The sequence below is a fragment of the Methanoregula sp. genome (assembly GCF_041645475.1).
GTDB lineage: Archaea > Halobacteriota > Methanomicrobia > Methanomicrobiales > Methanospirillaceae > Methanoregula.
Map to the genome: position 1 here is coordinate 1 of NZ_JBAZQA010000016.1, position 57,671 is coordinate 57,671.

General features: G+C 55.6%; 51 protein-coding genes and 4 tRNA genes (1 of these 55 running past the window's edge). 24 read left to right on the forward strand and 31 right to left on the reverse strand.

From position 1 onward, the window contains the following. Positions 1-109 precede the first annotated feature (109 nt). Positions 110-1,243: a CBS domain-containing protein gene (locus WC598_RS12000; RefSeq protein WP_372961743.1), complete on the forward strand. Its 1,134-nt coding sequence runs from the start codon at positions 110-112 to the stop codon at positions 1,241-1,243. Between the two features lie 413 nt (positions 1,244-1,656). Here the strand turns inward: WC598_RS12000 and WC598_RS12005 are convergent, their stop codons facing one another. Genes WC598_RS12005 through WC598_RS12015 form a run of 3 tightly spaced genes read right to left on the reverse strand, consistent with a single transcriptional unit; the run spans position 1,657 to position 5,421 of the window. Next, the gene (locus WC598_RS12005; RefSeq protein WP_372961744.1) at positions 1,657-3,303 is read right to left on the reverse strand and encodes a radical SAM protein; all 1,647 of its coding nucleotides are present in this window, start codon (positions 3,301-3,303) and stop codon (positions 1,657-1,659) included. Beyond that, positions 3,300-3,920, reverse strand: coding sequence for a 6-hydroxymethylpterin diphosphokinase MptE-like protein (locus tag WC598_RS12010; protein WP_372961745.1), 621 nt, complete (start codon positions 3,918-3,920; stop codon positions 3,300-3,302). The genes WC598_RS12005 and WC598_RS12010 overlap by 4 nt, the downstream gene beginning before the upstream one ends. A 31-nt stretch (positions 3,921-3,951) precedes the next feature. Next, positions 3,952-5,421, reverse strand: coding sequence for a DHH family phosphoesterase (locus tag WC598_RS12015; RefSeq protein WP_372961746.1), 1,470 nt, complete (start codon positions 5,419-5,421; stop codon positions 3,952-3,954). Positions 5,422-5,525: 104 nt separating this feature from the next. Here WC598_RS12015 and WC598_RS12020 point away from each other — a divergent pair. The 6 genes from WC598_RS12020 (at position 5,526) to WC598_RS12045 (ending at position 13,667) form a co-directional block, all read left to right on the forward strand. Continuing rightward, positions 5,526-5,599 (forward strand) — tRNA-Lys (locus WC598_RS12020). A 144-nt stretch (positions 5,600-5,743) separates the two neighbouring features. Continuing rightward, a complete protein-coding gene (locus WC598_RS12025) occupies positions 5,744-8,194 on the forward strand; it encodes a PAS domain S-box protein (protein ID WP_372961747.1) in 2,451 nt (816 codons plus the stop codon). A gap of 84 nt (positions 8,195-8,278) precedes the next feature. Then, a complete protein-coding gene (locus tag WC598_RS12030) occupies positions 8,279-8,938 on the forward strand; it encodes a B12-binding domain-containing protein (RefSeq protein WP_372961748.1) in 660 nt (219 codons plus the stop codon). Beyond that, positions 8,935-9,975: a uroporphyrinogen decarboxylase family protein gene (locus WC598_RS12035; protein WP_372961749.1), complete on the forward strand. Its 1,041-nt coding sequence runs from the start codon at positions 8,935-8,937 to the stop codon at positions 9,973-9,975. Before WC598_RS12030 ends, WC598_RS12035 begins: the two co-directional genes overlap by 4 nt. Positions 9,976-9,978: 3 nt before the next feature. Continuing rightward, positions 9,979-12,489 (forward strand): PAS domain S-box protein, encoded by a 2,511-nt coding sequence (locus WC598_RS12040; RefSeq protein ID WP_372961750.1) that lies wholly within the window; start codon positions 9,979-9,981, stop codon positions 12,487-12,489. Between the two features lie 98 nt (positions 12,490-12,587). Next, a complete protein-coding gene (locus tag WC598_RS12045) occupies positions 12,588-13,667 on the forward strand; it encodes a B12-binding domain-containing protein (protein ID WP_372961751.1) in 1,080 nt (359 codons plus the stop codon). A gap of 15 nt (positions 13,668-13,682) precedes the next feature. Here the strand turns inward: WC598_RS12045 and WC598_RS12050 are convergent, their stop codons facing one another. Next, complete coding sequence (locus WC598_RS12050) at positions 13,683-17,087, reverse strand: PAS domain S-box protein (protein ID WP_372961752.1); 3,405 nt, start codon at positions 17,085-17,087, stop codon at positions 13,683-13,685. A gap of 186 nt (positions 17,088-17,273) precedes the next feature. On the opposite strand from WC598_RS12050, the gene rbr reads away from it, so the two are divergent. Continuing rightward, positions 17,274-17,846, forward strand: a complete 573-nt coding sequence (gene rbr / locus WC598_RS12055; protein WP_372961753.1) for a rubrerythrin — start codon at positions 17,274-17,276, stop codon at positions 17,844-17,846. 183 nt (positions 17,847-18,029) lie between these two features. Here the strand turns inward: rbr and WC598_RS12060 are convergent, their stop codons facing one another. The 6 genes from WC598_RS12060 to WC598_RS12085 form a co-directional block, all read right to left on the reverse strand. Beyond that, positions 18,030-18,830 (reverse strand): heterodisulfide reductase-related iron-sulfur binding cluster, encoded by an 801-nt coding sequence (locus WC598_RS12060; protein WP_372961754.1) that lies wholly within the window; start codon positions 18,828-18,830, stop codon positions 18,030-18,032. Further along, positions 18,808-19,224, reverse strand: a complete 417-nt coding sequence (locus WC598_RS12065) for a hypothetical protein (protein ID WP_372961755.1) — start codon at positions 19,222-19,224, stop codon at positions 18,808-18,810. Before WC598_RS12065 ends, WC598_RS12060 begins: the two co-directional genes overlap by 23 nt. 498 nt (positions 19,225-19,722) lie before the next feature. Beyond that, the gene (locus WC598_RS12070; protein ID WP_372961756.1) at positions 19,723-20,442 is read right to left on the reverse strand and encodes a PAS domain S-box protein; all 720 of its coding nucleotides are present in this window, start codon (positions 20,440-20,442) and stop codon (positions 19,723-19,725) included. Between the two features lie 111 nt (positions 20,443-20,553). Then, positions 20,554-21,387: a type IV pilin gene (locus WC598_RS12075; RefSeq protein ID WP_372961757.1), complete on the reverse strand. Its 834-nt coding sequence runs from the start codon at positions 21,385-21,387 to the stop codon at positions 20,554-20,556. A gap of 163 nt (positions 21,388-21,550) precedes the next feature. Continuing rightward, positions 21,551-22,219: a flavodoxin family protein gene (locus tag WC598_RS12080; RefSeq protein WP_372961758.1), complete on the reverse strand. Its 669-nt coding sequence runs from the start codon at positions 22,217-22,219 to the stop codon at positions 21,551-21,553. Positions 22,220-22,331: 112 nt separating this feature from the next. Continuing rightward, entirely contained in the window at positions 22,332-22,613 is a 282-nt protein-coding gene (locus WC598_RS12085) for a hypothetical protein (protein ID WP_372961759.1), read from the reverse strand. Positions 22,614-23,176: 563 nt separating this feature from the next. On the opposite strand from WC598_RS12085, the gene WC598_RS12090 reads away from it, so the two are divergent. Next, a complete protein-coding gene (locus tag WC598_RS12090; RefSeq protein ID WP_372961760.1) occupies positions 23,177-26,860 on the forward strand; it encodes a PAS domain S-box protein in 3,684 nt (1,227 codons plus the stop codon). Positions 26,861-26,885: 25 nt separating this feature from the next. Here WC598_RS12090 and WC598_RS12095 read toward each other — a convergent pair whose 3' ends face one another. The 4 genes from WC598_RS12095 to WC598_RS12110 all read right to left on the reverse strand — a co-directional run bounded on the left by WC598_RS12095 (position 26,886) and on the right by WC598_RS12110 (position 31,737). Then, entirely contained in the window at positions 26,886-28,682 is a 1,797-nt protein-coding gene (locus WC598_RS12095; protein WP_372961761.1) for an ABC transporter ATP-binding protein, read from the reverse strand. Beyond that, complete coding sequence (locus tag WC598_RS12100; protein WP_372961762.1) at positions 28,679-30,448, reverse strand: ABC transporter ATP-binding protein; 1,770 nt, start codon at positions 30,446-30,448, stop codon at positions 28,679-28,681. The genes WC598_RS12095 and WC598_RS12100 overlap by 4 nt, the downstream gene beginning before the upstream one ends. Positions 30,449-30,603: 155 nt before the next feature. Continuing rightward, on the reverse strand, positions 30,604-31,332 hold the full coding sequence (locus tag WC598_RS12105) for a C39 family peptidase (RefSeq protein ID WP_372961763.1): 729 nt from the start codon (positions 31,330-31,332) through the stop codon (positions 30,604-30,606). 72 nt (positions 31,333-31,404) lie between these two features. Next, the gene (locus tag WC598_RS12110) at positions 31,405-31,737 is read right to left on the reverse strand and encodes an AN1-type zinc finger domain-containing protein (RefSeq protein WP_372961764.1); all 333 of its coding nucleotides are present in this window, start codon (positions 31,735-31,737) and stop codon (positions 31,405-31,407) included. 158 nt (positions 31,738-31,895) lie between these two features. On the opposite strand from WC598_RS12110, the gene WC598_RS12115 reads away from it, so the two are divergent. After that, positions 31,896-32,279 carry a type II toxin-antitoxin system PemK/MazF family toxin gene (locus WC598_RS12115; RefSeq protein ID WP_372961765.1) on the forward strand — a complete coding sequence of 128 codons (384 nt, stop codon included), beginning with the start codon at positions 31,896-31,898 and terminating at the stop codon, positions 32,277-32,279. 77 nt (positions 32,280-32,356) lie between these two features. Further along, positions 32,357-33,889 (forward strand): beta-ribofuranosylaminobenzene 5'-phosphate synthase, encoded by a 1,533-nt coding sequence (locus tag WC598_RS12120; protein ID WP_372961766.1) that lies wholly within the window; start codon positions 32,357-32,359, stop codon positions 33,887-33,889. 73 nt (positions 33,890-33,962) lie between these two features. On the opposite strand, the gene WC598_RS12125 is transcribed toward WC598_RS12120, so the two are convergent. Further along, positions 33,963-34,853: an ATP-binding cassette domain-containing protein gene (locus WC598_RS12125; RefSeq protein WP_372961813.1), complete on the reverse strand. Its 891-nt coding sequence runs from the start codon at positions 34,851-34,853 to the stop codon at positions 33,963-33,965. A 184-nt stretch (positions 34,854-35,037) separates the two neighbouring features. On the opposite strand from WC598_RS12125, the gene WC598_RS12130 reads away from it, so the two are divergent. Further along, positions 35,038-36,849 (forward strand): ABC transporter permease, encoded by a 1,812-nt coding sequence (locus WC598_RS12130; RefSeq protein WP_372961767.1) that lies wholly within the window; start codon positions 35,038-35,040, stop codon positions 36,847-36,849. Continuing rightward, positions 36,846-37,925, forward strand: a complete 1,080-nt coding sequence (locus tag WC598_RS12135; protein WP_372961768.1) for an ABC transporter permease — start codon at positions 36,846-36,848, stop codon at positions 37,923-37,925. The genes WC598_RS12130 and WC598_RS12135 overlap by 4 nt, the downstream gene beginning before the upstream one ends. 12 nt (positions 37,926-37,937) lie before the next feature. Here the strand turns inward: WC598_RS12135 and WC598_RS12140 are convergent, their stop codons facing one another. Then, the gene (locus WC598_RS12140; RefSeq protein ID WP_372961769.1) at positions 37,938-38,417 is read right to left on the reverse strand and encodes a hypothetical protein; all 480 of its coding nucleotides are present in this window, start codon (positions 38,415-38,417) and stop codon (positions 37,938-37,940) included. 179 nt (positions 38,418-38,596) lie between these two features. On the opposite strand from WC598_RS12140, the gene WC598_RS12145 reads away from it, so the two are divergent. Beyond that, on the forward strand, positions 38,597-39,202 hold the full coding sequence (locus WC598_RS12145; protein WP_372961770.1) for an RDD family protein: 606 nt from the start codon (positions 38,597-38,599) through the stop codon (positions 39,200-39,202). A gap of 153 nt (positions 39,203-39,355) precedes the next feature. Next, positions 39,356-39,940 (forward strand): PKD domain-containing protein, encoded by a 585-nt coding sequence (locus WC598_RS12150; RefSeq protein WP_372961771.1) that lies wholly within the window; start codon positions 39,356-39,358, stop codon positions 39,938-39,940. A gap of 718 nt (positions 39,941-40,658) precedes the next feature. Here the strand turns inward: WC598_RS12150 and WC598_RS12155 are convergent. From WC598_RS12155 to WC598_RS12180, 6 genes are all read right to left on the reverse strand, one after another. Next, the gene (locus WC598_RS12155) at positions 40,659-40,913 is read right to left on the reverse strand and encodes a SemiSWEET family sugar transporter (RefSeq protein ID WP_372961772.1); all 255 of its coding nucleotides are present in this window, start codon (positions 40,911-40,913) and stop codon (positions 40,659-40,661) included. Positions 40,914-40,998: 85 nt separating this feature from the next. Beyond that, positions 40,999-41,406: a DUF4440 domain-containing protein gene (locus WC598_RS12160; RefSeq protein WP_372961773.1), complete on the reverse strand. Its 408-nt coding sequence runs from the start codon at positions 41,404-41,406 to the stop codon at positions 40,999-41,001. A 161-nt stretch (positions 41,407-41,567) separates the two neighbouring features. Beyond that, entirely contained in the window at positions 41,568-42,170 is a 603-nt protein-coding gene (locus WC598_RS12165; protein WP_372961774.1) for an NAD(P)H-dependent oxidoreductase, read from the reverse strand. After that, the gene (locus tag WC598_RS12170) at positions 42,170-42,985 is read right to left on the reverse strand and encodes a class I SAM-dependent methyltransferase (RefSeq protein ID WP_372961775.1); all 816 of its coding nucleotides are present in this window, start codon (positions 42,983-42,985) and stop codon (positions 42,170-42,172) included. Before WC598_RS12170 ends, WC598_RS12165 begins: the two co-directional genes overlap by 1 nt. A gap of 299 nt (positions 42,986-43,284) precedes the next feature. Beyond that, the gene (locus WC598_RS12175; RefSeq protein ID WP_372961776.1) at positions 43,285-43,800 is read right to left on the reverse strand and encodes an FxLYD domain-containing protein; all 516 of its coding nucleotides are present in this window, start codon (positions 43,798-43,800) and stop codon (positions 43,285-43,287) included. A gap of 589 nt (positions 43,801-44,389) precedes the next feature. Next, a tRNA-His gene (locus tag WC598_RS12180) sits at positions 44,390-44,462 on the reverse strand. Between the two features lie 298 nt (positions 44,463-44,760). Here WC598_RS12180 and infB point away from each other — a divergent pair. Together infB and WC598_RS12190 are read left to right on the forward strand one after the other, a co-directional pair. Beyond that, entirely contained in the window at positions 44,761-46,539 is a 1,779-nt protein-coding gene (infB, locus tag WC598_RS12185; protein WP_372961777.1) for a translation initiation factor IF-2, read from the forward strand. Positions 46,540-46,699: 160 nt separating this feature from the next. Further along, positions 46,700-47,131 carry a 30S ribosomal protein S6e gene (locus tag WC598_RS12190; RefSeq protein ID WP_372961778.1) on the forward strand — a complete coding sequence of 144 codons (432 nt, stop codon included), beginning with the start codon at positions 46,700-46,702 and terminating at the stop codon, positions 47,129-47,131. Positions 47,132-47,772: 641 nt separating this feature from the next. On the opposite strand, the gene WC598_RS12195 is transcribed toward WC598_RS12190, so the two are convergent. The 4 genes from WC598_RS12195 to hypB all read right to left on the reverse strand — a co-directional run bounded on the left by WC598_RS12195 (position 47,773) and on the right by hypB (position 49,844). After that, complete coding sequence (locus tag WC598_RS12195) at positions 47,773-48,234, reverse strand: DUF2240 family protein (protein WP_372961779.1); 462 nt, start codon at positions 48,232-48,234, stop codon at positions 47,773-47,775. Further along, complete coding sequence (locus tag WC598_RS12200) at positions 48,231-48,653, reverse strand: hypothetical protein (protein ID WP_372961780.1); 423 nt, start codon at positions 48,651-48,653, stop codon at positions 48,231-48,233. The genes WC598_RS12195 and WC598_RS12200 overlap by 4 nt, the downstream gene beginning before the upstream one ends. Before the next feature lie 49 nt (positions 48,654-48,702). Further along, positions 48,703-49,080 (reverse strand): 30S ribosomal protein S8e, encoded by a 378-nt coding sequence (locus WC598_RS12205; protein ID WP_372961781.1) that lies wholly within the window; start codon positions 49,078-49,080, stop codon positions 48,703-48,705. A 116-nt stretch (positions 49,081-49,196) separates the two neighbouring features. Further along, positions 49,197-49,844 (reverse strand): hydrogenase nickel incorporation protein HypB, encoded by a 648-nt coding sequence (gene hypB / locus WC598_RS12210; protein WP_372961782.1) that lies wholly within the window; start codon positions 49,842-49,844, stop codon positions 49,197-49,199. A gap of 54 nt (positions 49,845-49,898) precedes the next feature. On the opposite strand from hypB, the gene WC598_RS12215 reads away from it, so the two are divergent. The 5 genes from WC598_RS12215 (at position 49,899) to WC598_RS12235 (ending at position 52,377) form a co-directional block, all read left to right on the forward strand. After that, positions 49,899-50,174 (forward strand): signal recognition particle subunit SRP19/SEC65 family protein, encoded by a 276-nt coding sequence (locus WC598_RS12215; protein ID WP_372961783.1) that lies wholly within the window; start codon positions 49,899-49,901, stop codon positions 50,172-50,174. Then, positions 50,171-50,824, forward strand: a complete 654-nt coding sequence (locus WC598_RS12220) for a histidinol phosphate phosphatase domain-containing protein (protein WP_372961784.1) — start codon at positions 50,171-50,173, stop codon at positions 50,822-50,824. Before WC598_RS12215 ends, WC598_RS12220 begins: the two co-directional genes overlap by 4 nt. Positions 50,825-50,923: 99 nt before the next feature. Next, positions 50,924-51,148 carry an H/ACA ribonucleoprotein complex subunit GAR1 gene (locus WC598_RS12225; protein WP_372961785.1) on the forward strand — a complete coding sequence of 75 codons (225 nt, stop codon included), beginning with the start codon at positions 50,924-50,926 and terminating at the stop codon, positions 51,146-51,148. Between the two features lie 70 nt (positions 51,149-51,218). Beyond that, entirely contained in the window at positions 51,219-52,223 is a 1,005-nt protein-coding gene (locus WC598_RS12230) for a transcription initiation factor IIB (RefSeq protein WP_320162070.1), read from the forward strand. 82 nt (positions 52,224-52,305) lie between these two features. Next, positions 52,306-52,377 (forward strand) — tRNA-Ala (locus WC598_RS12235). Positions 52,378-52,406: 29 nt separating this feature from the next. Here WC598_RS12235 and WC598_RS12240 read toward each other — a convergent pair. Continuing rightward, positions 52,407-52,592, reverse strand: a complete 186-nt coding sequence (locus WC598_RS12240; RefSeq protein WP_372961786.1) for a hypothetical protein — start codon at positions 52,590-52,592, stop codon at positions 52,407-52,409. 181 nt (positions 52,593-52,773) lie between these two features. Here WC598_RS12240 and WC598_RS12245 point away from each other — a divergent pair. Further along, positions 52,774-52,845 (forward strand) — tRNA-Ala (locus WC598_RS12245). 293 nt (positions 52,846-53,138) lie between these two features. Here WC598_RS12245 and WC598_RS12250 read toward each other — a convergent pair. From WC598_RS12250 to WC598_RS12265, 4 genes are all read right to left on the reverse strand, one after another. Beyond that, complete coding sequence (locus WC598_RS12250; RefSeq protein ID WP_372961787.1) at positions 53,139-53,357, reverse strand: hypothetical protein; 219 nt, start codon at positions 53,355-53,357, stop codon at positions 53,139-53,141. 261 nt (positions 53,358-53,618) lie between these two features. Next, on the reverse strand, positions 53,619-54,482 hold the full coding sequence (gene thiL, locus WC598_RS12255; RefSeq protein ID WP_372961788.1) for a thiamine-phosphate kinase: 864 nt from the start codon (positions 54,480-54,482) through the stop codon (positions 53,619-53,621). Continuing rightward, on the reverse strand, positions 54,475-56,439 hold the full coding sequence (locus WC598_RS12260; protein WP_372961789.1) for a DUF460 domain-containing protein: 1,965 nt from the start codon (positions 56,437-56,439) through the stop codon (positions 54,475-54,477). The genes thiL and WC598_RS12260 overlap by 8 nt, the downstream gene beginning before the upstream one ends. Beyond that, positions 56,424-57,281: an RIO1 family regulatory kinase/ATPase gene (locus tag WC598_RS12265; protein WP_372961790.1), complete on the reverse strand. Its 858-nt coding sequence runs from the start codon at positions 57,279-57,281 to the stop codon at positions 56,424-56,426. Before WC598_RS12265 ends, WC598_RS12260 begins: the two co-directional genes overlap by 16 nt. Before the next feature lie 112 nt (positions 57,282-57,393). Between WC598_RS12265 and WC598_RS12270 the strand changes: the two genes are divergently transcribed. Next, a protein-coding gene (locus tag WC598_RS12270) for a tRNA(Ile)-lysidine synthase (protein WP_372961791.1) crosses the window boundary here: on the forward strand, positions 57,394-57,671 show its 5' end (the start). It continues 553 nt past the right edge of the window; only the first 278 of its 831 coding nucleotides appear in the window; it begins with the start codon at positions 57,394-57,396; its stop codon lies off the right edge, out of view.

The following is a 57,671-nucleotide window of genomic DNA, read 5'->3' on the forward strand; positions in this document are numbered from 1 at the left end:
AACATGCCTTTGTCCGTATAGATCTGAAGCCCGAACAGCTCTGTAATCTGGGTTTCCATCGTTATCAGATGAAAGTATATACTTAAGAGTTAAAAAGATAACCCTTTTTATGGACGGATCTTTTCGGATCGGACGCTTATTTGGGATTCCGATCCTTATTCACTACACATTCCTTCTGGTCATCCCCCTTTTTGCGTGGATCATCGGCAGCCAGATCATCTCAACTACCGACATGCTCAAAGAGATCTTCCAGGTACCGGTTGACACAACGGTTATCACATCGGGATACATGCCCTATGTTCTTGGCACGATCTCGGCTCTCGGCCTCTTCTTCGGGGTTCTCGTGCACGAACTCGCCCATTCCCTTGTTGCGCAGAGAAAGGGTATCGGGATCAACAGCATCACCCTGATGATCTTCGGCGGTATTGCCACGATGGAGGAGGGCGTGCCGGACCCCAAAGCCGAGCTCCCGATGGCGCTGGTCGGCCCTGTTGCAAGCCTTCTCTTCGGCCTTGTCTGCTGCGGGATCGTATACCTGGTTCCGTCAATGGCCCTCAGCACGGGAAACGCCGGTGTGCTGATCTTTCTCTTCGGGTATCTCGGCGTGCTCAACATCCTGCTCTGCTTCTTCAACCTCATACCCGCATTTCCGATGGATGGCGGGAGGGTGCTCCGGGCATGGCTTGCGGGAAGGATGCCGCTGCACCAGGCTACCAAGATCGCTGCCGATGTGGGCAAAGGATTTGCGGTCATCTTCGGCATCATCGGCCTCTTCCTGCTCTCGCCGTTCCTGGTCCTGATAGCGCTCTTCATCTATCTCGGGGCAAACATGGAATCGATGGCTGTCAAGTACAGCCACCTGTTGCAGGACGTGACGGTCGGTTCGATGATGAGCACCCCGGTGACAACGGTTGCCCCGACCCTGCCGGTCAGCCAGATGATCGAGATGATGTACGCAAGCAAACACCTCGGTTTCCCGGTGGTGGAGCGGGACACGCTGGTCGGCATGATCACGCTTGCGGACGTTAACCGGACTTCGCCCATTGACCGCGAGGCCATGCAGGTGCGGGACGTCATGACCCGCGACCCGGTCACGCTCCCCCCTACGGCACCGGTTGTCGAGGCCCTCCGGATCATGTCGGCCCGCAACTTCGGCAGGATCCCGGTTGTCGAGGATGGAAAGATCCTCGGGATCGTTACCCGGACTGACATCCTGAAGGTAACGGAACTCCGGCAGGTCTGAACCCGTCATTTCAGAGGGGGACGGCATTTCGGTACCTCAGGAAATACCGGTCTTCCAGTTCCGGCCACATCCTTTTTCATTTTTCCCGGGGTTTCTGGCAGGTTATCAGAGTGGCCGTACACTTTTACCCTATCCGACCCCCCTCAAGAACAAAACATGGATGAGATAAAGATTAACGTCGTAAAAATGACCATTTTTCCAGGAAAAATGCATGCGGGCGTTGGGGGGTCGGAAGGGGAAATTTTGTTTGGAACTCTTCAGGATTGCATGACAGCCAGAAAAATACGGTAAGGATTCACAGGAGTGTCCGCCCACTCAAACCCCCAGTTGCGGAGGTTGTATGAGTCAAAAGAGTACCGAATTGAGTGGCGGCGTCATCGGTTTTTACAGGAGGGTTTCCCTCTGCTTCGGGATTATGAGAACTTCAGCACCCCGTCCAGTGCCGAACTCCCGGCAACCTCCCGGTACGCTGCAAGGTCACTGAACGGCCGCTTTGCGATAACCGCAGCCACTTTCTTCTTTCCCACACCCGGCAGCCATTTCATTGCAGCGGCCGGCAGGGTGTTGATCTCGACCGGTACCGGCAACACCGTAATCGACCGCATTCCCCAGTCCACCACAACCGCATCGGTCACGGTTCCTTTGGGCACCCGGAGCGGGATACCGGCAAGGATCGGGTAGGAGCCCGGCTGGCGCCCGAACGATAACTCACCCGACACTTCGACCCTTACGTCACGGAGCACCGTACCTATCGGGTACACCCGCTGGAGCATCGGGAGGTCGATCCTGTTCCGGACAAATTCCTTGAACGCCCGGAAACGGCGCTCGTGCTTCCCGAGTGTGTTCTCTGTGAACGCCCGGGTGCCCTCAAACGGCATCACCTGCCGGATGTTCACCCGCCGCACCGAGAGCCCTCGATCCCGGACCCGGGTAAGGAACTGTTCGTTGAGGTCATAGGTCGCCTCCGTTTCGCCTGCAAGCCCGCAGACAAAGTTGAGGCCCGGCAGCAGTTCAGGAACATTATCCCGCCGTTTCCCGCCCTCCTCGTTAACAATCTCAATCGCCCGGAAGACCTCGTCAGCCTGCGCCTTGAGGTTGTTTGCCGCAACAACGGCAGGGTCGGCGGTCTCCATCCCGAACGCAGCCACATCCCCGGAGGTGTGGTGCCGGATGATGGCCCGCAGGGCCTCCCGGGCAGCGTCCTCGTGCCGGGCAATGGTTGCCGGGTTCGTGTTGTCGATGTGCAGGGTTTTCAGGTCAGGTGCTGCCGTACGGATGGCTGATAACAGGGCATCGAGTTTCTCCGGTTCCGGGGCGGGATACTCCCCCGGACCGGCGCCATACGCGAGGATATCCGGCTGCCTTCCTACCCGGAAGTGTCGGGCCCCGTTTGCAGAGAGTGCCGCAACTTCGGCTGCAATACCCGCGATGCTCCGGTACTTCGGGAGGCCGTAGAACGGCTCCGTGCAGAACGAGCAGCCGCCGGTTACTCCATGGGAGCAGCCCCGGGCAGTCTCCAGCTCGCACATCACCCACGGGTAGTCCGGGTGCTGGTTGAGGACACTGCTCCCCGCTACACTCCACGGGTCGGTCCGGGCATAGTCGAGCGCTCCCGCCGGCCCGTTACCTAGAAGGTACTCATCGAGCGCAACTGCCGGCTCACCGGTCAGGAGGGCATCGAACCCGCTGATAACCTGTCGGATTGCAGATTTACCCCCTTCCCCGGCATACCCAAAACCAATCGGGCCGCCGATCAGTTTCTTCGGCCCCCGCACCGAGTGACCGATCTGCTGGATCTCGGTGAGGGTCGCAGGAGTACCTCCCAGATACTTGCCGGGCACCGTTGTGCCGGCAATCATAACCAGTACTTCTGCCGTGTTCAGATCGCTGAACCGGAGGGGATCGCTTCTGAGCTGATCGATCGTGAGGTACCGGACCGCGTAATGATGGGACAGGAGCGCTCCCGCAACCGTCCGGATGTAGGGCGAGATGTAAGGAGGGACCCCAAGGCAGGCGGGCTCGTCAACGTACCCGTCGAGGATGAACGCTGTTCTGCTCATACGTTGTGACCGATCAGGGCGAGAAGTTTCCGGGCCCAGAAGAGCTTTCCCCGTTTCATAGGATCCACATCCTTGTCATCGAGATCAAAGCCGACGAGATGGACCTGCGATGCCCCCAGTTCATCGGCGGCAAAAACCGCCCGGTCGCCATCAGTGAACCCCCCAAAGTTGTACACGTGCGGGAGGGGGGCTGCCTGTGTTGTCCCGACAACTTTACCCGGGAAGCGTGGCACCCAGTGCCGCAGCAGCGGCAGGTTGTCCCCGTGGGCATGGATGACAATGATCGTCCCCTCCCGATTCAGTTCAATGAAGCGGTCATCAGCACCGTCAAGATCCGTGAAGATCGCGTCCGGGAAGATCCCGTGGGAATCGAGCACTTCAGCCGCAGCATCGGCAGCAAAAACGATCCCAGAGATCTTCTCCAGTTCATCCTTCAGGCACGGGGCATTCCCGCAGATCGTAACCTCGTTCCCATTCACGATCGAAGCAAGCGAGAGGAGGTTGTCGCATTCGAGCAGGGAGGCAAGGAGCCGGGCTGCTTCCTCATCGCCCGCCCGGTCGAACCCAAAGTAGTCGAGGATCTCCCGGTAATGGGGTTCCCATGCAGCAAAATCCATTCAGGCTCCCCACAGACACCCTTGAAGGGAGTTAGGCTCCATTCTTCTTTCCCTCATTCTCGAGGCCGACAAGGTTCTTGAACTTCTGCAGGATCGGTTCGATGACGAACTCTAGGAGCTGGGCCTTGTTCTCCACTTTGCCGAAGTAATGGAGCGGCAGGGTTGCTGCCGCCATGTTCGGGTGGCCGCCGGCATCGCCCATCTCCCCGAACGCCTCCGAGAGGGCGTTGCCAATATGCAGCCGGATGTCGCGATTGCGGGCCGAGATGATGATGGCATTGTCGGTGATCCCGTATACGAGCGCCGTGTTGACCCCTTCGAGCGTGATCAGGATCTCGGCTGCCTGCGGGAGGGCGTCGCGGTTCATCACGTAGCCAACGTTTGCGAACAGGTACCCGCTCTGGACCTTGCGCTCGTGGATGGCTTTCCCGATCACGTCCAGCGTCTCCTGCGACATGGAGGGGGACATGATCTTGTCGAGCAGGTCGGCATCCGTGAGGGGCAGGAGGAAACCGGCATAATTGAGATCCTGCGGCGTTACGTTGCGCTTGAACTCCTTGGTGTCGGTCCGGATACCATAGAGGAGGGCGGTGGCCACCCGCGTGTCGACCGGCACGTCGAGTTCCTGGAGATACTGGGTCATGATGCTCGCGGTTGCCCCGACACCGGGCCGTATATCGACAAACGAGCCGGGGGACTGTGCATGTTTCCCGTCCTTGTGGTGGTCGATGATGATATTGATCTTTGTCTGGGCCGGGACATCGTTGTTGGCGCCGGGGCCCGAGCAGTCAACAAGGGCGAGGTACTGGCACTTCTGGAGAGCGTCTGCGGTCAGGTGCTCCATCTTGATATCGAGCAGGTTCACAAACGTGCGGTTTTCCTGGTGGCCGATGTTTCCCTCGTAAAAGATCCGTGGGGTGAGGGATTTCCCGTTGGCATGTTTTGCGATCTCGGCCAGCGCCATGGCGGACGAGATGGCATCCGGGTCCGGGTTCTTGTGGGTGATGATCCCGAGCGTTCCTTCCCAGCCCGCAAGGAGCGAGAAGAGCCGCTGTGAGATCCGGCTCGAATGCTGCTTTTTTATCTGGAGGATAGCAGAGCGGGCCACCACTTCCTGCGGGTAGAGGACGAACTCGGCACCGGCCGCAGTGAGCTTCTGGCTGTTCACCGGGTCAGTGGCCAGGGCAACGATCTGCACGGCAGGGTAGCGTTTCTTGATGGTAACGACCGCGGCAAGGTTGGCGTCCGGGTCACCGGTCATGACAAACGCGATCTCGAAGACCGGGAGCCCGACCAGCATATCGGAAGAGGCAATGTCGCGCTGGTAGGCATCGTATTTCTGGTCGCGGAGGTGCCGCACCCGGTTCTCGTCCCGGTCAATGATGATTACGCGCTCATTCTCTTTTGCAAGTTCGAGTATGATATTGTAGCCGTTCGTTCCGCAGCCGAAAATACTGTATTTTGCCGGGCCGGAAGGTTCAAACGGGGCTGGTTCAGGCATATTACAGAAGATGTATCCCTCCAGTGTATTAAGTGATTCCAATCCGCTGGGAGCCAAAACCTTTATTCGCAATTATCAACCACTTTATTAGGTCTAACAGGCTTGGGTCTGTAGCTTAGTTCGGCATAGCGGCGGACTCTTAATCCGCAGGTCAAGGGTTCAAATCCCTTCAGGCCCGTTTTCCTTACCGTTTTTTTCTGTGCAGGGCACCCACCTCCCGCATGCCCGTTCCCTGCGAAGCCCGTACTTTAATATCCTTGGCGTGAACACAGAGTGTGACTGACATTCCAGAGCGGGTTCGTGGAGGGGGCGGAAGGGAAAGATGATGGAGTTCATCTTTGATCTGATCATCGGGATGCTTTTCATCTCCGGTATCAGTATGGCGGGTGTAGCGCTCTACGCCCGGCGGTTCATCAGCCGGGTTCCCGCAGCAACACCCTATGTTCTGATGCTGTTCTGCGGGGCGGCATGGGCAATCCTCTATGCCCTCGATCTCCTGACCGCATCCCTCCCGCTCAAAATATTCTACCACAACCTCCGCTTCCTCTTCATCCCGTTCTTTTCTGTTCTTGAACTCTGGCTCGTTCTCGCGTACGTGAAAAAGACCGAATGGCTCCGCAGGGACTGGGCGGCATTAGTTCTGATCCTACCGGTCATTGCGACAATCCTTGCCATAACAAGCCCGTACCACTCCCTGTTCCGGTATAACTTCTCGGTATCCCTGACCGGGCCGGTTCCGGTACTGCAATACACGGAGAGCCCGTTCTTTGCCCTTTATTCATTCTATTCACTCATCCTGCTTATCCTCGCCATTGTCCTGCTGGTCACCGAGGCAAGGAAGAGGGGTATACTGTGGGAGGCCCAGACCCTTCTCCTGATCCTGGCCCTTGCACTCCCAACGGCGATCAATTACCTGTCGGCGGAGGGCTTTACCCCGGTCCACGGCATCAATATGGCCCCCATCCTTCTCTGGGTTCCCGCCATACTGTACACGGTTGCTCTCTTCCGCTACCAGTTCCTCGATATCGTGCCGATTGCGAGGAGCCGTCTGGTCGATACCCTGAGTAAACCCGTGCTGGTGCTGGACACGGAGGGGCGTATCATCGATGCGAATCCGGCGGCCTGTTCGTTCTTCTCCTTCCAGCGACCCTTCGCGCTTGGCCGGCCGATCGGGGAGATCACGCAGGACTGGCCGGAATTCCTTACCCTGTGCCGCGAGAGTGCCACCCAGAAAAAGGATCTCATCCGGGTCACTAATGGAGTAACCCGTTACTATCTCGGGTCCGGTGAGCCGATCCTGACCCGGTTCGGGGAGACTGAGGGGCATATCATCATCCTGGAGGATATCACCGATCAGAAGAATGCCGAGACTGCCCTGCGGCTGAAAACCGAGGAACTGGACCAGTACTTCACCACCAGCCTCGATCTCTTCTGTATCGCGGACACGGGCGGTTATTTCCGGCGGCTGAACCCCGAGTGGGGCAAAACGCTCGGGTATACCCTTGCGGAGCTTGAGGGAAAGCGCTTCCTTGATTTCGTCCACCCGGAGGACCTGCCTGCAACCCTTGCTGCAGTGGCCGACCTGAACTCCCAGAAGGAGGTGCTTGACTTCACCAACCGGTACCGGCACCGGGACGGCTCGTACCGCTGGATCGAGTGGCGTTCATTCCCCAAAGGCGACCTGATCTTTGCAGCGGCCCGGGATATCACAAAACGGAAAGAGATCGAGGAAGCCTTAAAGGAGAGCGAGGAGAAATTCCGGGCGATCATCGACGAAATGCAGGACATCTTCTACCGGACCGACCTTGCGGGAAAGATCACCATGATCAGTCCATCCGCAGCGGTACTTGCCGGCTACGATTCCCTCGACCAGCTGATAGGCCGGGATGTTACCACAGTGTACGCGGATCCCTCCGGCCGCGACAGCCTCCTTTCTGCCCTCAAGGAGAAGGGAGCCGTGTACGCGTATCCCCTGATTCTCAAAACACGTGACGGAACGATCAAACACGTGACCACGAGCAGCCATTTCTATCGTGACTCGCACGGGATGATCCTGGGTGTGGAGGGTGTTATCCACGACATATCGGAACAGCAGCGGGCCGAGGAGGCCCTCCGCCAGGCCAACAAGAAGCTCAACCTCCTCTCGAGCATCACCCGCCACGACATCCGCAACCAGCTCATGGCGCTTATGGCATTCCTCGAACTGAGCGAGGAGGCGATCGGAAATCCTGCCGAACTTGCAGATTTCTTGAAAAAGGACCAGAAGATAGCCGAGAACATTGCACGCCAGATCACGTTCACCAAGGAATACGAGGACCTGGGAGTGAAAGCCCCGTCATGGCAGGATGTCAGTGTCGTTATCGAAAAAGCAGGTGCAGGACTCCCGGTCCGGCATATCAGCGTCCGCGTGGAGACAGCCGGTCTTGAGATCGTCGCCGACCCGCTTGTTGAGAAAGTCTTCTACAACCTCATCGACAATGCCCTGCGGTACGGCGGGGATACGATGACAACAATCCGCGTGAATTACCATGCAGCGGGCTCCTCGCTGGTGCTGGTCTTCGAGGATGATGGCCGGGGTATTGCTGACGGGGACAAGAAGGTGATCTTCGACAAGGGATATGGCAAGAACACCGGCCTCGGTCTCTACCTCTCCCGCGAGATCCTCTCCATTACCGGCATCACCATCAACGAGACAGGTGTTTCCGGGAAAGGGGCACGGTTTGAGATGCTGATCCCGGAAGGCGGGTTCCGGTTCACAACGCCGGGTGCATGATATTCCCGTTTTTTATTTTTTTTCTCATGGCACCGGTCACCGCAGGCCATTATGCTTAAATAGCAGAGCAGGAGATTCAACCGTATGGCAGATCCCGGCACGCCCATCTCACCATCGCTTGCAGATATGCAGAATGCCCTCCTTGCAGTTGACAGGGTGAGGGCTGGCAGGATCATCAGGGACTCATGCATCCCCGGTTCCCCATTCACCTGCCTTGAGAGGCTGGTTGTTCCTGCACTTGAAGAGATCGGCCGGCGCTGGGAGGCCGGCGATGTCGCGCTTTCGCAGGTATACATGAGCGGCCGGATCTGCGAGGAGATTGTTGACACCATGCTCCCGCCCGGAGATCCACGCCGTATCGACCAGCCGAAGATGGCGATAGCGGTGCTTGAGGATCACCACACGCTAGGGAAGAGGATCGTACTCTCGGTGCTCCGGGCCGGGGGATTTGAAGTGGCCGATTACGGCCAGGGAGTCACAGTCGATCAGCTGGTTGAACAGGTCATCCGCAACAAGGTCAGAATCCTCCTCATCTCAACTCTGATGCTCCCCGCCGCACTCCGGGCAAAAGAGGCGATAGCGCAGATCAGGAAAGAACTGCCGGAGACAAAAGTCATTGTCGGCGGGGCGCCGTTCAACTTCGACCCACGGCTCTGGACAGAAGTCGGCGCCGATGCCATGGGATATACGGCATCCGACACGCTTGCGCGGGTGAAAGAGATGGCCGGAGGGATGCAGTCATGACCGATCCGATGACACCGCTCGAACGGACGATGACCGCCATCAGCCAGAAAGAGCCGGATCGTGTCCCGCTCTTCCTCTTAACCACCATGCACGGGGCAAAAGAGCTGGGGATGTCCATCCGGCAATATTTTTCCAAAGGAGAGAATGTTGTCAAAGGACAGACAATCCTCCAGAAGAAATACGAGAGCGACTGTTACTACGGGTTCTTCTATGCCTCCGCAGAAGTTGAGGCCTGGGGCGGCGAGGTCATCTACATTGCAGACGGGCCGGCCAATGCCGGGCGGCCGATCATCCGGTCAGCGCAGGACATTACCTCCATCGGGGTGCCTGAAGTTGCCTCGTGTGAAAACCTTAAAAAGATCACCGGCTGCCTTACGGGTTTAGCGGAAAAGTCCGCCGGAAAGATCCCGGTTATCGGTGTCGTGATGTCACCATTCTCGGTCCCCGTAATGCAGATGGGCTTTGAGGCGTACCTCGACCTGATTTATTCAGAGCCGGAACTTTTTTGGGAGCTGATGAAGAAGAACCAGCAGTTCTGCGCCGACTGGGCCAACACCCAGCTGGAAGCCGGAGCAAACGCCATCTGTTACTTTGACCCGGTCTCGTCACCTACCTGCATCCCGCCGGAGCTGTATCGGAAGACCGGCATGGTAGTTGCAAAGGAGACGATCGCCCGGATCAGGGGGCCGACCGCCACCCACCTCGCCTCCGGCCGCACACTCGCGATCATCGACGATATTGCGACAACCGGCACCGCCATTGTCGGGGCGAGCGCCCTTGAGGACATCGGAGACGTGAAGCGGGCCTGTAACAAACGGCTCACGGTGCTCGGCAACCTCAACGGAATTGAGATGCGGCGCTGGACACCGGCCATGGCAGAGGAAAAAGTAATAGAGACCATTGCCCGGGCGGGAAAGGGCGGGGGGTTCATCCTCTCGGACAACCATGGCGAGATTCCCTGGCAGGTCCCGGAAAGCGTACTCCTTGCGATCAGCAAGGCCGTGAAGAAATACGGGACATACCCCCTGGACGCGTAAGGGATGGAAGAAAAATTTGTCATCCTCTGCTGCGAGAACATCCGGCCGGAGGTGGATACCATCCTGGCAACCGGGGCAATGCCCCTGGCTTGCGCCCGGTCATTTCCGTTCCATTGCGGCCATGTCAAATCCGTCTGGAGTACCGTCAAAGACCAAGTCGGCGAACTTGAAACCGCCGGGGCCACAACCTGCCTGTGCGGGTGCGGATGCGCCAATTCGTTTGATGTCCCAGAAGACATCCTGAAAAGACCCTCGCTGGTGCTGGTCGAATCGGGAGCAACGCTCTTCCTGCCGGAGACGCTCGTTAACGACTTCCGGCTGCGTGGGACCTACCTCATCCTGCCCGGCTGGCTCTTCCGGTGGAGAAAGAACGCAGAACAGGATCAACTTGACCGGACCACCACACGGGAGATGTTTCGGGAATCGCTCACCGAGATCGTCCTTCTGGATACCGGCGTCCATACCGGAACCGGCCCGGCCCTCGCAGAGTTCTCCGATTTCACCGGTCTTCCCGCCCGTGTTCTGCCTGTAGGACTTGAGCATTTCCGGTTCCATCTGGGAGCAGAATACCGCAAATGGCAGTGCAGCCAGGAGATAACTGCCTGCAAAGCCACCGTCATGAATGCAGAGAGGAGGGTTGCCGATTACTCGATGGTAGCCGACCTCACGGGAAAACTCATCGGCATCCATGATGAGAAGGCGGTGATCTCCCGGATGCTAGAACTCATCTCCCTGCTCTGCTCTCCCAAAAGGACGGGATTTCTTCTGATCCGGGAGAACGGGGAGAACGAGATCATAAGTCTCCCCGCAAAAGCGTATTCATCAACCGTCCACTTCCAGAGGATCTTCGAACCAGCACACCAGTATTACATTACAGAAGCCGGCGACGGCTTCCTCTTCCGGGTCCTCTATAACAACAACCTGATTGGCATCCTCTCCGTTGATCAGGTAGCACTCCCCGCATCAGTTGATGAGTATCTCAACATCACCCACTTCATCACCGAGATTGCCGGGCTCTCCATCACGATTGCCCGGATACACCAGAATCTTGTCGAGACGATTGCCGAGCGAGACACCGAGATTGCCGAGCGGAAAAAGATCCAGACGGAGCTCTCGCTCCACAGCGAGATCCTCCAGAATCTGGCCGAAGGTGTCGCTCTGGTCCGGGCCAGCAACGGGACCATCGCGTTTGCCAATACCCGGTTCAGCCAGCTCTTCGGCTATACTGCCGGGGAACTGCTCGGCCGGAGTGTTGCCGACCTCAACGCCCCGGACACGCGGTCTCCTACAGAAATCGCAGATGAAATTGTCACCGAGCTGGAGAGAGCCGGGATCTGGATGGGTGAAATACGGAACCTGAAAAAGGATGGAACCGTGTTCTGGTGCCATGCTATGGTTTCAGCGTTTTACCACCCCGTCTTCGGGAAAGTCTGGATTACCGTGCATGAGGATATTACGGATCGGAAGAAGATCGAGACTGCCCTCAGCGAGAGCGAGGAACAATACCGGAACATTCTTGAAAATATCGTGGATGTATTCTTCCGGATCGATGAAGAGAACAAAATTGTGATGGTGAGCCCTTCGGCAGCACCAACATTCGGATATACTTCCACCGAAGAGATGCAGGGAAGACCCATACTCTCGCTCTGGAAATCTCCAGACATGCGGGTAACGTTCCTTGATGCCATGAGAATCGGGGGGGGTTCCGTGCAGGATTGGGAAGGTGAATTCGTAAAAAAAGACGGCACGGTCTTCTGGGTGTCGATCAGTGCCCACCTGAATACGGACCCGGAGGGGCGATATGCAGGAACAGAGGGCATCATCCGCGATATTTCCGAACGGAAACAGATCGAGGAGGCGCTCAAAGGAGCCGTCAAAAAACTGAATATGCTCTCCTCCATCACCCGCCACGATATCCTGAACCAGCTCATGGGACTCCGGACCTATCTGGATCTCTCGCGGGAAGACCTCAAAGGCACGCGCTTTGCCGAGTTCATCGAGAAAGAGGACCAGGCTGCCGAGGCCATCCAGCGCCAGATCGAGTTCACGAAATATTACCAGGACATCGGGGTCGATGCCCCGAAATGGCAGGATACAGAAACCGTCATAAGGAATGCACTGGCGCAGCTCAACCCTCCGGCAGTCGACGTCCGGATCATGGTTGCAGGATATGAGATCTTTGCCGATCCGTTAATTGAGAAGGTATTCTACAATCTCATGGAAAATTCCCTCCGTCACGGGGAGCGGGTCTCGAAGATGGCATTTTCTTCCAGTGAATCAGAGGCAGGACTTGTCCTGATTTATTCTGATGATGGGGTGGGTATCACTGAAGAGGACAAGAAGAGACTCTTCCGGAAAGGGTTCGGCAAGCATACCGGTCTTGGCCTCTTCCTGTCCCGGGAAATTCTCGCTATTACCGGCATCGCCATCACCGAGAATGGAGTGCCTGGGGAAGGCGTGCGATTCGAGATGTGCGTGCCAAAAGAGGGATACCGGCAAGCCACACCAAAATAAAGGCTGGACAAGCTGCCGGCCCGGGATACTCCACGGCCTTCTTTCCCCGCAGGAGGGACACCGATGTATATATTAACCCCCCGTAACGAGTGTAAATCATGACGCAGGCAGCATCACAGGTCTATTACCCGGTCAACCTGAACCGGGATGCAATTGCCCTGAAACTGTACGACCGGTACTGGCAGAAGTACCCGGAAGTGTACCGGAATTTCAGTGCCCTCCAGAAGACGCAGATGCTCGAAGATTTCAAAACCCATCTCGAATACCTGCAGGAATCTCTCGCTATCGGCGATTCTGCCATTTTCATCAACTACGCCGGGTGGGCAAAGGTCATGTACTCATCCCTGCACCGGCCGGAGGACTGCCTGCCCTCTGGCCTTGGTGTTATGCGGGAAGTTCTCCGCACAGAACTGTCACCCGAAATGAGCAAAAAAACTGAGGACTACATCGCGAAAAGTATCTCATCCCTTGCCACGGCCCCAACTGAAGTCCCGACCTTCATCCGCGATGACAACCCATTAGCTGCGGTAGCTCGTAAGTACCTTGAAGCCCTGCTGGCCGCTGACCGGAATACAGCTCTTGCGATCATCAGTGACCAGGTAAAAAAAGGAGTAACGGTCCGGGAGATTTACCTCAATGTCTTTCAGCCGGTCTTGTACGAAGTGGGCAGGCTCTGGCAGATCCGGAAAACCAGTGTCACCCAGGAACATTACGTGACCGGTGCAACCCAGCTCATCATCGCCCAGCTCTACCAGCAGCTCATGGCAGAAAACAGGAATAAAAGACGTCGGGGGAAAACCCTGGTTGCCGCGTGCGTCTCGGACGAACTTCACGAGATGGGGGTTCGCATGGTGGCCGACTTTTTCGAGATGGACGGATGGGATACGTATTATATCGGGGCAAATACGCCGGCACCAGACCTGATTGCTGCCATAAAAGAACGCGAAGCAGATGTGGTGGCCCTCTCCTCGACCATGGTCTCCCACCTCCCCCGCATAGATTACCTGATCCGGTCACTCCGGGGGGATCCGGATACCCGCCAGGTGAAGATAATTATCGGCGGCTACCCCTTCAACATCGTTCCTGCTCTCTGGCAGAAAATCGGGGCCGATGCTTATGCAGCCAGTGCAGATGAGGCAGTCCGTGCCGGTAACCGGCTTTCCCCTGCCAAAGAATGAACGGGCCTACCAGGATCAGGTACTGAACCTGAAGGCATTCTTTGGCACGAGCATCTCGAACCGTGCCCCATTTCCCGGAATCCCGGTCTCCCGGATGGTTATCCCGCTTATTGCAAGGATCTCTTTTACCAAAAAAAGGCCCAGGCCGGAGTTTTTCCCGAACCCCCGCTCAAAGATCTGCTCTTTCTCGACAAGGGGGATTCCGGATCCGTCATCCTCGACAATAACGAGAAAATTATCCGGCTCCCGCTCGCAGCGGACAGTTATCACGTTCAGCCGCCCACCGTGACGGGCCGCGTTGTCGAAAAGGTTGAAGAAGACCCGTTCGAGCAGAGGATCGGCAAAGATCTCGACACCCCGACAGGTGCCGGAGAAGGTTATAGGAACGCTGGTGGTAGTCCGCGCTACAACGTCCTCCAGCCGGAACCAGGCCGGGGCTTTCATCCCGAGATCCTGGTAGGCCCGGGCAAACTCGATCTGGCTGGTGATCGTTCCGGCAATATTCAGGATCTTTGCAAGGTAATCCTCAACAAGAGGATCGCTCTTCTTCATGGACGCTATCTGGGCAAATCCCTGCAGGGCCGTCAGCTGGTTTGTGATATCATGCCGGGTGATGCTGTTGAGGAGACTGAGCTTCCGGTTCGCCTCGCTGAGCGCTGAGGCAGCCCGCTTGCGTTCCGTGATATCTTCAAGCACCCCGTCAAAAAACTCAACGGATCCATCGGGACCGCGAACCGCAATTACCGATAAGCTTGCCCAGAACACCCCGCCATTCTTCTTTTTGAGCTGGGTCTCGTAATTCAGCAGTACGCCATCCCGGACCAGGCGATCGGATATTATCTTCCTCACCCCTGGATCCACGTACAGGTCTGCCACCGGACACTGCATGAATTCCTCCACGGAATCATAGCCGTGCAGGTGTGCAAGGATCGGATTTGTCATGACCCTCCTGCCGGAGGGGCCGGGTGTGGTGCGGAATAATCCAACAGGCAGGTTCTCCATGAAGTTCTTCAGCTGCTGCTGCTGTGCCTCAATTTCCTCACCCATCCGCTTGCGTTCGGTGACATCGCGGAAGACAACCATAATGGCCGGAAGGCCCTGGTAAAGGATGGGTTTTGACGTCACCTCGGCCGTGAATGGCTGGCCGTCTGCGGTAATAAGACGCTCCTCCCTGAGTGGAATGGTATCTCCCCGTTCCTCCATCAGCCGGAACTCTTCAGCCAGCCGCTCCCGGTCATCCGGATGAACGAACGGGAGAAGTGTCCTGCCGACAAGATCACCGGCGCTCCCTGATCTGACAAGCCGGACGCATTCCGGGTTGGCATAGAGGATCTTCCCGTCGCGGTATACCACGACTGCATCGGGGGACAACTCCACCAGCGCACGATATTTCTCTTCGCTTTCCCGCAGATTATCTTCGGCCTTTTTCCGGTCTGATATATCGAGGATCACGCCGCGAAATCCCACGAGTTCCCCTGCACGGTAAATAGGTGCAGGGTAAATGAGGATGGGGAGCGTGGAGCCATCCGGGCGGATTGCCGTATACTCATGGTTGTCGGGGGATCTTCCCTGCAGGATTTTTTCCACATTCTCGCGGACACGTCCATGTTGTGACGGGTCGATACGCTCAAGGGCATTCATACCGGATGCGATATCCTTTTCTGTCATCCCAAACGCGGCAAGAGCGTGCCGGTTCGCATAGGTGATATTGAACGAAAGGTCCATTTCGAAGATGATCTGGGGGAGCAGTTCGGCAAGCTCGCGGTACTTCGCCTCGCTCTCCCGTATCCGCTGCTCACTCCGGACAAGCTCATCAAACTGTGCCTTTAATTCTTCGGAGGATGCGGCAAGCTCGTCATGGGCTGCCCGGAGATCTTCTTCCGCGTTCCGGCGGTCAGTAATATCCACTGCAAACCCCCCGATAAGAGGTGGTTTGTTCTCACGATCAATCCGGAACTTGAAGGTCTCAAAAATTCGCCGGTCCCCGTTTTTCACCGTAAGGTTTTCAATAGTTTTGAGATCCCCGTCCTGTAATACCTTCAGGTCGTCTTCAATCATCTTCTCGGCAGCTTCCGGCGGGAAGATGGAACGGACCGATTGTCCGATCCATTCATGGGCCCCGAAGAGTTCTGCCATCCGTTTGTTGACAAAGAGATTGGTGCTATCCTGATCCTTGATGAACGCCGTTACCGGGAGGTAGTTCATGAATGCGGCAAACCTGCTCTCGCTTTCATGGAGTTTTTCTTCCGCCAGGTTCTGTTCGGTGATATCCCGGATAATACCGAGGATGGCCGGCTGTCCCAAGTAGAGAATCCGATCAACAAAAAACTCCCCGATCCGGATCTCACCGCTCTTTGTGAGGAGCCGGGTGGTGAAGACGGGCGGGATCTGGATGCCCGCAATCCTCTGCTGCCCGAATACCTGCAGCCTCATACGATCCTCGGGATGGATGATGTCCCAGACCTCATTCGCCATAATCTCGTCGTGGGAGTACCCGGTCAGTTCTATTGCCCGGCGGTTGACAAAGAGGAACCGGTCTCCCCGGTAAATGTAAATGGTTTCATGGCTGTTTTCAACAACAACCCGATATTTCTCCTCCTCTGCCCGCAGTTCCTCTTCCACGGTCTTTAACTCCGTGATGTCCCGGATGGACTCGATGGCGCCGACCATCTCCCCTTGTCGGTTATAGAGCGGGCTTGCTTTACCCAGGAGCATAACCGGTCTTCCTTTCGGTCGCGGGAGGGTGGTATCAGCGATCAGGATGCCCTTTTCATGGGTGATATGCCCGTAATTTTTGGTAATGAAATCATCGGGCTCGAAGATCAGATCGATGAGAATCTTACGCCGGGTTCCGTAAAACGCAATTGCGTACTCGTAATCCCCCTTCCCGAGGATATCGGAGGCAGAAATCCCGGTCATCTCCTCGATTGCCCGGTTCCAGGCAATCACCCGGCCGGACCGGTCGATGGCAAAGGTAGCGTCCGGGAGGAAATTGATAATATCAGAAAGGCGCTGCTCCGAGTCCTTCACTGCATCCATTGCCTGCCGACGCTCGACTGCAATCTTGATCTTGTGCGCCAGCTCGGCAAACTGGGCCTGGGGGTCACCGCCTTTCTGGAGGTAGAAATCTGCGCCGTTGTTAATAGCCTCTATAACCACCACTTCGCGCCCGCGGCCGGTGAAAAGGATGAATGGAATTGTGCCGAATTGTGCCCGGACAGCTCGTAAAAAATCAATCCCGTTCATGCCGGGCATCTGGTAGTCGGAGACTATCACATCATAGGCCCTGAACTCCGGCAGAGCCAGAGCTTCCTCTGCGGAGGTCTGGACATCGACCCTGATTTCCGGGGATTGCTCAAGATAGAGCTTGCCAAGTTCGAGAAGATCGCGCTCGTCATCCACATATAATACTGAGAGCATCAGCCATCTCCTGTAATACCTGATGACGCGTCTCATGTATTTATAAAAATTGCTGGATTTTTCGTGATGAAGTGTTCCCAAACCGGGAGAGAAGGACCGGTCGCCAGCTGACCGCAGAAGAAAATTTTTCTCGCAAAAATGATAACAAGGGGTCTGTTTTTTTAAGGGGGGGGATGCAGTATCACTATGCAGTTTAAAGGCAGCAAGACCGAGAAGAATGTGCTCGCGGCATTTGCCGGTGAGTCGCAGGCACGGAACCGGTATAGTTTCTTTGCGAGTGCGGCAAAGAAAGAGGGGTACGAACAGATAGCGGCGATCTTCCTACAGACCGCAGAAGAGGAGAAGGAGCATGCCAAATCATTCTTCAAACTGCTGAACGGCGGCGAGGTGGAGATTACCGCAGCGTTCCCCGCTGGCATGATTGGATCCACGAAGGAGAACCTTGCCGCAGCAGCAGCAGGCGAGGAGATGGAGTGGGGCACGCTCTACCCAACGTTTGCTGCTACGGCCACAAAAGAGGGGTTCAAGGATATCGCCTACCACTTCAAGATGGTGGGAAAAGTCGAGGAGCACCATGAAGCAAGGTACAGGAAACTGCTGGCTAATATGGAGAGCGGGACCGTCTTTACATCGGAGATGCCCGCAAAATGGTACTGCAGGAACTGCGGATATGTCCATGACGGGAAAAATGCACCACCCAGGTGCCCGGTCTGCGATCACCCGCAGGCATACTTCGAGATTACAGCAGGAAATTACTGATTATTTCCCCTTATTTTCTTTCGGCCGACATGGCTCTTCCCGGCCCGGGTTAGCGGATTCATCCGGGGGGTATCTTCGGCGGGGTTCCCGGGAGAATCCCTCGATAATTATTCAATCATCCGGTCTGCCAGCTGGATGATGTCGAGGACTTCAAAGGAGGATCCGGTTTCGGCACGGACATCCTCAAAGTTTCTCCGGCAGAACGGGCAGTTTGAGGCAAGGATGCCGGCATGGAGCCGGTTCACCTCTGATACTTTCTCCCGTACAATGGCCAGGGCAAGACCGGGGTCCCGGGCTTTGATCCCCCCGCCTCTCAAGATCCTCGATCATGGCAAGGATGGTCTCCTGATAGTCTATCCATGACCCGGTCCGGAACAAGAACGATCCGCAGCACGATTCCCGCTCTTTGAGCATGCAGAACAGTATTCCGGATTTTGCCAGGATCCGGATGGCGGCCTGCCCGATCTCCGGTTGCCGGAACGCTGCCGTGCAACCAGGAAAGAACCCGACGGGGGCGGAATCGGCAACCGGGATCTCTGCGGGGATCCAGGCAACCCGGTCCGAACTGCTGTTGCCGTATGGGCTCTTTGTATCCACGATCATCCGGACAGTCCATTCAATTATTGCATCCTTGTACTCCAGCTCCCGTGCCGCACCCATGATCGATTCCCAGAGCGGGGTGGTGGCAATCCCCGATTCGCAGATAACGGCACAGGCCCCGCACGAGGTGCACCGGAAGAGGCTTGAGAAAAGGGCTGCCAGTTTCTCTTCAAAGGAGGGATTGCGGAGGAGATGTGTGAGTACTTGAGCCTCCCGGGTCCCAAGCCGCCGTAAGCCGGCAATGCGTTCCATTGCGCCATCGGGATAACCGGCCCTGACCACCGGGCAGGCATCCAGTTCCAACAGCTGGACCGGGGTGAACCGGCGCAGCCGGATCACTTCAGGATCAGGCCAAGCCAGTTCAATCTTCTCCTCTTCGGGCAAGCAGGACGAGCGGTGTTACGAGGATATGCCGGAACCGGGTCCATGGCAGTACCATGACAAAGAGCGGGAAGGTTACATACAGATGCAGCGCGAGAATATCGAGGGCAAGGTTCATGTTGAAGAGGGATTTGCCGATGAAGAAGTCAAAACCGGCAAACCATTCGGCAGTCATGCCGAAAATCCCGATGGCGAGCACGACAATGACGATGAAATAATCCGCAAACCAGGTCCGTTTCCTCACTTCGGGAACAAAAAGCCGCCGAGCAAGGGCAAAACCTGCCGCGAGAACGAGCGGGTGCGCCAAGAGGGAGTACGGGATGCGGATACTGTCGATATACCGGAAAAATGCCCCGCCAAGTCCCGTCCGGATCGATAAACGAAAGGAAGAGGGCAATTACCGAGAGGTGGAGGAAGAGAGCAAGGATCATAAAGCTCCAGATGATCGCCATGTGCACGGCCCAGCGGCGCCGGCTCCGTTTCCAGACCCTGCGGAAAAGGAGGACGGCAAGCACCAGGACCCGGAGAAATACTGAGGCTCCATCCCGGAATGCTTCCCGGGCCACGGAGAAGAGGATCCGATCCGGCCTCCCGTGCCCCCAGGCGGTTAGGAGTAGGTAGGTACCAACAATGCAGAAAAAAACGGCTGCAACCGGCACGAACTAGGGTATTAATCCGGAGTAGAATGCATGATCTGCCATGGAGTGCGTACCGGTCTTTTTTTTTTTTTTTTGGTTTTTTCTTGGTTCCGATAGCGGGCGAGAAGAGGGAATGGGACACGCTCTGCCCGGTATTTGTAACCACTTGCGAATGTCTGGGAACACCCTCATGCATACTTCGGGAAGCAGGGAATTCCTGTTATTCGAGCTGCAAAAAGACCCTTTCCTGCCCACCATTATTCGTGTTTTTCTGCGGTGGGATCTGCGGGGATCCTAACATAATTCTCGATCAGGACATTCCGGCCGTCAATCGTTGTCGCGGTCACGGTTTTTAGCACCGGGACCGATCCACCGTCCCTGTGGAGTAAAACGCGCTCAGATCGATCGATGGTCATACCCAGATCGCTGATCGGGCATCTCCCTTTCTCCGCCGGACAGATGAACTGGTGACAGGTATGCCCGATCATCTCTTTTTCCATGTACCCGGTCAGTCGCTCTCCTTCGGGGTTGACAGAGATGATCTCATGGGAGGCCGCATCGACAACGATGATACCGGCCTGGATATGTTCCCAGATGGTATGGAACTTCTTCTCTGACTGTTCGATAGCACGCTGCTGGACGGTTACCCGCTTCGAAAGAATCATGACCACGGCTGCGATGATAATAAAAACAACAACCCGGGTATCGGCTGCAACAATATACTGCGGATTGAACCCGGTTATGAGAATGTCAAGGGCAAGATAAATGATGCCCATAACCGCTGAATACATTACACCTCGTTCCTGGTACCAGTAGGCAGCGAGGATAATGGGGACGTAATAAATATGGGTGAAGATCGTCTGGATGCCATTCTGGAGACAATACACCGTCAGGAGAAGAACAACTGCAGAAAGGGCCAAGAGGAGGACAAATCTCCAGGAGATAAACGATTTTTTTTCAGGGACCGGAGTCTCCATGGTATTCAATACTGGTTACCGGGTTAAATATCTCACCGTTTCAAACGAGGGGATCACAGATTCCACAAGCCATACCGGATCTGTTGAGATGGTTGTCATCGTTCGTTCAGCCTAGCCAAATGTCGCGGTCAGGGTATGGGCGCCGTGTACATTGGACAGGGTGTATGTGGTGGTCTGTCCCACCGATCCCCCGAAGGATACCGGTGACCCGTCCAGACTGATGGAGAGCACCGATTTCATGGATTTTGGCGTGAACGTGAAGGTCTGACTGGCGCCATCCGGTACGACCACGGTCCCGGGGGTAACTCCCGGCGGCGAGATGGTCCCAAGGCCGGGTGGTGACCATGAGACGGATATAACGGGACCTGAGGGGATTGATGTTGTTACCGGGGCAAAGGTCGTGACCGTTGCAGTTGGCGTAACATTTTTAGTGAGCGTAGTAGTGATCGTTGTTGAGACGGTGGATATCGGAACAACGGTCTTTGTTGCAGTTGTTCCGAACTTCGGAGACTTCCATTCAAGGATCATGAGACCGGAAACGGGATCAACGATCCTGACCCGCAGGTCTTCGGATAACTGGGGAAGCGCGGCCACACCGATGAGGCTCGATACCAGGTTGTAGCCGGTGCCGGTATGATATAGGTATACCGTGTTGCCCGGCCGGAATTCACCGATGGCCGGGCCTGGGACCGCCCTGAACGAACCTCCCGGGGTATCCACATAGATCGATACCGGAAAGGACGTCTCAGTACTTCCCGAAAAATTCAGGACGTCTCCTCCTCGGTGCCTGATGGCAATCGCAGAATAGCCGGGCATCTGCTTGAGGGAGACATCAGCAGTGATATAGGCTCCTTTCGGGATCTGGGGAACCACCCCGAATACAACTACAAAAATGACAGCACCGAGGATCATGACGATAGCGAGAATGAGGATTTCATCGGTCATTTCACTGAATGCATCCTCACAAGATCTCATTGTGTGTCACATCAACATGGTTGAATAAAATAGTATCTGTAGAGAGGGGGAGATGAAACCGAATACACCAGATTCTTTCGGGATCGCTCCATCGCCGGGTTTCATCCAGATGAGGCGGGATTTATCGTGCTGGTTATCTGATCCAGCCCAGTCGGACCCATCGCTCGTAGTCTTCAACCCGTAAATCCCGGTTCTCAGTAACAAGATCTTTGAAAAATTCCCGGTTGCCGGTAATCTCCGCGTCCTGTTCCGGAGCGGAGAAACCGTCCGTTATCGCCCCGGCGAGTTTCGTCCCGAGCACCCGGGCATCCGGTTCTGCTGCCTCCACGGCTTCCTGAATCCCGCCGGTTGCAACGCTGACCCCTCCCGCCGTGATCACGCCAAGGTAGTTGAGGACATGATTCTGGTATGCGACAACCTGATCCCCACCGGAGGTGTGCGTGGTCGCAACCGAGCACCCGTATTTTCCGTTCAGAACCTGGTAATGGATCGCGTCCGCGAGCCGGTCGAAGAAGATCTTCATCTGGCCGGAGACATTGTCGATATAGACCGGCGATGCAAAGACGATCCCGTCCGCGTCCTTCATCCGTTCAACGAGCGTGGGAAGATCGTCTTCGAATACGCAGATCCCGTTGATCGAACAGCCCTCGCAGGCCGTGCAGGGTGTTACGCGGAGATCGCAGAGATCGATCATCTCGGTCTCAGCGCCGGCCTCTGCTGCTCCTTCAAGAACAAGAGCGGCAAGTTGTCTCGTGATGCTCCGGGTGGTCCGGGGACTTCCGTTAATAGCGACAATTTTCATTTTTTTATAACTCCCGTTGCAGAAGATTGGGCGGTGAAAGGTATTATGGGAAGTGGGTTTTCTTCTGGTATGAAAAAATGGACTGGGGGCGGTATGCCGGTTACCTGCAGGACTATTTTTTCAGGACACGTTCGAGCCAGTCGCCGATGAAAGCACCCACGATAAAGAGGATCACGAAGATGACGATTATGATAAAGAGGCCGAACATTCCAAGGATGCCGAGACTGATGCTCAAACCTCCCGGAAAGAGGAACATCGAGACGAGCACGAAAATAATACTCATGACGATTCCGGCGATCACGCTATTTTTGAGAAGACCTTTGTAGTCTTCCTTCCCATGGTGGAAAAAGCCAAAAGCGATTCCAATGATTAACGTCAGCAGTTCAAGCCACATGCAGGTACTCCGGATTCACAGCAATTTCACGCCCCAACCACTAATAAGTTCCGCAAGTGCCGGCATATCCGGAAAACCGGGTGGAGGGAGATTCCCAAGTCCACCCACTGGCAGGATGAGGGCAAGTGTAAATATCGTATAATTACATCCATTTTTCAAAAATAATGAATTTAAAACCCCATTTTGAAATGAGGTCAGCGTGGCTTCCGGTTGGAGGAGAACCTATAAAACTGACTGAGCGGTATTCGGATCTTCCCACACGTTTAAAGCCCGCTAAATTGCACGGTTTTATCCCGGTTAAAACGGCTTTTTTCAAAAAAGAACCGATTTTAAGAGGATTTTTGCCGGGCGTTGGCACCGTTTCCACTGGAGAGCGCCCGGAATTTTTTCGGTTCTCTAAATTAATGTCCGATTGCCAAACCGGGCATTTTACGAAGACTTATTATCACAGCCTTTCCGGACGAGGGGTTCACCGGGCATGCGGGTTCGTATAATAGTCCGGTCCCCACCATTCGATCTCAGCAACAGAAACTAATATCAATTATCAGGAGAAGCATTGAACAATGTTCTCTCTCCTGTACGTGGATGACGAGCCCGAACTGCTCGAGATCGGCCGGTTGTTTCTCGAAACTTCCGGTGAATTCGAGGTCAGCACGGTCGAATCGGGGGATGGGGCGCTCGCCCACCTGGAGCGAATGGACTTTGATGCCATTGTTTCCGATTACCAGATGCCCGGTATGAACGGTATCGAGCTCCTCAAAGCCGTCAGGAAAGCAGACACGGATATCCCGTTCATCCTTTTCACCGGCCGCGGGCGAGAGGAAGTGGTTATCGAAGCTATCAACAACGGCGCTGATTTCTACCTCCAGAAAGGCGGCGACCCTCGGGCACAGTTCGCCGAGCTCTCCCATAAGCTCCGACAGGCAATCAGTAGGAAACGTACGGAGAAAGCGCTCTGGGATTCGGAAAAACGCTTATCCGACATCATTGACTTCCTCCCGGACGCCACCTTTGCCATTGATACAAACGGGCAGGTCATTGCCTGGAACCGGGCAATCGAGGAGATGACCGGAATTCCAGCCTCCAATATTCTCGGGAAGGGAGATTATGAGTACGCGATCCCGTTCTACGGGAGCCGAAGGCCAATCCTGATCGATCTCATCTTCGAACCCGACGATACCGTGATGAAATACTATTCCGGCATCAAGAGGGAGAGTAACAGTATTTCGGCAGAGACAAACCTCCCCCACCCGAAAGGCAGACGGATCGATGTCATGGCAAAGGTAAGCCGGCTCTGCAACCGGGATGGCGATGTCATCGGAGCAATCGAATCCATCCGGGACATTACGGACTTGAAGAAATCCGAAGAAGAACTCAGGGCATTGAACGAGCAGCTGGCTGCATCCGGCGAAGAGCTCAGGTCCCAGTTCGACGAACTTGCTGTGAACGAGAACCGGATCCGGGTAAGCGAGGCTAGGCTGCGGTACATGCTCGGATTCTACGAACGCGCCAGGGGCAGGCGTCAGGAACTCATGAGTTATGCTGTCGAGGGGGCGGGCGTAGTTACCGACAGCCCGCTTGGGTACCTGGCATTCCTGAACGAAGACGAGAGCGAACTCACCATGTACGCCTGGTCGAGATCCGCCATGAAGGAGTGCGCACTCCGGGAAAAACCGATCATTTACAAAACTGAAAAGACCGGCCTCTGGGGAGAACCGGTGCGGCAGCGGCGGCCGGTCATAACCAATAATTACTCTGCGTCGTCCCCGCTGAAAAAGGGATACCCGGCCGGTCATCCGCAGATCGTCCGTCATATGAGTGTGCCGGTCATCGAGAACGGCCGCGTTGTGCTGGTGGGGGGAGTGGCAAATAAAGCATCGGATTACACCGACATCGACGTGCAGGAACTCCTGCTCCTGATGCAGGGACTCTGGCAGGTACTCAGGCAAAAAGAGACCGAAGCCGGACTCATCGAGAACGAGGCGCGATTCCGGTCCATCTTCGAGAACAGTCCGTACCCGATCGTCATCAATGACCGCAGGACACACAAATATATTGACGTCAATGAGGCATTCCTGCAGGAGTGCGGTTATACAAAAGATGAGGTACTCGGCAAAGATTCCCTTGAACTGGGACTGCTGTCACCCGAAGACCAGGAAAGGCTTGTGAACCTTCTCAGAGCCGGCATCCGGGTCGAGAGGGAAGCGGTCACCAGGATAGCAAAGAATGGGAACAAATATCATATCCTCATCTCGTCACTCCCGGTCATGCTCCACAACGAGCCTGCGATCCTGACCATGACCGCAGACGTGTCGGAACTGGAACGGACCCGGGAGGAGTTGCGGGTCCGGTACGACGAACTGGTCACAGCCCAGAATGAACTCAGGATCCGCAAACAGCAGATGGAGGAGATAGCATCCACCATTCCCGGCGTGGTCTACCAGAATTACCTGCGATCCAACGGAGAGATCGGTTTCTACTATGTCAACCTCAAATCGGGACAAAAGATCTTCGGTACGGATGAAACCATCACGGACTTCCTTGAATGGTTTACAAGCCATGTCCACCCGGAGGACCGTGCACGGTTCCTTGACTCCATTGAAACCGCTACTATCGCACGGAAACCCTGGAATTTTGAAGGCCGGTTCGTAAAGCCCTCCGGGGATGAGATCTGGTTCTCGGGGTCGTCATGCCCTGTCGAGCATAAGACCGAACTGGTCTTTACCGGCGTCCTTGTGGATATCACGGAGCGAAAACTGAAAGATTCACGCCTTCAGGCGGCGTATGAACAGATCTCAATTGCTGAAGAGGAGCTCAGGGAACAATACGACTCCCTGGCAAAGAGCACCGATGCCATCCATGAACGCGAGGAGAAGTACCGGCTCCTGGTGGAGGTAACCGGGACCGGCTATGTGATCCTTGACGACAAGGGGAAGGTAATTGACGCAAATCCCGAGTATGTCCGCCTGACCGGACGAGCCAGCCTACCGGAGATCCTTGGCAGGAGCGTACTTGAGTGGACCCCCGAGAATGAACGCACGAAAAATGCAGCGGCTGTCCGGCAGTGTCTTCAGGAAGGGAGCATACGGGACTTCGAGATTAATTACATGGACCGCACGGGCCAGGTTATTCCGGTTGAGATCAATGCTGCCGTTGTGCATGAGGAAGGTAAGGTCCGCATAATTACCCTCACCCGGGACATCTCCGGCAGAAAGGCAACAGAAAAGGCACTCCGCAGATCCGAGGGCCAGTACCGGATGCTCGTTGAGAACAGCCACGACATCATCTTCACGCTGGACAAGGAGGGAATCTTTTCCTTTGTCTCCCCGAGCGCAAAAGCACTGCTCGGGTACTCTCCATCGGATCTCACCGGGAAATCCTTCCGCTCCATTGTCCATCCCGATGATGTTGCAACGTGCGAGACATACCTGAAAAACGCCATTCATGACGGTCCTCAAAGGACTGATGTGGAATACCGGGTCTTCCACGCAGACGGGTCAATCCGGATACAGGTAGCTAACATTTCCCAGGTATTCGACAACGATGGATCAATCCTCTTCGTTGTGGGTACTGCCCGGGATATCACCGACATGAAGCGGTCACAGGTGGCGATCCGGGAAACCAGCAGGAAACTCAACCTGCTCAACAGCATCACACGGCACGATGTTGCAAACCAGCTCACCACCCTCCTTGGGTATACCCAGCTTGCGATGATGAAAAAACCCGATCCGGTGATCGCCGACTTCATTGCCAAAATAGAGAGTTCCGCGCAGGTTATCCGGCGCCAGATCGAGTTCACGCGGGCCTACCAGGAGCTGGGGGAGGGGGCCCCGGCCTGGCAGGCACTCTGTGACCTGGTCCTAGCAGCAGAGCCAAGGAACGTTGGGGTCACCTGCACCTGTACCTCGTTTGAGATCTATGCAGACCCGATGCTCTCAAAAGTGTTCTTCAACCTGTTTGACAACGCAGTCAGGCATGGGGAGCATGTGACCGCCATCTCGGTCCGGTGCGGGACGGTGGGCGAAGATCTGATCGTTTTTGTTGAGGACAACGGAGTTGGTATCCCGCTTACCGAGAAATCCAAACTGTTCCAGAAAGGGTACGGCAGGAACACGGGTTTTGGCCTCTTCCTGACCCGGGAGATCCTCGCCATCACCAGCATCTCCATCAGCGAGACCGGGACGTATGGCAGGGGTGCCCGGTTCGAGATCACGATCCCGAAAGGCACATACCGTTCAGTGCCCTGACCTAGATCTTAGTCCCACCACCTTATTACCCGCTGACGATTGGCGTGAGTTTGCCCCGGAACTGGCTCATGTAGAGATCGTAATAGAATCCTTTTTTATCCATCAGTTCCGTATGGTTCCCGCTCTCGATGATCCTGCCCTTGTCGATGACCAGGATCACATCAGCATGCCGGATCGTGGAGAGCCGGTGGGCAATGATGAACGAGGTCCGGTCCTTCTGGAGGGTGAGAAGACCTTCCTGGATCCGTTTCTCCGTCCGGGTGTCCACGTTGCTCGTTGCTTCGTCAAGGATCAGCATGCGGGGGTTTGCGACAATGGCCCGCGCAATCGTGAGCATCTGGCGCTGGCCCTGTGAGAGGTTGATACCCCCATCAATAAGAACAGTCTTGTAACCTTTGGGCTGCTGGAGGATGAAATCGTGGGCATTGGCCTGTTTTGCAGCCTGAATGCAGTCCTCGTCGGTTGACCCTTCTCTTGCGTATTTCAGGTTTGCCATAATCGTATCGGAGAAGAGGAACGGCTCCTGGAGTACCTGGGCAACCTGGACCCGAAGCGTGTCCTGCTGCACGGATCTGACATCTGTCCCGTCCACCGTGATCGCCCCGCCGCTGATATCGTAATACCGCGTGAGGATGTTGATGATGGTGCTCTTCCCGGCCCCGGTTGGCCCGCAGAGCCCGAAGACCTGCCCCGGAGCTGCATGGAACGAGTTGTCAGTGAGCACCCGGCGACCTTTGATGTAGGAGAAGTCCACGTGATCGAAGACCACGTCGCCCTCAACAACTGGCATGACAGGCGCGTCCGGCGCATCGGAAACGGTAGGTCGCTCGTCTATGACCTCGAAAACCCGTGTGGCCCCGACAATCGCGTTGAGGATCTGGGCATAGACCGTGAAGATGGTGGTGAACCCGTTGAGGAGGGCGAACGAGAACCCGATGAAGGCAATGAGCGTGCCTATCTCGGCCATGCCCTCCATCACCATCAGGCCCCCGACCACGAGGAGCAGGACCGTTAGGATCGTGGTGAAGACGGTGGAGACCTGCTGGTTGATCAGGGCCGAGAACTGGGCCTTCTCCCCGATCCCGGCCACCTTCCGGCTCTGTCGTTCGAACTGCCGCGAGGCCTCGTCCTGCCGTCGGCTCGCTATGATGGTTTTTGCGCCCGAGAGCCACTCTTCAGTGAAGCCGTTCAGGTTGCTTGTTTTTTCCTGCAGGAGGGAGAACGCAGGGCCGGAGACCTTCGTGATCAGCCAGGAGACCCCGACAAGAGCGATGACCACGATATAGGAGAGGACCGTTAAGACCGGGCTGATCCAGAGCATGATGATGCTCGTGATCACGATCGACAGGATTGCCTGACCGGTCTCGAGCGCCCCGATGGAGAGGAACTGTTCGATGACCTGCGTGTCATTGGTGACACGGCTCATAAGCTCTCCAATCGGGCGCCGGTCAAAGAAGTCGAGGGAGAGCGTTTGGATGTGCTTAAAGAGATCAGTGCGGAGCTGTAAGAGCGCTTCCTGCGCGATCTCCGAGAGCAGTTTCTGGGAGATGAGACCGGAGACCCAGATGACAATACCGGTGATGACGAGCAAGACTATGACCTGCATGAGCGCCCCGACCTGTCCACCGGTTGCCGAGATGATGTTGGTTGCCCGGCCCATCAGGATAGAGAAGATCGCTTCCATGAACGCAAAGACCGCCATGAAGATGACAACCAGTACCAGTTTCAGCCGGAGGGGGGCAAGATACATCAGGAAGCGCCGGAGGGTAGGAACCATCTGGAGAACCGGTTCGTTTCCGGAAGATTTCCTTCGGACGGTCATGCTGCACCGCCCCCAAGAATTCCCCGGCCGAGCTGTGAGTTATAGATCTCCTGGTACTGCGGGTTTTCATTCAGGAGCTGTTCGTGGGTTCCCGAAGCGATGATCCTCCCGTCTTCGAGAAGAAGGATCCGGTCGGCGGCAATCACGGTGCTGATCCGCTGCGCAACAAGAAATTTGGTGACGCCGCTGAACCGCTGGTTGATCCTGTCCTGGATGCGGGCCTCGGTCGCTACATCACAGGCGCTCGTGCTGTCGTCGAGGATCAGGATCCTCGGCTTGGCCGCAAGCGTCCGGGCGATAGCCAGACGCTGCCGCTGGCCACCGGAGAAATTCGCACCGTGGCGGGCGACCGCATCCTCGTACTTCAGGGGGATATTGCTGATGAACCCTGCTGCATCGGCATCCTCTGCACTGGCGATCATGTTGTCATCCGACAGGTCATCCGCGGCAAAGAGAAGGTTCTCGCGGATGGTCCCGAAGAAGAGGTTCGGCTGCTGGAGGCAGATGGCCACGATCCGCCGCAGGGTATCCTGGGGGATTGACCGGATATCAGTGCCATCGATAGCGATACTACCGTCAGTGACATCATAAAACCGGGGAATGAGGTTGACGAGCGTGGACTTACCTGAACCGGTTGTGCCAAGAAATCCTATCGTCTCTCCCGGCTCTGCAGTAAAGCTGATGTCGCGAAGTACAAGGGGGCCGGAGGTGTTGTCCGGGTTCCGGTACCCGAACGAGACATGGTCGAAAACCACCCGCCCCTGTACAGAGACAATGTCAGGGATTGTTGGAGTCGCCGCATCCTGAACATCAGCTGGTGTGTCAAGAATCTCAAAGATCCGGTCGAGCGAAGGGCGGGCTGATGAGATGGCCGGCAGCACCGTGCCGAGGATCATGAATGGCATGATCAGGAGGAAAAGATACTGGATCGAGGCAACGACTTCGCCGACCGAGAAACCGGTACTTTCCAATACGCGGGTCCCCCCGATCCAAAAGATCGCGGCAAGGGAGAGATTGACAACGAGCAGCATGGTAGGAATCAGGATGGCTATGCTGGTCTGGGCCCGGAGAGACGCGGTCCTCACCGAGCCGGCAACCGTGGCGAACCGTTTGTTCTCAAGGTGCTGGCGGACAAATGCCTTAACCACACGGATACCCGCCATGTTCTCCTGCAGAGCTCCACCCATCTGGTCGTATTTCTCCTGCCGTTCAGCGAAGACCGGCAGGACAAACCGAAGATACGTGACAAGAAGTAAAAAGAAGATGATCACAAGGAGCAGCATCAGCCCGAGGAGGGCGGGAGAACGGATTGCGAAGAGAATGACAGTGATAATGAGCATGACCGGCACGAGCGGGAGGTTGAGAATCCCCTGCTGGATAGCGATCTTGATATTCTGGACATCGTTGGTGAGACGCACGAGGAGGTCGCTCGGTCGCAGCCGGTCGATGTTGCCAAACGAGAGCTGCTGGATCCGGTTGTAGGCTTCAGTCCGTAGATAATGGGCGGTTTCTTCCGAGAACCTGACCGCGATGAGGGTGTTCACCACCTGGAGGATCGCGGCAATCAGGGTGAATAGGAGCATGTACCCGCCATAATGGAGGACCCTGCCAAGATCGTTGCCAATAATTCCCTCATTGATCAGGGACTGGGAGAGGGACGGGACCGCGAGCGTGCAGAAGGCTGCGCCAATCGTGAGCAGGATGGAGAACACGAGCCATTTTTTATCATCGTCCCAGATGCCGAAAAGCCGTGCAAGAGTGTTCATGTCCTCACTTCACGTATCGTATCTGATTGATCCCTTCATACCATATTATATATTCCGAACTTTGTCAGATCCGGCCTCATGACCGGGCCAGAGAAATCCGGAGCAACGAATTTTCTGATACGGGGATAAAAAAAGGACATTCGTTCCTGCCTGTATTACGGTGAGGTGGTATTTGGCACCGCAACAACCCATGCCCGGTTCTTCATGTTCTCCGGGAAATAATGGGCATCAAACCACATTGCATCGAACTCCCCGTAATTGAAGTACGTGATCCCGTCCACCCGATCATCGTGGCTGTCAACGGAATCGGCAAAGATGATAACATCATCCCACCCGGATTCCGTTCCCCGGGTGTCATACCCGACAACCACTACCCAGTGACCGCCCCAGTCGATCCATTCCACCATCGTGGGAATCCCGTTTTTAAGATTCTCACGGAGCATGACGCCGGTGCCGTTCGTTCCCCACGTGGCATTCCAGCCGTTGCGGTTGAACCACGTGGTGACCTGCTCCGGATTTATCCCGGTCTCCGTGGAAACCGAAGGGTTCATTTCACGGGCAACACGCTCCTCTTCAGCATCGGCATTGGGCAGGGGTTTTCCATAATACGACATGACGGTCATCGCCGCTACCGCCCCGCAGCTGTAGTTGGTCATCTGCTGCCGGTAACTTTTGAGCGGGATTACGGTGAGATGATCATTGGATTTCAGGGTATCAAAATCGATACCGGTATAATATCCTGGTTCGGGAAAGGACGTGTCAAGACCATACCGGATCCCTGACGGATTCTGCAGGGGAGTGACATGCGAAAAAACCATGCTGAGGGCAAGCGCCATAACCGGAATAACAAGGCAGATGGTAAGAACGACATAAAGGCGACGCATGAAACCGGCTCCTGAGTAGTATTGTTTTTTTCGCGCCGTCAGTTAAAAAAAGGTGCAGAAGTGTTCGCGGCCTCATACTGCCGACATACCAGAGAGGGAGAGCCAAGCAAGCACGATCAGTACGAGAGCGATGATGATGATCATAATCTTCAGGTATAAGACACCAGCTGCCGGTTTTTTCGTTGTCCTGTTCCGTTGATCAGGAATATATCCCCCACCGGTCACAGAGACCCCCCCTTTTCCGTAATTCATGCTGACCGACGGCCGGGGTTTTCGATTCCAGCGGCCAAGCCCGGTGCAGTTATGGTTGGGCGGGAGCCGGCAGTCCGGACAGAACTTGCCCCCGCAGTGATCGCAGGTGAAGGGCAGGGCGCACTCGGTGCCGCAGTTTTCGCAAGCCGACATGATCCTCCGGTTGAGGCGTTTTTGCATATAACCGTCCCGGTTCAGGAGCCCTGCAGCGAATCCGAGATAAGTTGTTGCGCCGTTTGGGACTTCTTCCCCTCCGGAGGATATCCCGGGATCGTATTCCTTATAGCCATTTACACCGGACATATCTGGACATGGGGCAGTACATCAGGGGGGATGTCCTCCTCGCTTCGGTTGCTCTGGATGAGCGGCAGCTGGCAAAGACCCGTCCGGTCGTCGTGGTCTCTGCCACATCGGCCGGCGAACTCCGGGTCTGCCCGATCAGCAGCAAGCCACCCACCGATGCACCATCCCTGCCACTCACTATCGATGATTTTACATCGGGAGGCCTCGATCTCTTTTCAGAAAGTTACGTGATGACCTCCCGGATCGTGACGCTTCAGAGCCGCGAGGTAATCGGGAAGAAAGGCCGGCTCATGGATGAGTACATTCTAGAAATTGCCCGGCAGGTACCGTCACCGAGGGAGCGGGACTCCAACGCGGGGCAGCAGAAGCCGGCCCGGTCCCGGATTCGCTGACGGGACAAAGAAGAATCTTTTTTGCACGTTCTGGTGCATCAGCATCCTTATCATTTTCCCGGGATAACGTTGGTTGGATGGACATTTCAGAGGCCATTCGTGAGATCGAAGCAAAGGTGGGGCGGATCTCCGCGGTCCAGAAATTCCTGCTCGGGACCGACGGGTCGGTCACCCAGCTGCTGGAATCCATAACCGGCAAAAAAGTGGTTATCCGGACACTGGTCCAGACAATCGTTGCCGCCGATCCCGCCACCGCGGATAACCTTGGCATAACACAAGGCGACCCGGTGAACTACCGGGTTGTGGAGATCATGACCGAAGGTGATGGCGAAGTCCTGATCTATGCGATATCCCACACACCCATTGACCGGCTCTCTCCGGCATTCAAAGACGACCTGATGAAAGCCGACATCCCGATCGGGAGGATCATCAAACAACACCACATCGAGGCACGGCGGGAGATCCTGAACGCAAAAGTCACACCGGCAACAGAAGAAGCCGGCAGGATCTTCTCCATCTGCAAAAACGAGCCGGTCCTCTCCCGGCAGTACCGGATCATCCATGCGGAGAAGCCCCTGATCTTTATCGAGGAGCAGTTCCCCTACAACCGTTTCCCCGACACGCGTCGGGTCATTGTCAGGACACCTGCCCGGATCCACGTAACCCTGATCGATATGCACGGGGGGTCCGGCCGTGTCGACGGTGGCGTAGGTATCACTCTTGACGAGCCCGGGATCCTGCTGGAAGCGGAGCTCTCTTCGGTCCTTTCCGTGAACGGAGGGGATTTTGCCTTGCAGGAGCGGGTCGGCCGGATCGCAGCGGAGGTGCTCCAGAAGATCGGGGCCGGGGGAAGCGTTGCGATCTCGGTCCGCAGTCACTACCCATCCCATATAGGCCTCGGAAGCGGTTCCCAGCTCGCGCTTGCCGTTGCCCGGGCAATCAGCGAACTTCATGGAAGGCACCTGCCGGTAAAGGAACTCGCCCGACTCGTTGGCCGTGGCGGAACGTCAGGGATAGGGACGGCTGCCTTCGAATATGGGGGATTCATCATCGACGGAGGACACCGGTTCGGTGCTGGCGGGGAGAAGACAGACTTCCGGCCGTCCTCCGCATCACGGGGTATCATACCCCCGCCGGTCATTGCACGTCACGACTTTCCTTCAGACTGGAAGATCCTTCTTGCCATCCCGGATGTTCCCCCGGGAGCCAGCGGGAAGATCGAGACGGATATTTTCCGGAGCAACTGCCCGGTCCCCCTTGCCGAAGTACGGGAACTCTCTCACGAGATCCTGATGAGGATGCTGCCGGGGATTGCCGGCCGGGATCTCGACCTCTTCGGCTCGTCCGTCAACGCGGTGCAGGGTCTCGGATTCAAGAAGGTGGAGCTCTCCCTCCAGCCCCCGGAGGTGACGGGCCTTCTTCCTGTGCTGAGGGGAGCCGGGGCAGCCGGGTGTGGCCTGAGCTCGTTTGGCCCGGCGGTGTATGCAGTCGGGGATACCGGCATGAGCGCAATCGACCAGGCAGCGCAGTCATATATGAACGATTACGGCGGGGGAAAAACCATCATAACCACGGCCCGGAACAGCGGGGCGGATGTCAGGGTAGCATAAAGCCCCCCGGGCCACCCCAACAACACTGCACTGCCCCGGGGAAACGCGGTTTGTCCCGAGTACACCGTAATAATTATTTCCCGATTTTTAAGAGCATCTCCTCAAGCGAGGGATACCGGGACTCTATCTTCTCGACTTTTCCTCCCGCCTCACCGATGAGACCGGTGCACTCGTTGAGTTCTCCCATATCCTTTGCATCGCAGACAAAGAGCCCCTCTTCCTGCCGGTATGTCTTGGAGTGGCCGATCAGTTTCGCGGGATCGTCAACCGAGAAGAAGATGGTGTAGGTCAAAGAGCCGAACTGCTCGCGGAGCTGGTGCATGTTGCCGAACGCCACCACCTGGCCGCGCCTGAGGATCATCACCTTGTCGCAGATCGCTTCAACCTGGTAGAGGTTGTGGGCCGAAAGGACGATCGTCTTTCCTTCACCCTTGAGCCGCCTGAGATAGTCTGCAATGAACCGCGAGGTCATCGGGTCGAGGCCGCTCGTTGCTTCATCGTAGACCAGGAACGACGGGTCGTGGATTAGCGACCGGGCGATCGCAGTCTTCCGCTTCATGCCTTTGCTGAACTCGCCGATCTTCTTCCCCTCGGGTTCAAGCGACAGGGCAGCAAAGAGCTGGCTCGTGCGGATTCGGATCTCCTGCGGGGAGAGACCGTAAATCTCGCCGAAGAACATGAGGTAATCCTCGGCCGTCATCGTCTCGTAGAGACGGGACTCCTCGGGAAGGTACCCGAGGTGCTCCTTGAGGGCGGCCGGGTTTTTTATCACATCGGTATCGTTGATGAAGAGCTCGCCGGAACTTGGGGTGACAAGCCCGGAGATGATCTTGAGAAGCGTGGTCTTGCCCGCACCGTTGTGGCCGATGATGCCGAAGATCTCCCCGTCATCGAACCCGAAACTGACATTATCGAGCGCGGTAAAACCGTCGTACTTTTTCGTGAGACTGCGGGCAGTGATCATGGAAGCTCGCCTTACCATTCAGACTTGTTGTGTGGGGGTGATATAGGTTGGGATGGGGGACAGGCCCTGCCAGCACCGCGTACTATTTGACCAATCATAAACACTACTTTGTTAACCAACCCTCCTGACCCTGACAAGCCTGTACCGGACGTCCGGCGGATGGAATCATGAACGGACCTTCACCATGAGCATGCTCTCTGACATCCGGACCATCGCGCGATGGGAAGTAAAAAAGTCCTTCACCATGATGAGCAGGAATGTCCTCCCGGTCGCCATCATTCTCCTGGTTCTCCTCGTCATTGTCACGGGATTTGCAGCCCAGAGCGGGATGCATATCCAGGACGGGATGTACGAGGTCGGGGTGGATGACCCGCAGGTAGCTGCGCTCATTGCAAGCGATGTCCGGTTCTCTGTGTACAATCTCGATGTCCCGTCGCTTCTCAGGAACCGGAATGCATTCGATTTCATCGTTGTACAGGGGTGGGTCTACCCGGGGTCCACCGAGAAGAGCAAAGCCGCAGTAAAGACCCTTGAGCGGGATTATGCCAAATACAAAAACCAGGTTTACAACGGGGAAGAGGATCTCTTTGCCGCCTACCCGCTCTGGATCGATGTCGTGGCAGTCAAGAGCGAACTGAACTTCCTTGCCACCCAGAGCGGGCAGTACGTCCAGGCAGCCCCGGGTGCGGGAACACCGGTGCCCGAAGGGGAAGTAAGTCACGTCCCGACGCCATCCCCAACCCTGGCATTCTCCAAAGAGGAGATTCGCGAGGAACTGGTCAGGACGAATGCAAAGAATACCCAGATTTCGCGGTATACCGAAGTCCTTTCATCATCTTCCAGCAACACCATGGGATCGTTCAAGACGCCATCCCAGCTCTCACCCCCGCTCCCGTTCGATTCGATCATCCTCGTCTTCGTCTTCATCTTTCCCCTCTACTTCACCTCCCAGTTCTTCATGATGAGCATCATGAACGAGCGGATCGAGCGCAAGGGAGAGGTGCTCCTTTCAACTCCGGTAAGAACCTCCGCACTCCTGATAGGAAAGGCCCTCCCCTATGCAGCCGGCATGCTGCTCATCTGTGCCGGTCTCACCCTGTACCTCGGGGCCCCGCTCCTCATCCTGCTCCCGCTCATCCCGATCATCTTCTTCTTCCTCGCAAACGCCCTCATCATCGGGATGGTAGCCCGGAGTTTCAAGGAACTCTCATTCATCTCGATCTTCTTCTCGACGGTTGCCACATCCTACCTTTTCTTCCCGAGCATCTTTGCAAACGTCCACGTGGTAAGCCTCATCTCGCCCTTAACACTCATCGTCCTCACGCTCCAGGGATCGGTCTGGACCGCCACGGATTACCTTTACTCCACCTCCCTCTTCTGGCTGACCGGGGCCGTTCTCATCTACATTGCGGTATGCAATTTCAAGGAGGAACGGCTCTTCTCGGAGAAACGGCTCCTGCCCAGAATCCGTGAGTTCCTTTCTGAGACCCTTTCCCGAAGGCACCCGTATGTCTCGCTCTTCGTATTGACGGCATTGTCCATTCCGTTCGTCTTCATGGTGCAGCTGATGAGCCTGGTGCTCTTCTTCAACCTGCCCATGCCCTACTCGCTCGTACTGCTGCTCGTCTTTGCGGCATTCATTGAGGAGCTCGCAAAAGCCATGGGTCTTTACGCGCTTTTTGCAACGAATCCTGCATTTTTCTCGTGGAAAAACCTCATCATTGCCTGCGCGGTGACGGCAGCAGGGTTCCTTGTTGCCGAGAAACTGCTCCTATTTGTCACGCTCGCGCAGATCACCGAATCGGTCTTTGGCAGCATCCTTTTCCTCTCGCTCGGGGTGCTCTGGATGCCGTTCCTCCTCCATTTCATCTGCGTCCTTATCGTGGGATGCTCACTGAAGCTCTGGGGACAGAGAGGGTTCGCAGCCGGTCTCATTCTCGCAACGCTCGCCCACTGCCTTTACAACAGTTACTTTATCCTCGGGTGGCTGAAATGAAGTCCCGTCACCTCCAAATCATTGCAAAAAAGGAGTTCACTGGCCTCTTCAACGAGAGGACGATCCTCCTTGCGGTTCTCCTCCAGCTCTTCATCGCACTCTTCTCGTCCTTCCTCATGGTAGGGCTCACGTCCATGTACGATCCCTCCTCGCTCTCGAAATATTCCCACTACCGTTACAGCATCGGGTATGCCGGGAACAGTTCGCCCCTGCTGGACCACCTCCGGGACAGCCCGGACTTCCGGGTGTACCGCATGGATCTCTCTGAGGGCGTGGAGGCGCTCAGGGAACGAAAACTCGCCGCAGTTATCTACGTTCCGGACACAGACCCTGCTGCCGATGAACCGGTCAAGATCACGCTTTATACACTCCAGAACGATCTCCAGAGCGCGATAGTCGACGTCAAACTCAAGGATATTTTCCTGATCTATGAAAAAGACCTGCGGGAGATCCGCAGCGGACGCCTCAACGATATGCCACTGCCGGTTCAGGTTCCCAAAACCCGGGGTGGCGGGGACTTTTACGAGTTTGTGTACGGGCTCCTCATTCCCCTCCTCGTCTTCATGCCGGCCATCATCGCGTCTGCCCTTGTCATAGACCTGATAACCGAGGAGTACCAGCACGAGACTCTCGAGACGCTCATCTCAACCCCGGTCACGTTCTCCGAGATAATCTGGGGCAAGGTGCTGGCCTGCGAGCTGCTCGTCCCCATCCAGGCCGGGGCGTGGCTCATCCTTCTCATGATCAACGGTATCGCGATCCAGAACGCTGGTTTGATCCTCCTGCACGTCGTAATCTCCTCGTTTGTCCTGATCCTGCTCGGGGCGCTGACCGCGCTGTATTACCGGGAGCGCACGGCGGCACAGTTCGTCTTCTCGACTGCGCTCGTTGTTGTTATCCTCTTCGTTCTCGCACTCCCGGCAAACCCGCTCAACCTCCTGACCCGGCTTGCCGTGGGAAGCGCCGGGATGGAACAGTGGGTGCTCCTCGGGGCAGCGGCGGCCGTAGTCATCCTGCTCGGGTACCTCCTGGAGCGTTACGCTCAACGAATGAGCGGGCGGGCAACAAATAACTAAAAAAGGATCCTATCAGGAGGGGGAAGAGAGGATTGGCTGGTCGAGAACCTTGTAGGTTTTGCCGGCACTCGTCACGAAGACCTCGGCCCTGTCATTGCCCCGGGTTCCCGTAATGACGACTTCGTCCCCCCGTCTTGGTTTTCTCGTCCCGTCGTTCATGGAGGACTCGATGACCTGACCGTCAGACCTTGTTACCCGCAGGAGAATGCTCTGGACGACAATTTCCCCCTTGCCCCCGTTGAAGAGCAGGTGGATGGAAGCATCGGGGCGCTCCTTGGTGAGACGGAGATCCACGTACTGTTCAGCGGGGAGCGTATCCACGGCAACGGGTGTCGAGACAACGGTTGCGGCAGAGGTAGAGGCCGTTGTGGGTGGGGGGGTTACGGGAGTTTCCACCGGCGGGATCGCCGCTCCGGTCGGGCTGGTGCAGCCGGCAATAAGCGCACAGAGGATCAGCCCGGACAGGACGCACAGGATCAGGGTGTATTTCATGCAGATTCCTTTCATTTTATTCATATTACTGATTTGTGCTCCGCCAGGAGTGGCAGGCGGGGAAACAGGCTTTTTGCCGTTGCCTGTAATTCCGCCCGATACCACCCGAAAAAGGCGGGAACGAACAGTTAAATTAAAAAGGACACCCGGATTAACTTTACATATCAGGAGTACAGGGAATGTTCTGTCCTAAGTGCGGAAAAGAGACTGATGCATCCGGAAAATATTGTCAGTGGTGCGGGGCGGATATCGAATCCCTCCCGACAGCCCCTGCAATATCCCCGGAGGAGGACGAAGCTCCCGATGTTGGCGTGTATGCCGGTCTCGGGCGGCGGTTTATCGCATTCATCGTCGATATCATCCTCATCATTCTTATCGGTTCGGTCGTGATCACGTTCTTCTCTCTCGTGAACGGGATAAAATATGCCTATTTTATGGCAACCGGGGTCCATTACAGTGCCCTCACGGAAGCACAATCGCTCGATGCGGCGCTTGGCCCGATCGTTGCCTCGTTTGGCATGATCCTCATTGTTATCCCCTGGCTCTACTTTGCGGGCTTTGAATCCTCGCGCAGCCAGGCAACTCCGGGAAAAGTGCTCATGCATCTCATCGTCACCGATCTTGCAGGAACCAAGCCAACATTTGCACGGACAACGCTCCGGTTCTTCGGCAAGTACATCTCCGCGCTGATCATCTTCATCGGCTTTTTGATGATTGCATTCACGAAGAAGCGTCAGGGTCTCCACGACAAGATAGCGGGCTCCCTCGTACTCCTCCAGAATTAATACACTTTTTTTCCGAGGATGGATCCCGCCCGGGCCGGAATGCCGGTCGGTAAAAAAGGGGATAATCCATCGGGTAAACCGATCTCAGCGCACCGGCGGTGGCCGGTTTTTACCATAAAACAATTATTCGTACTTCGGAGAGCAGCGTACACCGTGTTCATCATCTCCATCTTCCTCATCGGCACGGCTGCTCCCATGGCACCGTACCGCATGAACATCAGCAGCCAGCCCCCGTCGGTCGAACCGGGGGGCGCCTGTGTTATTACCGTTTTTGCCATGGGCGAATACATGGTACCCCTCAAAGGAGTTGACATCACGCTCGTGAGCAGGATTAAGGGTGTGACCCTGTCACCCGAATCCGGAAAAACAGATGATGAGGGACGGTTCGAATCGATAATGTTTGCAAATGCCGTGGAAAACCCCTTAATTACGATAGCCGGTGCAGCAACTACGTCCAGAAATTTTTCGGACATAGAAGCCGTCAGGGTCGATATCCCGTTGCAGATACCCGTGTCGGAAAACCAGAAACCCGTTGCTTTGATCGCTGCTGCACCCGGGCGCGGAGGGGATGCACCCCTGCTGGTTGCATTCTCTGCCGAACAGTCGTATGATCCTGAGGGCATGATCATCACATACAACGGGGATTTCGGCGATGGGAAGCAGGGCTCCGGCAGGAGAGCGGTGCATACATACTCCCATCCCGGATCCAGTACTTCACTAATTTTTAGCCCGGACTAAAAAAAAGTGCAAGATCTAACAAGACAGCGGGCGCCGGATATGGTCACTATACGGCAAAGAGTCAGCTGAATACTAAGACCTCATCCAGAAACGTTGCGATCCTGTACCTGCTGACTATCCATTATGTGCAGAGGAAATTTAGGGACGCACCGGGTTCGTACGATTTGTTTGGATTAAGGTATTCTCCAGAGCATTTTTTTTCAAGCAGGCCCTGCCTGAAAATTTTCAATCGCGATCTTTTGGTGTCAGTAACCTTGCTAACAGTTGGATAATTATCCAACTGTTGGATATTTATCTAACAGAAACCAGTTTTCTCCGGCGTGAGCGATCCGGCAGATCAACCGGACCCTGCCTGAAAAAATGTGAGCAGGGGGGGAGGGGGCGGTTGAAATTTTTTTGCCGGAGATCGATTGCGATGCTAATATTGCGATGCTGATAATGGTGTTGCTATTCACTTCAGATTTTTGACAGGTCGATTAGTGAAGTACTGGGATCGTACACGGCAATGCCCAGTGTGAGGGATCACCGGGGCGGTCACTCGGATCCGGCTTTCTTACGTGTCGATGTCCATGAGAGAACGGCCCTGCAGTCCCGTTCAGGCAACCCGATCCACCTCCCTGCACTTCTCGCAGCAATTGTTCTTGTCCTCCTTTGGATCGTTCTCTAGATAACCAAAAGAAAATAGGAGATACGGATCCCGCAAACTCGGAAATCACGGTCACTTATACCGGATCTTCAGCCAGATGAGCACCAGGATGAGAAAGAACGTGACGGTATTTGCCGCAATGATCGGCAGTGAGCTGACCCAGAATCCGTAGAGGGTCCAGAGCAGGACCCCGGCACTGAAGAGGAGGAGCATGGCAAGAGAGAGATCCCGTGTCTCCTTGAGTTTCCAGGCCCGGGCTACCTGCGGGACAAACGAGATGGTGGTAAGGATGCCGGCAATAGAACCGACAACGACAATGGGATCCATGAACAATCTCCTGAAGTATTGGTTGCGTACCTATGATACGGTTTTTGCCCTGCAGATACCCGCTTATTCAGTGGCAGCAGAAGCGTTAGGCGAAAGCCGGTTCCGGTGAGAACTGGTCGGCAGCAACAAGCCAGCGGTCATCCTCACGGACCAGGAAGAACATGTCGCGGCCCCGCAGGGTCTGTTCCTGTCCTCCCATCGAAAACGTGATGGAAAACAGGTATGTGACCACGGCACATTTTCCCTCCCCGTAGAATTGGACCCGGTGATCGGTCTCAGTCCATGAGCCGATTGTTGCGGCAAGGGCAAAACCTTTCCAGCCGGCGACATATGCCTCCCTTCCTTCCAGGCGGCCCGGGGTTGTCGGTACTATAGCAACAGCATCCGGGTGAATGGAGCGCCGGAATGCCGGTTCGTTCCATGATTCGGTCCAGCACCGGTTCATCGACCGGATCATCTCAATAACATCTGTTCCCTGTTCAGGACTGTTCATATGCATTCTCAGGACACAATAGCAACCGGGGAGTTAAAATGGGTGAGCACGCCGTGCGAAAGTATGGTCGGGAAAAAAGATCAGCACGTCATACGTTCAAAAAATACCATGCGCTGGCATCCAGGAATACATACGGGCTGCCAGGATGAAGGCTCGCACCATCATGAGCAGTCGCGGGGAAACAACTCCTGGACGCGGTGCTGCACTTCGAGAAGCCATTCCTTCCGCTGCTCTTCCGTGCTGGTGACAACAACGCCATACATCTTCCGGGAAAAGACCGGAACTCCGCAAAGGGAGAAGATGCAGTCCTTCCAGATCCGCTCGAGCGGATCCCCAAAGACCCGCTGTTCCCGTTCAAGCGGGGTATTGGAGGTGTTGAAGACGATGACCGCCTTTGCCTTCAGGAGGCCTTCCGGGACACCAGCACCGGAATCCGTTTCCAAAAACCGGTAGGCAACTCCCGGGCGGAGTACCCGGTCGATCCATCCGGTAAGGATGGCCGGAGGCATTCCCCACCAGTCGGGGTGCACGATAACAATCCCGTCCGCTCCCGCGATCTCGGCACAGTGGGCAGCAACAGGGGGAGAAAGGGTGGCATTGCGGGGGATCTCGTCATGCAGCAGAACGGGATCGAACTGCTCTGCATAGAGATCGTGAAGAATGACCTCATGTCCGTCACTGCGGAGCGCGTCGGCCACAACACCGGCAATCGCGTGGTTGAAACTGCCTTTGCGCGGGTGGGCGAGGATAATTAAGATCTGCATTACGACCCCGGGTTCCTCGCAGTTGCCTTGAAGAACGTGTAGCAGAAGACACCGTCCGGTTCCGTGGTCCGATACAGTGCTGCAATCCCCCGGTCCCATGCATCCCGGCTCATCAGCCCCCGGGCTAGGACTTCCTCTTCAACTCCCTCAACCATAGCGGTGAACGTCAGTTTCGTGAACCCTTCCACAAGCCCCGGGCGGGAGGCGTCAACATAGACCATCCGGGGGGAGGCGCTGACTTCCGAATATCCTGCGCCGGCCACCAGCGGGTAGAGCTGCCTCCCGATCAGGGCATTGCCACCCATCCTCTGCTGGAGGTGCACAAGGCAGTCGACAGCCCTGCGGGCATCTGCATTCTCCGGGTGGAAAAATGTTGAACCGTGATCTCCTTCGATGACCGTGAGCGTTCCGCCCTCTTTCAGGAGCGGCCGGAGCTGTTCCAGAGCCCGTTGGGGTTCGGTAAGGTGTTCCAGCACAAAGCAGACAAAGATGTGATCAAAGCTGGCCGGTTCAAACGGGAGATGAAAAATATCCCCCTGCCGGAACGTCACGTTGGTGATCCCCTCATACCGGGCGTTATCCTCCGCCAGACGGAGGGATTCTGTGGAGATATCGATTGAAGTGATCTGTGCTTTGGGGCTGTTCTTTGCCAGGATCACGGTCTGGGCACCGATCCCGCAGCCGGCTTCGAGCACCCGGGTGCCGGCCGGGTAGCGGGTGTCATGATGGAGAAGCTCCGTGAGCGTCTGGGCCTGGTCCGCAAGCCGCTCAGACTCACGGGCTGAATATCCATGAACATATGCATTGTCTGCCATTCTTTTCCTCGCGGGATCCGCTGTGGGTATCAGGGACTTTCCCGATATTGTACATTTTTGTCGCTTGTTGTACAAAAATGTACTGGGGGATGAGGGTACCCGGGTATCAAGTGAGAGGTGCACCAGGCACACCGGGTGGAGAGATCCGTAGTGGGAATCCGGCGGAGGCCCTGATCTTGCGGGTGCGAATTTTTATCGCTGCCAACAACAGGGACCGCACCCTGTTATTCATCCTAAACTAGGGAGGGGAAAAGGTGGTGCTGTCCTGCCCTATAACCCTGAAAAAAATTCACTCCCCTTCAAGAACCGATTATATATTTTAATTTTGCAGAGGATGCCATGCCAGCCGATGGATTCGTACTGAACTCTTTGAGATCTCCTGGCGCAAGGTTGCCCATGAGCTGATAGGTTGCTCCAAGGGACTTCCCCTCTGAATCGAAAAGATCAAAATAAATGGTTACTCCCTTGTAGGAGTGAGTACCGGTATTCTTTACATTTCCCACAACCCACGAACGGGATCCGTCCCGATGCAACGTATCTCCGGTAATTTTCAGATCGGTTGATGCATCCATCCCAACCGGCTGCAGATAGGAATTGATTGAAATACTCGGGGTTTCTGATGGCTCTGCAGTATTGTGAGCAGCGTCAACGGCCAGGAAATAATGGAGATAGGGAGTCCCGATATATGCCAGACAAACAAGAATGCCCACCATCAGGAGTCCCAAAAAAAGAAAGATGATCTTTAGTTTCCGGCTCTGTTCTTTCTTCTTGCGTTCTTTCCGGAGTTTTATATCCTCCAGAAAATCAGAGGGCATGAACTCTGACGGCAGATGATATGGACGCATTTTTCCCCCAATATACAATCAGATGATTATATCATAAGATTTTTGGAGCAGAAGAACGGCGTTTTCTGTGTTTCAGAAAAACCTGAAGATCTTATGAATTCATTTTTTTTGCGTTCATGAGTATTCCTTATCGGTCGTGCCTTCAGATATTTGGGTGAGAGGGGGGGTAACGCGGGTACATTTGGGATGTGCAGTGTTAATTTCGGAATCCCACAGGACATGGAAAGGGGTAACTGGTGCAGGATTGCCGGTTCATGAGATCTGGCGGACCTTTGAACCCGTTCAAAAGGGGTTACTTTGATTGTGGAAGGCCGGGTCTGGACAATTCACCGGGTTGTTTTTAGGGATTCACTTCATTGGCGTTACTATTCCGGATTCCCAGCAGAATTACAAGAGAGAAAATGATGAGAGTTCCTGAACTCACTATCAGAAAACAGGTCAAGATCCCGTAATGTCTCTTTCGGAATGCCCCGGTTCCCAAAATCGGGTAACAAATAATTTCAGGAAGGTACAGCCAACGGTGGCAAAAACTGGAACCGATGTTAACGTAAAATGAGAAGGCCGGGGCCGAGATTCGAACCCGGGTCGGAGGATCCACAATCCTCTAGGATGACCAACTACCCCACCCCGGCAATTAATGACTGTGCACTGCCAGAAATCTGACAAATGTCCCTCTTACATAAGCACCGGACTCAAATAAATATATGCTTGTATTCACTCCGCGAAAAGGGAGGGGAGGTCCGGGAAGGCAGGAGATGTTTTCACGGGCCTTGAAGGCGATTATTAATAGGGTCTGACGTCTATTACATATCAGGTGGCTCTGAAGACTCCTTCCTGATATCAAGGCGCGGTGAGGTATCTTGTGCAGCGCAGGAACATCGAGGATTTTTACCCGTATTTCAGAGCAGGAACAATAGAGAAGGTGAGGTTATGGCGGAGAACCCGAAGATCAGAACGCCGATCGTCTGTGTTATGGGGCATGTGGATCACGGTAAGACGTCACTTCTTGATCGCATACGCGGATCCTCAGTAGTGAGTTCTGAGGTCGGCGCGATCACCCAGCATATAGGTGCAACGGTTGTCCCCATCGAGGCAATCCGGACCATGAGCGGGAACCTGGGCAAGGCTCCCATCAACATACCCGGCCTTCTTTTTATCGATACACCGGGACACCACGCCTTCACCACACTCCGGGCACGGGGCGGGGCACTTGCGGATATGGCTATTCTCGTGGTGGATATCAACCAGGGGTTCCAGCCGCAGACCATCGAAGCGCTCCAGATCCTGCGGAACTGCCGGACGCCATTTGTGATCGCAGCAACCAAGATCGACCGTATTCACGGCTGGAGGGTTAACAAGGATGAGACATTCCTCTCATCCTTTGCCAAGCAGAACGAGCGGGTCAGAGGCGAGGTCGAGAACAAGACCTACGAAGTCGTGGGCAAACTCTCGGAACTCGAATTCTCCGCAGACCGGTTTGACAGGGTCTCGGATTTCCAGCGGAATCTGGCAATCGTACCGGTGAGCGCTCATACCGGCGAGGGGATCGCAGACCTGCTCCTCGTCATGATTGGTCTTGCCCAGCGTTACATGGGAGATGCCCTCAAACTAGCCGTCGAGGGACCGGGCGCGGGGACGGTACTCGAGGTCAAAGAGGAGCGCGGCCTCGGGACAACGCTTGATGTGATCCTGTATGACGGGACGCTCGGAATCGGCGATGAGATCGCGGTAGCAACGCAGGACAGTGTCATTGTGACCAAGGTCCGCTCGCTCCTGCAACCCCGCCCGATGAAAGAGATCCTGATCGAGGACCGATTTGAACGGGTCAAATCCGTTGCCGCCGCTGCGGGGGTCAAGGTCACCGCTCCGAATCTCGAAGGTGTGATCGCGGGATCACCTTTTTTCGTTATCCGGGGCAACCGGGACGAGATCGAGGCAAAGATCAGAAAAGAGATGACGGAGATCCACGTGAACCTTGCTGATGAGGGGATCGTCATCAAGGCCGACACCATCGGGGCGCTTGAGGCGCTCTGCAAGGAACTTGACGGGAAAGAGATCGGCGTTATGCGGGCAGAAGTCGGCCCGGTGAGCCGGCATGACCTGATCGAAACGGAGACCATCAAGAACCCCCAGTTCAGGGTTCTTCTCTCCTTCAACACCCCCATCCTTCCCGATGCCGCAGACATGATCAAGGACCCGCTCTACACGCAGGTGAAGGTCTTCGACGGTCAGGTCATCTACAAGCTCATTGACCAGTACCTTGAATGGCGGGACGAGCAGAAGCGCATCATGGAGAAGCAGCGGTTCGAGCATGTGGTCATGCCGGCCAAGATCCGGCTCCTGCCGGACTGTGTCTTCCGCCAGAGCAACCCGGCCGTAGTAGGTGTACGGGTACTGGGCGGGAAACTGCGCAATGATGTGAACCTGATCCATATGGATGGTAAAAAGGTCGGGCACCTCAAGAGCATGCAGCTCCGCCAGGAGACAATCCGAGAGGCTGATGCCGGCCTTGAAGTGGCAATCTCGATTGAGGGAGCCACCGTGGGTCGCCAGGTGAGCGTGGGGGACGACCTGTTTGTGGATGTTCCCGAACGTCACGTAAAAGTCCTTGAGAAAGAGATGATGAAGACGCTCAATACGAGCACGCAGGAGATCCTTGAGGAGTATACCGCTATGCGCCGCAAAGCTGAGCCATTCTGGGGAAAATGAGCCGGGATCCTGCCTTTACGTGACGCGAGGATTTAATAGCGTACCAGTATAATTAAATGGGTACTTCTCATGTGTGGGCGAAAAAAGCCGGCAGCCAGAGACGTGAAAAGCCTGTTGGCAGGTTCTTTCAGATAAAAAAATATTCGTGGAGCAAACAGCAATGGTTGAGTTTAAATTCGTTGTATCAGACCCCAAGACCGGTCGAGCCTACAATGTCGACGTCAGCGGCGGGGCAGCAGGTTCGATCGTGGGCAAACGTATAGGTGACGAAATAGACGCGGGTTCCCTCGGGCTTGCCGGATACAAGATCAAGATCACCGGTGCATCCGACCGGACAGGAACCACAGCAAAGCAGAGCCTCCCGGGAGCAGGACGCAGGAAACTTCTCCTCGCAGGCGGGGTCGGGTTCCACCCGTCCATGGATGGCGAGCGCAGGAGAAAGACGATCCGGGCAAACGAGATCACCCCTGATTTCGTGCAGATCAATGCACAGGTCACTACATACGGGGAAAAGCCGCTCGGCGAACTCTTCCCGAAAGTTGAGGGAGAGAAGAAAGAGAAAGTGCCGACTGCAAGAGCCGGTAAAAGATAACATATCCCATTTTTTCTTACGTATCAATTTCCCTACCCGAGTCACAATCGATGCGGGAAAAATTATATCGTGGAGCTTACGCTCACGACACCACATACAGAAGAGTTCTTTTTGGAGGTGAGGATTGTTCCATCATTACAGATCTCTACAACCAGATCATGACGGAATGATCCATCCAGTTTCTGGAAGACTGCCTGAAGCGAACCCCGGTTGCATTCACGACGTAAACACGATCACCGGAGCCCGTACGTGCCCGAGAACCCATTAAGATAACTCACTTTCACAAAAACACCCACCGGGGGAACAATGACCGGGGTTGTTTCTTCCAGAGTTACAACCAAGGCAGTGGTCAACGGAGACATTGTTTTTTTGTGCAGTCGCAACCGGAGATGCTCCGGCACTCGCGGTTGCAGGAGGTGCCGTCACAGGCACAGCGGGGAATGTACCGGGGGGCTCCCGCCAAAGAAGACAGGCAGTTCAATAGCCATAACTCCAATGACATCCACTATCACGACTATCAATACCTACGACAGGTCCCAGATATACTAAATGATAAATAACGGATAGATCGCCAAAACCTTTCTGAAACGCTATCGGATTACGCCGGGGGGAGACGAAAACGCCACCACCGGAGGAGATCCTCAGCCCCTGGATACAGACTGCCCGAGCACGTCCTTGAAATCCTCAAAAGGAACCTGGTTTTTTTTGGCAAGCAGGATGAGAGCTGCAGCGGGAAGGAGGTTCCCGTCAAACCCCTCCCGTATGATCCGGTTCATCTCTGCCACGACCTCCGTCTCCTGCATATTCCCTGCCCGCGCAATCCGCTGGATCAGCTCCTGCGTCGGGTCATTTCGCTCAAAAATAGCGGATGTGGGCTTGAACCCGATAGGAATGGTCACTGCAGACAAGTCAAACACGGGAGTAAATACCCCGTTTTCCTGACGGATCAGACCATCTTCTTCCGCCCGCTTCAACAACAGGTTCGCCTGTTCCGTGCTCATCCATTTCCGGTCGAGTGCATAATAATAGACCAGCTCGTTTTTACGCATCCCGCTCTTGCGGGTATGTTTGAACGGTGCGGCAAGAGCGGTCTGGAGGGTCACTTCGGTGCACCCAGGAGGATATTTTTCATATCGAGCGCGTCCAGTCCTTCCCCACGTCCATCCTTTGCAATATCGATATCAGTCCGTGAGGTCTGGTCGGTGAGCCGGATATAAAAAATTTCATTTGCTATTGGGACCTTCCCGCCACCCCGCAGTGCAAGAGCAAGTACGGAGATCTGGAGATCAACGGCTTCCGAAATAACCCCGGGTCGCAGCACATCGGGCGTGATATCGCCAAATGTCGCACGATCGACAGCTATCTGAATGCGGGTCTTGACTTTGACCAGTTCCTTGCCGGTTGTCTTGGTCGACTCTTCATTATCGAGGCCGGCAATATATTTCAGGGTCTCGTTGAAGGGCATACCCATAGCAAACGAGAGATCCACCCTCTGGGGGAAACGATAATAGATCCTTCGCATAGCTAGTGTTTGTAGGTCTGAAAGAAAAAAGATTGCTGAATCTTATTGGTTATTCGAGCAACACTGCGTTGATAACGCCGTCCTGGCCGGGGCGGCTGGTGATACGGGCTGATCCGATCTCGGTCTTGATGACCGCGCCCTTGGTGAGCAGGTTCCGCCGGACATAGTTCGGGTTTGCCGTGTTCTTTTCAACGTTCGCGATCTTTGCCTTTTTGGTGTCGCCACTCTTCGGGTCGGTCACATTGGCGTAGTTTGCACGGAGCGCCACGACAAAGTTGTTGCCGCCATAGGTACGGATGATCCGCGTCCTGTTCTCGCCAATATGGGTGTCTGCCGGTGCACGACCGATCTCTGCTCTGCGCTTGTTCTGTGCCGGGCGGCGCCTGCCACCGGTTACTTTCCGAACTGATTCTGCCTGCCACTGCATGGTGTCACTCTCTTAGTATTCCTTGGAAATCCTGCCCAAGGATGGTGCTCTATATATTCACTTCAGAGTTATTTATAGTACTTCCTTGATTCTGCACTGCCCGAAACCGTTCCGGTTCAGGCAAGAATGCGGTCCAGAAGGGCCTGGACACCGTCACCGGTCTTCAGATTTGTCCGGAATACCGGCATGCCCGGGTTGTACCGCTTGATATCCGACTGCATCCGGTCAAGATTGGCTCCAACGAGAGGTGCAAGATCAACCTTGTTGATAACGCCGATGGTGCAGTCCCGGAACATCATCGGGTGTTTGTTGACTACGTCATCGCCTTCCGTTGAACTCACGACAACCACGCGTTTCTCAGCGCCGAGACGGAAATCCGTGGGGCAGACCATGTTTCCCACGTTCTCGATAAAGAGGATGTCAATGGTATCGAGCGGGAGATGATCGATCGCATGTTCCACCAGGTGGGCATCGAGATGGCATTCCTTGCCAGTGTTGGCATTGAACGCGGGAATCCCGAGCCCTACAATACGTTTGAAGTCGTCGTCACCGTACACATCGCCGGCGATTGCCCCGGCTTTGAGCCCTTTTTTCTCGAGCAGGGGAACGAGACGTTCGATAAGCGCAGTCTTGCCGGAACCGATGGCTCCCAGGAGATCGAATGCCCGCACACCGTGTGCCTTGAGGTGCCGGGCATTGTTGTCGGCGATCGAGTTGTTGACGTCGTATACATCCTTCTCAATCCTGACGTCGATGTGATGCATGGTACAAGGTTTGAGCGGACACTGTTTATACCTTGACCCACAAACGCTCCTTCAATGGCAGAAGGCGAGTGTATTCTGTATCCCTGCTACTTCAACGCGGCGTATTCCCGGGCAGAGGGAAGAAGAGTTCCGCACAGCCTCGGCTCGAAGGCGCCTGTGCTCACCGATATCGAGCGCGCACTCAGGAAAGCAGGCGTAAATTTCCGGGTGGAGGAGCACCACCACCCGGCTCACTGGACCCGGCGCGAGGGCCGTGTTGTTGCCGAGTGGGATAAGAGCAAGGAAGTCCTTATCCGGAAGGTTGCAGAAAAAATGGAGGTGCGGAGATGAACGGCATGTACGATCTCCACACCCACACGATCCTCTCTGACGGGGAGATGCTTCCCATCGAACTGATCCGGCGGATGGCCGTCGCCGGGTATACGACCGTTGCAATAACCGATCATGTTGATACATCCAATGCCGAATCAGTCCTATCTGCTCTTGTTAAGGTCCGGGAATCGGCACAGTTATTCGGGGTGAGACTTCTCTGCGGCGTAGAGATCACCCACGTCCCCCCCGTACAGATTGCCACGCTTGCACGGTCAGCGAAGTCGGCCGGGGCAGATATTGTTGTCGTCCATGGAGAAACACCCGTTGAACCGGTTGCAGAAGGAACCAACCGGGCTGCGTGTACCTGTAAATACGTCAACGTGCTCGCCCACCCGGGGCTCATCACGCTCAAAGATGCAGAGGGGGCAGCGAAGAACGGGATTGCTCTCGAGATAACCTCCCGAGGGGGTCACAACCGCACCAACGGCCATGTGGCCCACATAGCAAAGGAGGCCGGATGCCAGCTGGTGGTAGACTCAGACACCCACGCTCCTCAGGACATTATGGACAAACACGCAAAAAATCTGGTCGCAAGAGGGGCCGGATTGAGCGAAAAGGAGTGCAAACAGGTATTATCTTTAAATATCGACCAATTCCTCGATTTCTGAAATTTCTATTTATACTTTCACGCAACGCTTAAATACCGACGCGTCGCACATATATAGATTACTAAAACAATTTAGTACCATCAAATCCCCGAGGTTGTTGTGAAAGTTGTTGGAAGAGCAATGAGCATTATTGGTGACCGGATGCTCATTATCCAGTGCGATGCTGCCCAGCTTCCCGCATTGTACAGCGAGGTAAACGACCGGCGGATGAAGCCGGTTGGAAAGATTCAGGATCTCTTCGGTAATGTCAAAGCCCCGTATGCCGCGGTGCTCTGCCGGGAAAAATGCACTGTCCAGCCCAATGATAAGCTCTTTACAAAGTAACCGCACCCGCGGGATACAAACGTTCCGTGCAAAAGGAACCAGTCAGAAATGCGATAGCAGGTGAATGTGGATGCAGGAAATTGAAAAATTAAAGGTTCTCCAGTCCGAACGGGAAGCACTCAAATCCCGTACGAAACAGAAAGAACAGGAGAAAAAAGCAGAAAACCATACCGAAACAGTCTGCCCGGAGTGCGGCGGCAGGCAGCTGGTACACGATTATGAGCGGGCAGAACTGGTCTGCCAGGGGTGCGGGCTTGTCATTGACGATGATTTCATTGACCGCGGTCCCGAGTGGCGTGCGTTTGACCACGACCAGCGGATGAAGCGCTCCCGTGTCGGCGCCCCGATGACCTTCACAATCCACGACAAGGGTCTCTCCACCATGATCGACTGGCGCAACCGGGACTCCTATGGCAGGGCAATCTCGTCCAAGAACCGGGCCCAGCTCTACCGTCTCCGCAAGTGGCAGCGCCGGATTCGTGTCAGCAACGCGACCGAACGCAACCTTGCATTCGCACTCTCGGAACTGGACCGGATGGCCTCGGCACTGGGTCTCCCGAGAAATGTCCGTGAGACCGCAGCCGTTGTATACCGTGACGCGGTTGACAAGAACCTGATCCGCGGCCGGAGTATCGAAGGTGTCGCGGCCGCAGCGCTCTATGCAGCCTGCCGGCAGTGCAGTGTGCCCCGTACCCTCGATGAGATCGCGGAAGTGTCCCGTGTCTCAAGGAAAGAGATTGGCAGAACCTACCGGTTCATCTCCCGCGAGCTTGGACTCAAGCTCCTTCCGACTTCCCCGATCGATTACGTGCCCCGGTTCTGCTCGGGCCTCACCCTCAAGGGCGAGGTCCAGAGCCGGGCGGTCGAGATCCTCCGTCAGGCCGGCGAGCGGGAACTGACGAGCGGCAGGGGCCCCACCGGTGTTGCAGCAGCAGCAATCTATATCTCCTCCATTCTTGGCGGGGAGCGCCGCACCCAGCGCGAAGTGGCCGAAGTGGCCGGGGTTACCGAAGTAACCATCCGGAACAGGTACAAGGAACTGGCAGAGAAGCTCGACATCGAGATCATTCTCTAAAAACCCTTTTTTGCTCCCGACCTGTCAGGAACGCCAACAACTATATTCCAGCGGTGCGAAATCTATAGAACACATCAGCAGCGGGCTCGTAGATCAGGGGTAGATCGCTACGTTCGCAACGTAGAGGCCGCGGGTTCAAATCCCGCCGGGTCCATACCCGTTTTAAAAAGAGATTTTTAGTCATTACTTTTTCTGCAGGATTGTCTGCACTTCACTTTCCAGAGTCGATTTCAGGCGCTCAACGGCTTCACTGAGATCATTTGTGGTTGTAACCGTAAACGAGTTATCGCTTTTTGGATCGTGGTAGTTAACCGTGTATTCGATCTGCCCGTCCTTGGTCTTCTTGGGTTCTATGATCAGTTTTGCCATGAAAACTCCATCCCGGAAAGATACCGGGTACACCATTTTATCTTTCCCGGTTCACAAAAGGGTTGCGCATTCCGGTAAAACCTGTTCCATATAGGATAAACCGGGCCACCGGACTCCCTGCGAACAGTAACAACTATATGCAATCCGCTGAAAAATAGTATGCCGCAAGACCAAGCGACAAGGGCTCGTAGATCAGGGGTAGATCGTCACGTTTGCAACGTGAAGGCCACGGGTTCAAATCCCGTCGAGTCCATTCTTATTTTATCGTTCCTTTCCATGACCGAAGGTTATGACGGGTTCGAAGGGCGGAGCCCTCGCGATTTGACGGAGGCAAATCACTCCCTCATCCATTCTCATTTTATCATTCCTTTTCAGGACCGAAGGTTATGACGGGTTCGAAGGGCAGAGCCCTCGCGATTTGACGGATTCGAATCACTCCCTCGTACATTCTCATTTTACCGTTCCTTTCCAGGACCGAAGGTTATGCCGGTCAAATGGGCAGGGCTTCTGCTTCCCGGTGTGATTGATCAATAAAAAAAGGGGCTTTCAGTCAATCCATTCCAGGATATGACGGGGCTTTTCCTGCTCTTCCTTTTTGATAATTATCTGTTTGACTTTCTTTACTGCTTCCGTTGCCGGTGAGGGCTGCTCTTCAAATTTCCCGTAATCCATATAATCGCGGGTGACCCAGTCATCGCCACCGACGGTAATCTCCTGGATGGGGGGGGGGTTGTTCGTCTCCACGGGAACAGGGGATTCTTCCATTACCCGGACGGGGGACAATTCCTGCGCAGTGAAAACCGGGGGTGCAGATGACATAACCGGAGGCGCTGGCTGAGTACCAGGAAGCGATACCGGAATGACTGCCGAACGGGAGAGCAAAAAGTCCACAAAATCCTCAATTTCTCTCCGCTGATCGGATGAAAGACGCCCGAGCTTGCTCTCTAAGGACTCCAAAGGAAACACCTGAATAATAAAATCTCTCGTTTGTCGGTATTAAAAAGACCTGATGGAGGGAAGGCTGGATCATTCCCACCGGTGCTGGTAGCCCCGTTTCTCAAGGGGATTTCCATCCACCGTAACCGATTGTGTGGCAACCACTTTCCCGATAACCGTTGCAGGAACGCCCTCAACCGGGTAGCAACCGGGAGGGATAGTAAAGATAAGTTCGTAGTCCCCGCCGCCATACAGCGCCAGCTCCCTTGCCTGTGCCGGAGGAATCCCGGCCGCGAGTGGCAGCCTGGATGAATCGAGAGCAAAACCGCACCCGTTCACGCTCATCAAATCGTACAGGGATAGCGCGATACCATCGCTGTCATCCATCATGGCGCTGATTCCCGCGCGGCCGAGAATCTGCCCTTCCCGGACCCTTGGCTGCGGCTCGAAGAGCGCTTTCTCGAACTGGTGATACCCGTCCAGCCATGCCTGCGCCTGCCCTGGCGTACCGGTGATGCAGACCAGATCTCCCGGCTTTGCCCCGGCTCTCCGCACAAGGTGCTCCTTATCCACGAGCCCGAGGCCGGTGGTGACAACCGTCAGTTCACCGTGACGATCGATATCCCCGCCGATGATCTCTGCCCCGAACATCGTGCAGCAGTCCTTTGCACCCTGCATGACCCCGGCAAGGCACTTCCAGTCGTCGAGGCCGACTGCAATAAGGAGAAACTTCGGGGCCGCTCCCATGCTCGCGATATCAGAGAGGGTGACTGCTGCGCTCATCCACCCGGCCTGCCAGTCGCTCATGCCGGGAACGAAATCCGTTGTGCGGTGCAGCATGTCGGTTGTCGCCACCATGACCTGTTCCCCGCAGGGAAAGACTGCACAGTCATCCAGGCAGTTGTCCCTGCCAACTATTCCCATCACAACGTTCAGGAGATCCCGGTCATCCACCTTTACGCACCTCCTTACCCCGTTCGCTCTTATACTCTTTGAAGATGTGCTCGATCATCTCCGCTTGCTTCTCCCGCTCCCGCACAGCCTGCTGGGACTGCCAGGCTGCAAGGGCGGATTCAAACATCTCCTTGCCGCAGAGACCCTGTTTCCCCCGCACTTGCGCTCCCGTTGACTTGTCGGCAATGAGCGGGAGCCCGGCTTCCCGGAACGCGGGAAGCAACTGGGGATCGCTCTCCTGAAGCACTTTTTCAGAGGTTATTACCGCCCGGACCCGCATCTCCGCGAGGTCTTTGACGCTGCTCCTTCCCCAGCCGTCAGTCTTCGAGACAAAAAGGATGTCCCCCTCATCAATCCCCACATCTTCCGTGAGTTTCCGGAGCCCTTCTTTTGTCAGGGCTTCCATCACCTTGACCGGCAGGACCTCCCCATCCATTGAGAGCTCGGCAAATTTCTTGATCCTCCCAAGGCGTTTCACAAGATTGTAGTTGTGCCGCTCCTCCTTGTGCAGCCGCTTTTTGAGACTTTTGATGATGGCGTCCTTCTTTATCACCTCGGCATCCTTTGCGAGCTCGGCATCGCGGGATGTGGTGATCTTCCGGATCCGTCCCTGGAGCATCCGGATCTCATAATCCCTGTTCTTGAGGTCTTCCTGCAGTTCGGCCACATAGGTCCGGAGGCGTTTCACCATCCCGTCCAGAACCCGCACCCGTTCATCGTGTTTGGCATCAGGAAGGACCGGAGGGGCTGCAGCTTCTGCAACCGTAACGGGCAGCTTCATGTCGCTTATCACCTGCTCAAGCGACTGGCCCCGGATAACCCGGGCCCTGACCTCATCGAGATCGTGCCCCGGGGGGATCCGTTTGAGCAGGTTCTGGAACTTGTGGCGGTATTGCCGGTAGGCGTCAAGTGCCGCAGAGAGTGCGTCCCGCTCGTGATCATTGGCGTACGGGAACGGGGCGGTGAGCTCGACTTTTGTCTCCACACTCGTGTTCTGTTTCGGCGTAAAGGCGACAGCCGAGAACGACCGGCGGATCTTCTCCACCGTAAAGGGCATCTCCTGGACATCGGACGCGATGATGAGCGGTTTTCCCACCTTGTAGAGGGACTCGATAACGTCGGACATCGTCATCTGGCGCGAGCTTACCAGGTGGAGGAGGTTGCCGTCGAGATCGAGTGCTGCAATCGCAGTCGTTGTCCCCGGGTCGATGCCGACAATCATGTACCTCGGTTTGCCCGAAAGGGGACGGAACCGGATCCGTTCAAGGCGTTTTCCGCTGATCCGTACCTGCACATCTGCCCCCCGGTAGGTTGAAACGGGCATCTGGTCCCGTGTTGCAAAGACCCGGAACGCAACCCGGCTGCACCCGCCGAACGCCCTGGTCTCCTTTTTTTCATACCGGTGCCCGGCAGCAACAAGGGCCATCTCGATCTCCCGGCCTTTCAGCTGCACAGCCCCGTGCATCTTCCGGACATACCGGTTCTGGCTCCAGCCCCCCTTCCCGGGGGAGCGATGGCGACTTGCTACGATCTCGGTCTCGTTCTCGAATGCCAGGACTTCAGCCCCAGCGCCGAGTGACGCTACCTGCGCGGTTGTCCTCGCCTCGGCAAAGGGATCGAACCGGTTGAAACTGATATTGTAGCGGGAAGCGACTTTTCCCAGCGTTTCCTTACGCTCACCCCCGGTAACCTGTACGAGCCGGGTCTGCGGGGGAAGTCCCTGTAAAAAGAAGAAGAGTTCGCGCTGATCGGCGGCGATTTCCTGAAGGCTGTCGACAGCAAGGATGTCGGGTTTTTCTTCAGCAAGAAGGCGGAAGAGCCGGAAGAGCGAGACTTCAGATTCACTCGCGATCGCCTGACCTTCCATGCGAATCAGGGCATACACCGGCCGCCGTGATCGCGACCGGACGGAGCCTTTGATGATATCGATACCGAAAACCTTCAGCCGATCACCCATTGCATCGCATCCCCGCGATCATAGTCCAGCTGGTACTTCCGTTTGAAAAATGCGAGAATATTGTCGATATCCCTTGATAAGAGGGTATCCGCGTTCGGGTGGTCCGTCCCGGTCCATTGCGGCCAGTCGATGAGGACGCATCTGCCATCCTCGATGAGGATGTTATACTCGGACAGGTCGGCGTGGATAACTCCCTCACGGTATGCAGCCCGGACATTCGCCAGGATGTCATCGAGCACCTCGGCCGGGCATTCGAGCTGGCAGCGGTTGAGGTTGGCGCCATTGATGAGGGACATCACAACGGCATGGCGGTTGTTGTCGATCGGAAGAGGTACGCTCACCTTCGGATGCAGCGTGGTAAGAGCAAGGTATTCCCGCTCCGCCGATTTCCGTGAGGCAATCAGCCAGGGGCAGTGGCCCTCTTCAGGCATGTATTCGCGGTTGAGCCGGGCCGAAGAGAACGAGCGCCCCCCCACCCGGTGGAACTTGATCGCAACCGGTCCAAGACCGAGTGCGTCGTAGACCACCGATTCCTTACCTTCCCCGATCTGGGTGCCAAGTGCCGAGATCGTCCCTTTCCGTGCAAGGGTGCCAAGCGCAAGCGTGTCGTAGCCGGAAAAGACCAGCGCATAGCCGTCGTAGGGAACGGGATTGAAACGGACCATCCCCCATTCGATGAGGCGCGAGAGCCGGTAAGTGATCTCCGATTCCGCAAGTTTTGTCGTGGTCTTGAGTTGTTCAAGCGGCACCCACGAGTAATTCTTCATCCCCCGCTCAAGGGCAAGCAGGATGGTTTTTTCATATTTGTTGAGGGTGCGGATATGTTCCGCAGAGACTGCCATATTCGATAGAGTGGTTATGTGGCAGACTATAAAATCACATCTTCCCGGAACCACGGGCCCGGGGGCATACCCTTGAGCATATTTATCTTCCGGAACAGAATAGATCAGACGAATGCAGTGTGACAAGTGCGGAAACGAAGCGGTCATCTTCCAGCAGTACTCAGGGAGGCACCTCTGCCGGGAGCACCTGGTTGCCGATATCGGGGCCCGGATCAAGCGGGACATCCGGGCCGGCCACTGGATGAGGCCGGGCGATCACCTTGCCGTTGCACTGTCAGGAAACAAAAGCAGTAGGGCACTCCTCTTTTTTTTCCATGCCCTTATCGCACAGCGGAGGGACATCCGGCTCTCGGCGATTATCATTGACGAGGGCATTGCCGGGTACCGCAA

Excerpts from the sequence above, each read along its gene's own strand:
- WC598_RS12095 (WP_372961761.1), bottom strand. The coding sequence starts at position 28,682 with ATGACCGTCCGAAGGAAATCTTCCGGAAACGAACCGGTTCTCCAGATG.
- WC598_RS12120 (WP_372961766.1), top strand. The coding sequence starts at position 32,357 with ATGGACATTTCAGAGGCCATTCGTGAGATCGAAGCAAAGGTGGGGCGG.
- WC598_RS12240 (WP_372961786.1), bottom strand. The coding sequence starts at position 52,592 with ATGGCAAAACTGATCATAGAACCCAAGAAGACCAAGGACGGGCAGATC.
- WC598_RS12035 (WP_372961749.1), top strand. The coding sequence starts at position 8,935 with ATGACCGATCCGATGACACCGCTCGAACGGACGATGACCGCCATCAGC.
- WC598_RS12145 (WP_372961770.1), top strand. The coding sequence starts at position 38,597 with ATGTTCTGTCCTAAGTGCGGAAAAGAGACTGATGCATCCGGAAAATAT.
- WC598_RS12215 (WP_372961783.1), top strand. The coding sequence starts at position 49,899 with ATGGCAGAAGGCGAGTGTATTCTGTATCCCTGCTACTTCAACGCGGCG.
- WC598_RS12030 (WP_372961748.1), top strand. The coding sequence starts at position 8,279 with ATGGCAGATCCCGGCACGCCCATCTCACCATCGCTTGCAGATATGCAG.
- rbr (WP_372961753.1), top strand. The coding sequence starts at position 17,274 with ATGCAGTTTAAAGGCAGCAAGACCGAGAAGAATGTGCTCGCGGCATTT.
- hypB (WP_372961782.1), bottom strand. The coding sequence starts at position 49,844 with ATGCATCACATCGACGTCAGGATTGAGAAGGATGTATACGACGTCAAC.
- WC598_RS12010 (WP_372961745.1), bottom strand. The coding sequence starts at position 3,920 with ATGGATTTTGCTGCATGGGAACCCCATTACCGGGAGATCCTCGACTAC.
- WC598_RS12140 (WP_372961769.1), bottom strand. The coding sequence starts at position 38,417 with ATGAAATACACCCTGATCCTGTGCGTCCTGTCCGGGCTGATCCTCTGT.
- WC598_RS12125 (WP_372961813.1), bottom strand. The coding sequence starts at position 34,853 with ATGATCACTGCCCGCAGTCTCACGAAAAAGTACGACGGTTTTACCGCG.
- WC598_RS12130 (WP_372961767.1), top strand. The coding sequence starts at position 35,038 with ATGAGCATGCTCTCTGACATCCGGACCATCGCGCGATGGGAAGTAAAA.
- WC598_RS12165 (WP_372961774.1), bottom strand. The coding sequence starts at position 42,170 with ATGCAGATCTTAATTATCCTCGCCCACCCGCGCAAAGGCAGTTTCAAC.
- WC598_RS12265 (WP_372961790.1), bottom strand. The coding sequence starts at position 57,281 with ATGGCAGTCTCTGCGGAACATATCCGCACCCTCAACAAATATGAAAAA.
- WC598_RS12070 (WP_372961756.1), bottom strand. The coding sequence starts at position 20,442 with ATGGAGACTCCGGTCCCTGAAAAAAAATCGTTTATCTCCTGGAGATTT.
- WC598_RS12085 (WP_372961759.1), bottom strand. The coding sequence starts at position 22,613 with ATGTGGCTTGAACTGCTGACGTTAATCATTGGAATCGCTTTTGGCTTT.
- WC598_RS12200 (WP_372961780.1), bottom strand. The coding sequence starts at position 48,653 with ATGCGAAGGATCTATTATCGTTTCCCCCAGAGGGTGGATCTCTCGTTT.
- WC598_RS12160 (WP_372961773.1), bottom strand. The coding sequence starts at position 41,406 with ATGAACAGTCCTGAACAGGGAACAGATGTTATTGAGATGATCCGGTCG.
- WC598_RS12025 (WP_372961747.1), top strand. The coding sequence starts at position 5,744 with ATGATGGAGTTCATCTTTGATCTGATCATCGGGATGCTTTTCATCTCC.
- WC598_RS12155 (WP_372961772.1), bottom strand. The coding sequence starts at position 40,913 with ATGGATCCCATTGTCGTTGTCGGTTCTATTGCCGGCATCCTTACCACC.
- WC598_RS12260 (WP_372961789.1), bottom strand. The coding sequence starts at position 56,439 with ATGGGTGATCGGCTGAAGGTTTTCGGTATCGATATCATCAAAGGCTCC.
- WC598_RS12190 (WP_372961778.1), top strand. The coding sequence starts at position 46,700 with ATGGTTGAGTTTAAATTCGTTGTATCAGACCCCAAGACCGGTCGAGCC.
- WC598_RS12045 (WP_372961751.1), top strand. The coding sequence starts at position 12,588 with ATGACGCAGGCAGCATCACAGGTCTATTACCCGGTCAACCTGAACCGG.
- WC598_RS12090 (WP_372961760.1), top strand. The coding sequence starts at position 23,177 with ATGTTCTCTCTCCTGTACGTGGATGACGAGCCCGAACTGCTCGAGATC.
- WC598_RS12110 (WP_372961764.1), bottom strand. The coding sequence starts at position 31,737 with ATGTCGGCTTGCGAAAACTGCGGCACCGAGTGCGCCCTGCCCTTCACC.
- WC598_RS12100 (WP_372961762.1), bottom strand. The coding sequence starts at position 30,448 with ATGAACACTCTTGCACGGCTTTTCGGCATCTGGGACGATGATAAAAAA.
- WC598_RS12050 (WP_372961752.1), bottom strand. The coding sequence starts at position 17,087 with ATGCTCTCAGTATTATATGTGGATGACGAGCGCGATCTTCTCGAACTT.
- WC598_RS12250 (WP_372961787.1), bottom strand. The coding sequence starts at position 53,357 with ATGGAAGAATCCCCTGTTCCCGTGGAGACGAACAACCCCCCCCCCATC.
- WC598_RS12175 (WP_372961776.1), bottom strand. The coding sequence starts at position 43,800 with ATGCCCTCTGATTTTCTGGAGGATATAAAACTCCGGAAAGAACGCAAG.
- WC598_RS12135 (WP_372961768.1), top strand. The coding sequence starts at position 36,846 with ATGAAGTCCCGTCACCTCCAAATCATTGCAAAAAAGGAGTTCACTGGC.
- WC598_RS12115 (WP_372961765.1), top strand. The coding sequence starts at position 31,896 with ATGGGGCAGTACATCAGGGGGGATGTCCTCCTCGCTTCGGTTGCTCTG.
- WC598_RS12230 (WP_320162070.1), top strand. The coding sequence starts at position 51,219 with ATGCAGGAAATTGAAAAATTAAAGGTTCTCCAGTCCGAACGGGAAGCA.
- WC598_RS12080 (WP_372961758.1), bottom strand. The coding sequence starts at position 22,219 with ATGAAAATTGTCGCTATTAACGGAAGTCCCCGGACCACCCGGAGCATC.
- WC598_RS12075 (WP_372961757.1), bottom strand. The coding sequence starts at position 21,387 with ATGACCGATGAAATCCTCATTCTCGCTATCGTCATGATCCTCGGTGCT.
- WC598_RS12205 (WP_372961781.1), bottom strand. The coding sequence starts at position 49,080 with ATGCAGTGGCAGGCAGAATCAGTTCGGAAAGTAACCGGTGGCAGGCGC.
- infB (WP_372961777.1), top strand. The coding sequence starts at position 44,761 with ATGGCGGAGAACCCGAAGATCAGAACGCCGATCGTCTGTGTTATGGGG.
- WC598_RS12005 (WP_372961744.1), bottom strand. The coding sequence starts at position 3,303 with ATGAGCAGAACAGCGTTCATCCTCGACGGGTACGTTGACGAGCCCGCC.
- WC598_RS12015 (WP_372961746.1), bottom strand. The coding sequence starts at position 5,421 with ATGCCTGAACCAGCCCCGTTTGAACCTTCCGGCCCGGCAAAATACAGT.
- WC598_RS12170 (WP_372961775.1), bottom strand. The coding sequence starts at position 42,985 with ATGGCAGACAATGCATATGTTCATGGATATTCAGCCCGTGAGTCTGAG.
- WC598_RS12105 (WP_372961763.1), bottom strand. The coding sequence starts at position 31,332 with ATGCGTCGCCTTTATGTCGTTCTTACCATCTGCCTTGTTATTCCGGTT.
- WC598_RS12220 (WP_372961784.1), top strand. The coding sequence starts at position 50,171 with ATGAACGGCATGTACGATCTCCACACCCACACGATCCTCTCTGACGGG.
- WC598_RS12040 (WP_372961750.1), top strand. The coding sequence starts at position 9,979 with ATGGAAGAAAAATTTGTCATCCTCTGCTGCGAGAACATCCGGCCGGAG.
- WC598_RS12000 (WP_372961743.1), top strand. The coding sequence starts at position 110 with ATGGACGGATCTTTTCGGATCGGACGCTTATTTGGGATTCCGATCCTT.